Below are 57,143 nucleotides of genomic sequence, written 5' to 3' on the forward strand. Positions count from 1 at the left end.
GGCAACGGCGACACGGTGCGGCAGATCGGCAGCGTGCTCAGCGGCGGCAGCATCGCCGCCACCAGCGGGCGCGACACGCTGGTCAAGGCCAGCACGGTGGTGGCCGACGGAAAGGTCAGCATCAACGCCAAGGGCGACCTGAGCATCGTCAGCGCGGCCGACCGCGACACGGGCGACTACGCCACCAGCAGCAAGAAGTCGGGCACCATCGGCAGCAACTTCCAGCCGGCCATCGGCACCGTCAAGACCACCACCGACGGCAAGCACGCCAACAGCACCCAGGTCGGCAGCCAGATCGCCAGCCTGGGCGGCGACGTCGAGCTGACGGCGGGCGGGCGTTACACGCAGACGGCCAGCCAGGTCAAGGCGCCCGGGGGCGACATCGCCATCACGGCCAAGGACGTGCTGGTCAACGCCGGGTATAGCACGACCGACAGCACCGACCACATGACATATGCCAAGACGGCGATCGGCGGCACGGTCAGCGTGCCGCTGATTAACGCGGTGAAGGGCATCAAGGGAATGGTCGATGCAGGCAAGACCACCAAAGACTCGCGGATGCAGGCGTTGGCAGCAACAAACATCGCCGCAAACGCATTCGACGGTATTGACAGCGCGGCGGACCTGGCGAAAGGTGATATGACGGGGATCAAGATTAGCGTCAGCCTTGGCAATACCAAAAGCGAAAGCAATACTGTGCAGAGTGCCAACGTCGCGGTGGGTTCGACCATCGCGGCCGGCGGCAGCGTCAACATCAAAGCGACGGGCGGCGGCAAGGAGAGCAACATCACCGCCATCGGCTCCGACATCAGCGCCGGCAAGGACATCACTTTGTTTGCGGACAATAAGGTCAATCTGTTGGCTGCCGAAAGCACGGTGAGCCAGCACAGCACCAATAGCTCGAGTGGCACCAGCATCGGCATAGGAATTGCGTTCGGAGGCGCGCAGACCGGCATGACGTTCGACTTCGCAGCGTCCAAGGCGCGTGGCAGCGCCGACGGCGACGACTTAAGCCACAGCAATAGCCATGTCAAGGGCGGCGGCGTGGTCACGGTGACCAGCGGCGGCGACACCAATGTTAAGGGAGGTGTGATCTCGGGTGAGAAGGTGGTGGCGCAGATCGGCGGCAGTTTCAACGTCGAAAGCCGGCAAGACAGCAGCAAGTACGCGAGCAAGCAGGTCAGTGCAGGGTTCAACGTCTATAGTGGATCCACATTTTGAGACAGTGATCGCAGGGTAGTTTAAGCTGTCGTCCTCGAAGGGATGACAGCAAATGAGTGAAACGAAAAAGCGCAAGGTGCACACGCCGGAACTCAAGGCCAAGGTCGGCTTGGAGGCGGTGCGCGGGGTGAAGACGATCACCGAAATCGCGCAGGCGTATGGGGTACATCCGCAACTGGTCGGGCAGTGGAAGAAGGAGATTCTTGAATCGGCCGGTGCCCTGTTCGAGACCAAACGCGGCCCCAAGCCGGCCGAGGACAAGAGTGGCGAGGACCGCCTGTACAGCGAGATAGGCCGGCTGAAGATGGAAAATGACTGGCTCAAAAAAAAGTTGGGAGTGTGACCACCGAAGCCAGGATGGACTGGATCGACGGCGCTGAGGAACTTCCCTTGAGCCGACAGTGCGAGCTGGCGGAAGTGCCGCGCGCGACGGTGTACCGGCGGCTCACCGCCAAGGTGTCGCAGGACGCGGCCCCGGAGGACTTGCTGCTGTGCCGGCTGATCGACGAGGAATACACGTGCCGGCCGTTCTACGGCAGCCGGCGCATGGTGGTGTTCCTGCGCACGGCGGGCCATGTCGTCAACCGCAAGCGCGTGCAGCGATTGATGCGCAGCATGGGGCTGGCGGGCATGGCGCCAGGGCCGAACACGAGCAAGGCGCATCCTCAGCACAAGGTCTATCCGTACCTTCTGCGGGGCGTGCCCGTGGCGCGGCCGAATCAGGTGTGGAGCACGGACATAACGTATAGTACGCCCAGCCAGCGTAGCCCGCCTGCATGGGGGTGAAGCTGCTTGAGCATGTCTGGAATGCAGTGCCCGACTGTGTTTTTTTTTCGGGAAATGCCCTTCTTCTGCTACGAGAGGAAGTGAGCCGAAGCGGCGGTGACTTGCCGACACTGGCAAGGTGACGAAGTCCGTGGGAAACGGGGTTTGCGGCGAAGCGGTTACGCCAAGATGAACCTCTAGGCTGAGCATGGGACGGTTGAGGAACACGAACCTATTAATCCGTACCTGAGGGTTGAAATGTCACCCCTGCCTACACCGTTTAACAGGCAGGACGGGGATTGGTTTTAGCTACATGTACGAGCTAAAAATCACGAGTGCTGGGCAGACAGCTACGCTGCCCGGCATGGCGTCTTGGAGAGCGCGTAGCTAGGCCATGACATCCGCGACGACTTGCGGAAAGCAAGGATAAAGGCTGCGATAGGCAACCTCGCCCATGCGTTGAGTCCAGCATGTGAACTGGGGAATGTTTGCACAGATGCCAAGGGAGTGTGCCCCCGATGATGTGCAAGCTGGCGGAGCCTCCGTAGTAGTCCGAGACCGGGAGATCCGGCCACATGGCGAAGGGGGGCAGTTTAAGTGGTTTGCTTGGTCGATTAACTGACCACAATGAGGTGAAGACCTTTGATAATCAGTGAAATGCAAAGCAAACTGGCGACATGGTCGACGGAGAACAATGAACGCAAGTTCGACCGTCTCCTGAGGCTGGTCGCCGACATAGCTTGGCTTAGTGAAGCGGCTCGTATTACGCTGGCCTCCAGCGGAGCCAAGACGCCAGGCGTTGACGGCATCGGCAAAGTTCAGATGGAAGAGAATCTCCACGCTGAACTTGCGACGATCCGTACCGAGCTGTTGGCGGGGGCGTATAACCCGTTGCCAGCGCGACGAGTACTGATTCCGAAAGCGAACGGCAAAATGAGGCCACTGGGCATTCCTTGTCTTCGTGATCGAATTGTGCAGCGGGCCATTCTGATGGTGATGGAGCCGATATGGGAAAGCGATTTCCATCCGGCGTCATATGGATTCAGACCGGCCCGTAGTGTGCACCACGCGATACGTACGGTGAAACTTCAACTGCAAGATGGTGGTGCTGAAAGTACCGCAGGCCGCTGGGTGATCGAGGGTGATCTCGCCAGCTATTTCGATACCGTACATCACCGCTTGCTCATGAAGGGAATTCGTAGGCGTATCGCCGATCAGCGCTTGCTGGCACTGCTCTGGAAATTCATCAAGGCAGGATGCGTTGATCACGGTCTGTTTCGAGCAGCAAGCGAAGGCGTTCCGCAAGGCGGGGTAATTTCACCGTTGCTGTCCAATATCATGTTGCACGAGTTCGATACTTGGATGGAGATGAATTACCTCTGCAAGAAGGTGCGCAAAGACCGGTGGGCGTGGAACTTCGGTATTCTCAATCGGCGGCCCATTGCCGTGCGGGAGAACCGGCAATGGATACCAGCAATATCGTATTGTCGATACGCAGATGACTTTGTTGTGGTCGTAAAGGGGACCAAGGCGCAAGCGGAAGCAGTACGTGAAGCGTGTCGCGGGTTTCTGGAGGGCCATCTCAAACTGACGCTGAACATGGAGAAGACCCATGTTACGCACGTCAACGATGGCTTCGTTTTTCTCGGCCATCGCATCATCCGCAAGCGAGGACCACGCGGCCGCATGCGGCCTGTTAGCACAATACCGTGGGAAAAGTACCGACGCTTTGCCGAGAAACTGGTCAAGCAACTGTCGGGCGATTACGGTGGAAACCGGATTGATGTCGTGGAAAGTCTGAATCGGCAACTTGCGGGATGGGCGAACTTCTATCAGTACACCGACTTTACGGCCACCATGTTCAGCAAGATGGACCGCACCGTCTTCTGGAAATTCGGGTATTGGCTTGCGCGTAAGTATCGGCGGGGCTTCCCGTCACTGATGCGCGACCATGTCTGTGAACCAGAACCGGGGCAAGCAAAGACATGGGTAGTGGAAGGCCGCAACAGTCGTGGTTGGTATGGGGCGATAGCGCTTCGGCGCCTCATCACAAGCCGCAAGGGGCGATTCAAATGGCGGACCCCGTCGGAAAATCCATACATCGTACGTGGCGAGGCGCGACGAACCATTGAGTCGCGCTACGCAGATGTTGCCTTTGCTATGAGCAGCACTTAAATGGAGAGCCGGATGCATTGAGAGGTGCAAGTCCGGTTCGGAGAGGAGAGGCAGGGAAATAGTTCAACTACGCCCTGCCTCTTACTCTACTCAGGCTGGCGCGCGGCTTCGCCTACCTGGTGGCCGTGATCGACTGGTACAGCCGCAAGGTGCTGTCCTGGCGCATCAGCAACAGCATGGACGCATCGTTCTGCGTGGACTGCCTGGAGGATGCCCTGCGTGAGCATGGCAAGCCCGAGATCTTCAACAGCGACCAGGGTTCGCAGTTCACAAGCAAGGCGTTCACGGACGTGCTCAAACGCGAAGGTGTGGACATCAGCATGGACGGGCGCGGGCGGGCCTTGGACAACATCTTCGTCGAGCGCCTGTGGCGCAACGTCAAATACGAGGACGTGTACTTGAAGGGCTACGCCAACATGGCCGAGCTGATGGTCGGATTGGCGCAATACTTCGCGTTCTACAACGCGGAGCGACCGCACCAGTCCCTCGGATACGAGACGCCGGCCGGCGTCTATCGCAGTGGAATCGGCGGTGGTGCGCTGATCATCGACAAGTATGGCAGTGTGGAAATGGCCGTGCTCGAAGCGGCGTGAACGCGGCAAGCCCTGCCGGGGGCGGCCCCTGGAGGATGGAGCTCTCCAGCGGCGTCGAAGTGGGATCACGGGGCAGCGCCGACCAGCTGCAGTATTGGAAACGGACACAGCTTAAACTCGCTGAAAAACTGTCTTGACCGATGGGTCCACTTTAGTCAGCATTTGCCCGCCGCCGGTTTGTGTCGGAGCCAGCACGGTAGGCGCCAGCTTCAGCAAAGCCAAGGCGCAGGGAGACTTCCTCAGCGTGATCGAGCAGAGCGGCATCAAGGCCGGCGATGGCGGTTTTCAGCTCAATGTGACCGGCAAGACGCAGTTGGACGGCGGCGTGGTGTCCAGTTCGGACAAGGCCATCGCGGCGGGCGCCAATTTCTTGAACACGGCGGCCTTGACCACCAGCGACATCGCAAACCACGCCAGCGCATCGGCTAGCAGCAGTGGGTATAGTCTCAGCAGTGATATGTTCCAGAAAGGTAAGTACGGTGCCAGCAAGGGCGTGCTGACCAATGCGCTGGGAAGCACCGGTGACGAGGGTGATTCATCCGGACAAACCCGCGGAGCCGTGAGTGTCGGCGCGGTGACGATCGGCGACGAGGCGTTGCAATTGCAGCTGAGCGGAAAGAGTAGTGCGGAAGCCATCGCCGGCCTGAACCGCGACACGGCCAATGCCCATGTCGTGGCACAAAAGCAGGATGTACAGAGCATGAAGGCGACTGTCGAGGCGGATCAGGCAATTAAGCAGGAGACCATCAAGACCGTGACGAAGTTGACTGATGAGGCATATCGCTCCAGGATGGAGGTGGCGCCGGGCTTGTACAAAGTGGAATGCTTGGAGGCGTCGTGCGTGAACGCCCCGAAGAGTGTCACTGGCACGTTGGCGACGATGGATGATGTTAAGAATGCAATCGATCCGAATACGGTAGTAAGCGTCAACGGTATTTTCAACACCCTGGATCGAGCATTGCAGCTGACATATCAAAATTCGGCGAATATCGACAAGACTCCCCAAAATCCGGACGGTGAAAAACCAAAAACGATATTTTTGATGCACGTGGAGAAAGCCAATAACCCGCTGTCGGAGCTGATGGGGGTTGGCTATGAAAAGCTCATCAGTTCGTTGGACTATGGCGCGGCAAATTTTCTTGGTTATACCAACGGAGCTGAAACCTATGCGCTCTTGCTGGCTAGCCGAGGCGACCTGCCGACTAACTCGCTAGGGCACAGCCGTGGTACATTGATACAGCAGAGCGCATTCACTATCTTGGCCAACCGCCTCAACGAGAGTGGCAATACATATACAAATACGAATTTGACAGTGCGCGGTGTGGGGGGCGCTGCCAATGTAAATGACTATACTGCCGCCGCCGCTAAAATAATTAACAATCCAGCGAAGAATGAGTATATTACATACAGTTATTTTTCCAACGATCCTGTTTCAACATCGATATTTTCAGGTGCAAATCCCGGCTCGTGGACTGTGATGGATTTGTGGCAGGTCTATGACACCAGTCATAGTATGCATAGTTGTTATGGCAGCGGTGCGAAAGATTGTACCCAAGTTGAGACGCCGCTTCCATTCGGTCCAAAAGGTACAACAACTGGAAATGCGATGTTGATCCAGTATTTTGGAGGCGTACGATTGGGCGAAGATAAGACCAGTGGGAATGTAAATGAGGATAATAAATGAGAATAATAATTATCGGCCTGATGGTGACAACACTTACAGCCTGCAGCGTTCAGCAATTTGTGACGAAAAATGACGAGAAATATTTACGTCCCGGCGCCCTAGATTTGCCGTTGGGAAGGATCTATAACACGTATCAGTTAAATTTTTTGAATAAGTATCGCATCGCATATCAATGGCCTGCAAATGCCGCGACATGTAGGATGGGGGCACTACCAACATTGCACGTCGATAGGCGATATTTCGGCGAAGTTTTTGAAGTTCCAGCCGTCTTTGAGGCGGACGGAAAGACATGGCAGATCAGTCCTAATCCTTCGAAGCCAGATAACGTTGACCGCTTTGTCCGCAGCGTAAAAATTATGAACCCAACGTACGGAAAAATTAATGGCGTGCGCCAGAAAACCGGCGACGAAGAGATAGAGGTAGGTCTTCAGTCTATGTGCTTTGATTCTTGGTATGTGTCGAGTCATGCGCTGATAGTGCGTTTGCATAAATGGGACGTCGCAACTTGGCGTGCCAATTGGACATTGTGGAATCCTGCAGGAAAATGGTCACAACAGCGAGTTGGAGGCAATTTCTTATGGACCCAAACGATAGAAGAAAGTGCCTTAGCTCCACGACGACCTGGCGCCGCTGGGGGATGGTTTCAAGGCTGGTTAGTTCCCATTGGTGACACCGGCTACACTATGGCTATCAGCCTCGGCGCCAGCCAGGAATCCTTGGAGTACCCGATTGAGCATGAACGGATGAAGACTACGTTGCGCCACATAGTTGAGTCGGTCAGAATCGAACCTATGCCGTAATTTAACCTATAACCCATTGCAGATGAAAGTGCCACCCTTGACCCTCAACGCATCCAGCTACAATTTGTCGCGCTCCGTTTTATTGAAGAAGGGAATATGAGTTACATTATTGTCGGCTTAAAAAATAGAAATCTTCCTAGTTCAGCAGAGAATTTGTCTGGAAATGGAACAAATAGTAAGGCCTGGGATGCATTTGGAGATATTCTTGATGAGGCTCTGCTAAATCATCAGGAAATACTGGGTAGCATAAAAAATGATGAATGGATATATCAGAATGTATATTCCTTTATAGCGCTTGATGATGAGGAGTTCAATATTTCCATGAATGTAATAAATTCATGGATATCGACATTATTACATCCTACCGAATGGCAGAAATGGGGGGCTAAAGTATGGACGGACATCGTTGTTCCATTAATGATTAAGGATCATAGGTACGCGCAATAATTAGAATCCATGCTATTTTTAACCGAATATTGTGACATGGCGCGCGCGATGAGGCGAATTCAATCCGCAAGGCCCTTGGTCGCAGCAGCAAATTGTCGAGAATTCGAAGATCGGAAATCTGCCTCGTTCCGGATGCGGCCTTCCAGCATGATAAGTACATGCTCAAGGCCGACAATGTTTTTATCGTCGCCTTGGTGGACGACTATGTGGAACAGATCGAGTTGACGCACACCGTCCCTGACGGCTCGGCGCTCGAGCTGCCGCTGTCGATGCAGGGCGAAAAGACCGTCAAGATCAGCGGCGGGTGCGTTCCCCAGAGCAAGGATGGCGCCGAGGTCGCCAGAGTGTGAAATTTTTCCTGGGGCAAAAAACAGATCGTCAAGGACGTGCGTTTTGAGTCCAATTGATGTGGCCACATCCTACGTTCGTGCGGACCAATATTGCTAAATAAGCTATATAAAGTGAAAATCAAAATACTATCAATATGCAAGTATCTGGTTCGGCTGCAGTGCTTCCAACTTAATTGAGGCGCATTGAATCAAACTATTATTTCACAAGCTTGCCTGTCTGCCCATATTTCTAATCGGAATAATGGCGTATTAGCCACGATATGGCGTTCCATACCTGTCAGAACTGACAGGTTCACATAATAGAAGTTGCTATATAGCAATCTAATCTCTATACTCTTTGCAACGACCGCCGTCTGCTTGGCAAACTCCGGTCAACGTCCTGTACGTGGTCAGCTATTTGCGCATCGTGCAATATTAATTTAATAGAATTGATTCTATTTAATCAACATAGTCAGAACTGGCTTTATTGATAATATTCCGATGAATGGTAGTTTGGTAGTTCAGAAGTTATACGCGCAAAGCTGTTTGATGAATTTGTTTCGCGCTTACCGACATAGCGAGGGCTCGGGGAAATCCTTGTTGCCGCAGTGTCATTGAGGTGCGAAGTCGAATTGAGGAATATTAGATGATATGGGGTAAATTAGATGAAATTAGCGATGAATATCACAATTTGTACCAGGTGATGTTCTGGGCGTTTCCGCCGCATGCGGCACCGTGTTTTTCGTCCTTCCTGTACAGTATTTTGGGGCCGGAGGGCGGCATCGGAGGTGATCCGGGCTGGTTGATCGAGGAGGTGGACTCTGAGCTGACGGAGCGGACCTATGCCGTGTGGACCGATCTGGACGAGCTGTGCAGCGATCCAGAGGAGGTCAACTACACCGAGAAGGAAGTCCGCGCCGCCGCCTGCGACGTGTTGCGGGCTTTGGCCGACGCCTTCCCCGAGCAGGCGACGCACGCCTGGTCGGTGATCGAACGCTTCCAACTGACCGGCAGCGTGCCTAGCCGTTTCTGGCGCCCAGCGGCGAGGTTGGTTCACTGATCTTGCGCCCCGGCCTCCGCACCTCGCGGCGGCCGGGCAAGCGTGCCGCCCGCATTCCCTTGCAGTTCCAATAAGATCTGGTCGAAGCCGGCCAGACTCTCCCTCGACCGAGCCGGCGCCGCCCTCAGCCCGCCAAACGTCCAGCCCCACCTTGCCATTCCCGCAGCGCCATAGCGCTGTAATATTGTCCACAATCGCTTGTAGGCTCGCGCCAAACGCGGGCAGGGCGTCGCAAATCCGCCATTCCGGCCACCATGTACGCTGCCACGCCTCCGCTCCATTCCCCCTCTGAGAAGCCCTTGAAAAGGAGCTTTTTCTCGCCCCATCCTGTTGTGTGATATCCAAAAATTGTATACAAAATTGATTGACAAGGAATCCACACGACGGCAATATCGTTGACATCAGTAGCACCAAACGTCTCCATCGCGGCCAGCGGCCGGAGCGCTAGCACAGCAACACAGAACAGATTCCCTGACGCCAAACGCGGCCTTCGCCGTCCGCCTGGCGATGCAATGATTTGATTTGCGCGTGGCCCCGGGTAGGCCACGCGAGTTGTCCGTAGCACGCACCGCCCACTACCAAAATAAAATAGATGGAGACATGTTCAATGAATACCCTGCTTTTTCAGGTCGAAGATCGACCGCCGCTGCTCACCACCATCCTGCTGGCCGCCCAGCACATGCTCGCCGCCTTGGGCGGCATCATCGCCGTGCCGCTGGTGGTCGGCGCCGCGCTCAAGTTGCCGGGCGACCAGATCGTCGCCCTGATCAACGCCGCCTTGCTCGGCTCCGGCGTCGTCACCTTCATCCAGTGCAAGGGCGTCGGCCCGGTCGGCATCCGCCTGCCTTGCGTGATGGGCACCAGCTTCGCCTTCGTCGGCGCGGCCATTAGCGTCGGCCTGGAGCACGGCGTGCCGGGCATCCTCGGTTCTTCGCTGGCCGGCTCGGTGGTGATGATCGTCGGTAGTTGCTTCATGCCGCAGATCCGCAAGCTGTTTCCGCACGCCGTCACCGGCGTGGTGGTGACGATGATCGGCCTGTCGCTGGTGCCGGTGGCGGTGGACTGGGCGGCGGGCGGCTTCGCCCCGGGCGCCAACTACGGCGCGCCGGCCAACTTGGGCATCGCCGCCTTCGTGCTGCTGACGGTGATCGCGCTGGTGCAGTTTGGCAAGGGCATCGTCTCGGCCGCCGCCGTGGTGCTTGGCATGTTCGTCGGCTACCTGCTGTGCCTGTCGCTGGGCATGATTAATTTCAGCGCTGTCGAGCAGGCCCAGGTGTTCGCCTTGCCGCAACCGCTGCACTACGGCATGACCTTCCCGCTCGCCGGCATTGTCGCCATGGCCGTCGCCTTCCTGGTCACCATGGTCGAGACCACCGGCACCTTCATGGCGCTGGGCGCCGCCACCAACACCAAGATGCGCGGCAAGACCTTGGCCCGTGGCATCCTGTGCGACGGCCTCGGCTCGGCGCTGGCCGCCGTCATGTCCAGCCCGCCGGTGTCGACCTTCGCGCAGAACGTCGGCGTGGTTTCGCTGACCGGCGTGGCCAGCCGCCACGTCGTCGCGCTGACCGGCTGCCTGTTGTTCCTGGCCGGCCTGTTTCCCGTGCTCGGCGCCATCGTCGTGACGATACCCAAGCCGGTGCTGGGCGGCGCCGGCTTGATGATGTTCGCGATGATCATCTCGGCCGGCGTGCAGTTGCTCAGCAAGGTGGAGAGCACCAAGCGCAACAGCATCATCATGGCGGTGGCCATCGGCTGCGGCCTGGCGGTGACGGTGCGGCCCGAGCTGCTGGCCAAGCTGCCGTCCTTCGTCAAGGAGGTGTTCGGTTCCGGCATCACCGTCGGCGCGCTGGTGGCGGTGGTCCTCAACCTGGTGCTGCCCGAGCGTCCCGTCGAGCACGACGAGGACGACGAGGACGTGCCGCAAGCTTTCCTGACACAGGAGCTGGAAGCCGCTTAAACTAGCGCCTGCTTCAAGTTCCCGCGCCGGCGCGCCATCGCCGGCGCGGGATTGTCACATTGTTTCCGCAGTGCGCGTGCATTGTTTCCGCAGTGTTTTTTCATTCCTTTTCTTCTACACACAAAATGACTAAGACCCTCTTGATCAAGAATGCCCGCGTGCTGGTGACCATGGACGACGAGCGGCGCGAAATCGCCGACGGCGCCGTCTTCATCCGCGACAATGTGATCGTCCAGGTCGGCAGCACGGCCGAGCTGCCGCAGCAGGCCGACGAGATCATCGACGCCGCCAACCACGTCGTGTTGCCGGGGCTGATCAACACCCACCACCATATGTACCAGAGCCTGACGCGGGTGATCCCGGCGGCGCAGAACGGCGAGCTGTTCAATTGGCTGACTAATCTGTATCCAATCTGGGCCAACCTGAACGCCGAAATGGTGCACGTGTCGACGCTGACCGCGATGTCCGAGCTGATCCTGTCCGGCTGCACCACCAGCAGCGACCACCTGTATATCTACCCGAACGACTGCAAGTTGGACGACAGCATCGCGGCGGCGCGCCAGATCGGCATGCGCTTCCACGCCGCGCGCGGCGCGATGAGCGTGGGGCAGTCGAAGGGCGGCCTGCCGCCGGATTGCGTGGTCGAGAGCGAGGCGGCGATCCTCAAGGACACCCAGCGCCTGATCGAGAGCTACCACGACAGCGGCCGCTACGCCATGCAGCGTATCGTCGTCGCGCCGTGCTCGCCGTTTTCCGTCTCGCGCGATCTGATGAGGGAGGCGGCCGGCATGGCGCGCAGCTTCGGCGTGTCGCTGCACACCCACCTGGCCGAGAACGCCAACGACATCGCCTACAGCCGCGAGAAGTTCAACATGACGCCGGCCGAGTACGCCGAGGATTGCCGCTGGGTCGGCCCGGACGTCTGGCACGCCCACTGCGTGCAGCTGGACGACGACGGCATCTACATGTTCGGCCGCACCGGCACCGGCATCGCCCATTGCCCGTGCTCGAACATGCGGCTGGCCTCGGGCATCGCGCCGGTGCGCAAGATGATCGACGCCGGCGTGGCGGTCGGGTTGGGAGTGGACGGTTGCGCCTCGAACGACTCGGGCCATATGCTGGGCGAGGTGCGCCAGGCGATGCTGCTGCAGCGGGTCGGCTTCGGCCCGGACGCGATGACGGCGCGCCAGGCGCTGGAGGTGGCCACCCTGGGCGGCGCCAAGGTGCTGAACCGCGACGACATCGGCGCGCTCAAGCCGGGCATGGCGGCCGACATCGTCATGTTCAAGCTGGACCAGATCGGCTTTGCCGGCGCGCTGCACGATCCGGTGGCGGCGCTGGTGTTCTGCACGCCGGCCAACGTCTCGCACAGCATCATCAACGGCAAGGTGGTGGTGCGCGACGGCCAGATGTGCACGGTGGACCTGCCGCTGGTGATCGAGCGCCACAACGAGCTGGCGCGCATCCTCGCCCTGGCGACCGGCACCCGCGCCGCCTAAGCTCAGACGCGAACTCAGCAGTCGGGGTCAGTGCCGACATTCGGACATTCACGCGCTGAATGTCCGAATGTCGGCACTGACCCCGGTTGGTTCTTTACATCAGCAGGGCGGTGACGAGGTCGCGCTTGCCTTCGCTGACGCTGCCGTCGAAGCGCAGCGCGCCTTCGACGTGGCTGAGGTGGTGCAGCATCAGGCTGGCGGCTTTGTCGGCGTCGCCGGCCTTGGCGGCTTCGAGGAAGGCGGCGTGCTCGTCGGACGAGCAGACGGCGTCCCGGTCTGACTGGTACAGCATGGTGATCAGCGAGCTGCGGCCGACCAGCTCGTGCACGATCTCCTTCAACACGTGGTTGCCGACCACCTCGGCCAGCATGACGTGGAAATCGCCCAGCAGCTGCGAGCGCACCTTGGTGTTGACCTGGGCCAGCGCGGCGCGCTCGGCCTTCAAGTGCTTCTCCAGCGCCTTGTAGTCGGCCGGCCGCGCCTTGGCGACGAATTCGCGCGCCAAGGCCGCTTCGATGATGCGGCGGGCGGCGAAGATCTCGCGCGACTCCGTCTCGCTGGGCTGGCTGACGAAGGCGCCCTTGTCGGGCACGATCTGGATCAGCTTGTCCTTCGACAGGATCAACAGGGCGGCGCGGATCTTGGTGCGGCTGACCGAGTACAGCCGGCCCAGCGCCTCTTCGCGCAGTTTGGTGCCGGGCGGCAGTTGCCGGGCGGCGATGGCCTCGGCGATGCTGTTGGCGATCTCGTTCGAGCTGTCGCCGCCGTTGCCGCGTTCCGGCGTCGCTGCGATTGGCTTGCTCATAGGTGGTGAAATGATTGTCCCTGGAATGGTTGGCCGTCCGGATTCGTGCATTTTCGTATCGAAATGCCTGCGCAGGCGGATGGCGCAATCATACCCCGGCAAGGCCGGCTTGACTATGCCGCCGCCAACTCTACCTGCCGTCCCACCTTGACACGCTCGAGGAAGGTGGCGTCGTGCGACACCAGCAGCAGCGCGCCCTCGTACTGATTGAGGATGTCCTCCAGCGCCACCAGGCTGGCCAGGTCCAGGTGGTTGGTCGGCTCGTCGAGCAGCAGCAACTGCGGCGGCGTGCTCGACAGTAGCACGCAGGCCAGGCCGGCGCGTATCCGTTCGCCGCCGCTGAGCTGGCCGGCCAGCTTTTGCGCGTCCTTGTTGCGGAACTTGAACTGCGCCAGGGCGTGGTGACAGTCGTGGTGCGACAGGTCGGCGTTGATGCGCTGGAAATTTTCCAGCACGGTCTGCCCGGGCCGCAGCATGCCGATGTCCTGGCTCAGATAGCTCCATCGCGCCACGCCTATCGTCGCCGTGCCCCGCGTCGGCGCCAGCTCGGCGCAGATCAGCTTGAGGAGGGTGCTCTTGCCGACGCCGTTGCGGCCGACCAGGGCGACCCGCTCCGGCCCGACCATCGTCAAGTCCAGCCCGTCGAACAAGGCTTGCCCGGCGCCCGGATGGCGGTAGCCGAGGGCCTCGACCGCCAGCACGACCTTGCCGTTCGGCACAGAAGTCTTGGGCAGGGCGACATGGATCGCCTCCTTGACCTCGCGCAATTGCTTGGCGTTGTCGAGGCGGCTGCCGGCCGAGGCCAGCATGCGCTCCTCCAGATTGCTCATGCGGCCGAAGGTCTTTTCGGCGCGGCCGCGCTTGCCGTTGGCCGAGATGCGGTCGATTTTGCCGTCGAGAAACAGCTTGCGGCCGACCGAGCTCTTCTTGTCGAAGGCCTCCAGCGCCTGCTGCGCGGCGCGCTGGGCTTTCTTGCAGTCTTGCTTGGCGTCCTCGTACTGCCGCTCGACGGCCTTGTCCTGGAGTTCCTTCTGCTCGGCGTAGTCGTCGAAGTCGCCGCCGTAGACCTTGACGCCCATGCCGCTCAGTTCGATGATCTCGTCGCAGTGGCGCAGCAGCTTGCGGTCGTGGCTGACCATCAGCAGCCCCGTCTCCGTGCCGGCGACGAAATCGTAGAGGTTCTGCCGGGCTTGGATGTCGAGGTTGTTGGTCGGCTCGTCGAACAGCAGGAAATCGGCCTTGCTGAGGATGGCGCGCACCAGCAGCAGACGGGTTTTCTGGCCGGCGCTCAGCGCGCCGAAGGGGCGCTCCATCTCCAGCCCGGCCAAGTCGTACTGCTCCAGCCGCAGGCGCAGGTTGCGTTCGACGTCCCAGTCGTCGTTGAGCAGGTCGAAGTCGGCCTGCGCCAGGCCGCCGCCGGCAATGCGCCGCAGCGCGCCGATCTTGTCGGCCACGCCGAGGATGCCGGCCACCGTTTCCGCGTCGAAGCCCTGGTGGTCCTGCGGGCAGTAGCAAATGCTGGCCGACAGAGCGACTGAGCCGGACTGCGGCAACAGCCGGCCGGCCAGCATCTTGAGCAGGGTGCTCTTGCCGCTGCCGTTGTCGCCGATGATGCCGATCTTGCGTTGGTAGAAGGTATGGGTGAAGTCGTCGATGTTCACCGCCGTGCCGTCGATGCGGTAGCTGGCGTTGTAGGTGGCGATGGAGGTGGTGGTATGCATAGGTTTTGCGCAATCTCGGGTCGGTGGCAATGTCGGCGCGCCGCTGCGAGGCCTCGGCTCGGCGATGGCCGGGCGTGACGGATTGGCTCTGCCGAATGAGGCGGACGAACGGGTGGTGCCGGTGCAGTGGTGCGGATCGGGAAGCGGCCCCGGCCATCGCGGCGGACGTCGTGGTGCTACTCGATACGGGGTGGCAGCGTGGGCTGCCGGGAGGGGGATTGCGGGGCCGTCATGGCGCGCGCCGCGCCGCGTGTTGCCACGATGGCGGTCGGTCAATCAGCTGAGTCGCAATTTACTGGTTTTTCATGGCGTGCGCCGGGCGGTGGTTGGTTCTGCGGCAAGGTTACACGAAACTTAACGTGAATGCCAGCGCGGTGTGCCCTTGTCCGGCGGCGGCCGTCCAGCCCCTATAATCTGCGCATGAAAAAAAGCATACTCCGCGGTGTGGCGACGGTCCTGGGCTCTTTGTTGCTGTTGTTGTCGACCGGCTGGGGCGCGCTGGCCTTGTGGTTCCAGCTGCCCGGCGGCGAGGCGCTGCGCTGGGCGGTGCTGGCCGTGTGGGCGGCAAGCGGCGTGGCGACGCTGGTCTGCTGGTGGCGCAGTCGCCGGGCGCGCGCCTTGTTGCCCTGGTTGCTGGCGTTCGCTTTGCTGTTGGCGTGGTGGGCCACCATTGCGCCGGCGCGGCAACGGGGCTGGGCCGCCGACGTCGCCCGCATGGTCGGCGGCAAGGTCGACGGCAGCGTCGTCACGCTCGACCAGGTGCGCAATTTCGACTGGCGCGGCGACGCCGACTTCACCCAGCGCTGGGAACAGCGGCGCTACGATCTGGACCGGCTGCGCTCGGTGGACGTGGCGCTGTCCTACTGGATGGGGCCGGCCATCGCCCACACGCTGGTGTCGTTCGGCTTCGACGACGGCCGCTACATCACCTTTTCCATCGAGATCCGCAAGGAGCGCAGCGAGAGCTTCTCGGCCCTGGCCGGCTTTTTCAAGCGCTACGAGACGGTGCTGGTGGCGGCCGACGAGCGCGACATCCTGCGCGTGCGCACCAACGTGCGCGGCGAGGACATGTACTTGTACCGGGTGAAGATGGCGCCGGCGGCGATGCGCTCGCTGTTCCTGGCCTATCTGGACGAGGGCGCCGAGCTGCAGCGCGCGCCGCGCTTCTACAACACGCTGACGGCCAACTGCACCACCATCGTCTTCGAGATGGCGCGGCGCATCGATCCCGGCCTGCCGTTCGACTGGCGGCTGCTGGCCTCGGGTTATCTGGATCGTTATCTGTTCGACATCGGCGCGCTGGCCGGTGCGGGCGAGTTCGCCCAATTGCGCGAGACGGCACACATCACGGCAAAGGCGCGCGCGGCGGACAAGTCGGGGGATTTTTCGGCGAGCATCCGGCGCTGACGCCCGAGGGCGGCGGGCCGGAGTGGTGAGGTGACGGTGTTGCGGACGGCTTAGCGGTAGAAGGCTTCGACCTTGCCCTTCAGTTTGATCAGCATAGGTTGGCCCTTGCGGTCCAGCGCCTTGCCGGCGGGCACGCGAATCCAGCCTTCGCTGATGCAATATTCTTCGACGTCCAAACGCTCTTTGTCGTTCAGTTTGATGGCCACTTCGCGTTCGAAGGCGCTAGGCAGGTGGAAAGGGCTGCGCGGGTCGATCGACAGGCGGTCGGGCAATGGGGGGAGTGTGGTGGTATCGTTCATGGGGTGCAATTATCCCCTAGAAAACCAATCAATACAACGGTCTAACGTTTCCTGGCGAATTTGCGATCCTTGTCAGGCATCAAATGCTTGTGCGGGAGTTGAACGGCGAATTTGCATAGTTTGGCATCCGATGTACACTCGTTGATGGACTAGGCCTAGCGAGGAGGGCGTATGGTTGCGATAAAGAATGGAGAGCCTGATGGCATGATCACAGCGCCCATCGTGCCGACAACGGCTGAGCTCCGCGCGCGTATTTTGCTTGCGCTCAACGACGAGAGGTTCAGCAGCCGTACCATCACAGGCATTGCCGCTGCAGCAAACGTCGAACCGCGCCTCGTCATTGACGCGCTAAAGACTGACCCGCAGCTAGTATCTGCCGTGAAGATCGCCCCGGTTAGAGCCAACGATGGTCGCGCGTTGCTGACGACGAAAGAGCGCTTTGTCAGCGAGGCGAGTTTTAAGGAAAAGTTCATCGATTTCTTCTCCTCGAATAGGGTAGCGATTGACAACTAGTGCCGAACGAATTGCCTTGCTGAGCGACAACGTTGATCTATTGTGTATCGCTGTTGTCGGAGGCTTTGTATTGTTCGGTTTTCATGTCGCGTCGCATTTCAACCGCGCTCCGCAGGATAAGCTTCCTTGGCTGAAGTATGCTGCGGCTTTCGCTTTCCTACTGCTGGCATTGCCCGGCCTCGCATTCGTGATGGCGAGTGTCTATATTCTCAATGGCGATAAGATGAGTGCCATTCTTGCGTTCCAGGTCGGAGTCAGTTCACCTGCCCTGTTGCAAGGCCTGATTATCAAAACGGCCACGCGCTTGGGTGCCTCGGCCCAGCAGCCGGTTAGTCCCAACCAGTAAAGCATGTCGGCAACATAATCCGAAAACTTGCTTTGACCGCGTCAATCAGGCACATGGATGCGCGCCTTGATGTGTTTGAGGTTGGCGACGATGGTGAAGGTCATGATGACCAGCAGCGACCAGGAGCTCCACTTGCTCACGTGGACGGCCGACCAGGCGCCCAGCTGGTTGGGGTAGCGCCACACGCCCCAGAAGGTGCTGATGTTCTCGGCCAGCCAGATGAAGAAGCCGATCAGTACAAAGGCCAGCGGCAGCGGCATGACGCGGTCGCGGTCGAGCGGGCGGAAGATCACGCTGGTGCGGGCGTACAGACCCAGCGCGCAGGCGGCCAGATACCAGCGGTAGTCGCCGATGTAGTGGTGGCTGAAGAAGTTGGCGTAGATCAGCACGGCGATTGAGATCGCCATCCAGTACGGCGGATGGTGGCGGATGCGCAGGTCCTGCAGGCGCCAGGCCTGGATGATGTAGCTGCCGACGGCGGCGTACATGAAGCCGGAAAACAGTGGCACACCCATCACCTTGCTGTAGGCGAAGTCCGGGTAGCTCCACGACTGGATGCCGGACGACACCTTGAACACCTCCAGCGCGAAGCCGACCAAGTGGAACAGGCTGACGGCCTTCAGCTCGTCCCAGGTCTCCAGCCCGGCCCAGACCATCCACAGCTGGATGCCGACGGCGGCGATCAGCAGGGCGTCGTAGCGCGGCAGGCCGAACAGGCCGGTGCGCGGCAGCAGGATCACGGCGCCGAAGAACAGGCCGACGAACAGGCAGGCGCGGGCCTGCTTGACGCCGAAATATAGGAATTCTGTGATGAAACGTTGCCATCCGCTCAGTTGCGGATAGGGGGTGTTGCGCAGCAAATGCTGGTCCAGGGCTGGCAGGAACATGAATGGGGGCGGGACTGGGGCCGGCGCGCAGCCAGTGTGCGGACGGCCAGGGTGAGGAGTCGATATCGAAACGGGTATTAAACATACCTTTTCGATATCGGTAATGGTATTGCTGTCCTGGCCTAGTGGACCTTGGGCTTTTCTTCCTGCACCAGGATGAAGGGATGGACCACCGCCGCCCATAGCGTGGCGTCGGCGGCCAGCCAGGCTTCGGCCTGCTGGTCGGTGACCTTGCCGAGCAGGCCGGCGGTCATCCACTGGCTGATGTTGGCCTTGTCGTCGTGCGAGATGCGCACGGCGACGTCGACCAGGTCGAGGCTGTTGGCGACCCACACCACGCTGCCGGAGGCGAAGTGCTTGAGCAGCTCGGTCCAGGGCAGGCGCGCCGTTTCGCTGTTGATCTTGAGGCGGAGGTCGGTGTCGTTTTCTGGCTTGGTCTGCATAAATGGATCGAAAAATGGTCAAAAAAGTGCCGGCTGCGGCGGGCGCGCTCAGACGATGTCGACGCGCGGCGTCGGCGAACCCGCCCATGTTAACCGATACACCTTGTCTTTGCGAACATTGCCCACCAGCGCGGGGCGGAAGCAGGCCAGGTTGGTGCCGCCGGGCCGGCGCACGCTGGGGAACACCACGCCCATCGAGCCGCCGTCGAGCAGCAGGCCGGCCAGCTGCTGCGAGCCGACGTAGCTGGCCGGGTCCAGGCAGTGCTGGAAGCGGGCCTGGCCGCGCAGGTCGTGGAAGCTGGCGCTGAAGTCGGCCAGCATCAGCTGGTAGGGCACGCTGTCGTCGAAGCGGTCGATTTCGGCGTATTCGACGGTCTTGTGGAAGATCACCTCGGCCAGCGCGGTGTCGGCGTCGAAGGCGCAGTACCAGGCGCCCCGTTCGCCGTCGTTGAAGCGGCTGCCCTCGGGGCGGGCGTAGGTGAAGGCGGCGTTGATGATGCGGAAGTTGGGCAGGCCGAACACCAGCTCGTCGACGCCGATGCCGGCACTGCCGCCGTACTGGGCGCGCAGGCGCTCGTTGGTGGCGTTGTCCAGGTCGAACAGGTCGCGCAGGTGGGCCTCGTCCTCGGCCAGCGGGGCCAGCACCGAGTCGGCGACGTCGGCGAAGCGCGACGGCAACAGGCGGCAGGTGTCGATCTGGCGCAGCAGGGTCAGCGGCGGAATCGGGCTGAGCGGCAAGTCAGAGTCCTCCGCGGCGGGCGTCGAGCAGCTTGCGCACGGTCTGCATGGCCAGCAGGCCGCCGGCCAGCATGTTGGCCAGCGGCGTGCGGCCGGCGAAGATCACGTTCTTGTTGGGCAGGTTGATCCACTCGTCGGCCAGCTGGTCGCCGTACAGGATGTGCAGCGCCTTGTAGATGCCGAGCAGGTAGGAGATGCGGGTGATGCGGTCGACCTCAAGCACGCGGTCGGGGTTCTTTTTCCACTCGTAGAAGGCGCTGCTGGACAGGCCGCCGAGCAGCTCGCGGGCGTCGTCGTCGCGCAGCTTCCAGGCCGCCGCCAGCTTGAAAAAGCCGATCAGCGCGGACTTCGACAGGCGCTCGCGCTCGGCCTTGGCGTTCAGGTCCACCAGCACGGTTGGCTCGAAGCGACTTTTGGGATAGGCGTAGGCAAGGTTCATGGTTCCCTCCGTTTATGGAATAGTTATACTCCTTTTCGGGATGGAAGGCAAACGTCCGCGGTGGTGTTGGCGTCGGCGGCGGCCGGGAAGCGCACCTCGACCCCTAGGCCGGCGCCGTCCAGGCCCGCGCCCAGTTGCACGCTGGCGCCGTGGGCCTCGGCGATGCGCTCGACGATGGACAGGCCCAGGCCGCTGCCGGGCTGCTTGGCGTCGGCCAGGCGGAAGAAGCGCTCGAAGACGCGTTCGCGCATGGCAGGGGCGATGCCGGGGCCGTTGTCGGCGACGCGCAGGCAGACTTGGCTGCCGTCGCGGCCGCAGGACAGCCGCACCGTGCCGCCGGCCGGCGTGTAGCGCAGTGCGTTGTCGACCAGGTTGCGGGCCAGGATCTGCACGCCGGCCTGGCTGATGCGGCAAGGCGCCGCTTGCAGCTCGGTTTGAAGGGTGATCCGGCGCCGCTCGGCTTCCGCTTGCCAGGCCGGCAGCTGGCCGGCCAGCACGGCGGCCAGGTCGTGCTCGGCCAGGTCGTCGGCCGGGCGGTACTGCGGGTCGAGGCGCGACAATGTCAACAGCTGGTCGACCAGGCGGCCGGCGCGGTCGACGCTGACGCCGAGGCCGCCGATGAACTCGTCGCGCTCGGCCTCGCTGCGGGCGCGCTGGATCACCTGCAGGTTGGTCTTGATGGCCGCCAGCGGCGTGCGCAGCTCGTGCGCGGCGTCGGCGGTGAAGCGCTGCTCGTGTTCCATGGTGCGGCGCACCCGCTCGAACAGGCGGTTGATGGCCAGCAGCAGCGGATGCACCTCGTCGGGCGCGCCGGCCAGGCCGACCTCGGCCAGGTCGTTGGGCGTGCGGCGCGACACCTCGTCGGCCAGGCGGCGCAGCGCGCGGAAGGCGCGGTTGACGCTCCAGCGTATCGTCAGCGTGGCCAGCACCGCCAGCAGCAGGGCGAAGCCGAGCAGCTTGTAGGCGAAGCGGCTGCTGATGTCCTTGCGGTGGCGCAGCGGCTCGGCCAGCTGGATCTGCAGGCGGTGGCTGTCGTTCCAGCTGGTGTAGACGCGCCAGCGCGCGCCGTCGACGTTGGCCCAGCCGAAGCCGGTGGCGGCGGGCGGGGCGAAGGCGGCGTCGGGCGCGCCGACGTTCTTGTACAGCAGGCGCGGCTCGGCGCTCCAGATCTGGAACAGTAGGTATTGGCGGTGGTTGCGGTTGTCCGGCACGGCCATCGCCAGCGGCGTGCCGGCGGCGTGCTCCTGCACCTCGTGGTCGGCCAGCGACAGCAGCAGGTGGGCCGTCTCGGCCAGCGACTGGTCGAACAGCTCCTGGCTTTCGCGGTCTGCCTCGAGGTAGACGATGAGGGCGCTCAAGCCCCACAGCGCCAGGGTCAGGCCGAGCAGCCAGGCCAGCAGGGTGCGGCGCAGCGACCAGGGCGCGGCGCGGGCGCTCATGCGGCGCTGGCGGCGCCGGCGGCCGGCTTGTCGATGCTGTAGCCGACCGCGTGGACGGTGCGGATCAGCGCCTTGCCCAGCTTGCGGCGCAGGTGGTGGATATGCACCTGGACGGCGTTGCTCTCGACCTCCTCGCCCCAGCCGTACAGGCTTTCCTCCAGCTGCTCGCGGCTGAGCACGCGGCCGCGCTGCTCGATCAGCATCAGCAGGATGCTGAACTCCTTGCTGGTCAGCGGCACTGGTTGGCCGGCCTGTTGCACCTGGCGGTCGGCCACGTCGATGACGATGTCGCCGTGCACCAGCTGCTCGCGCAGGCGGCCGGCGGCGCGGCGGCAGGCGCTGCGCACGCGCGCGGCCAGCTCGTCGAGGTCGAAGGGCTTGATGATGAAGTCGTCGGCGCCGCCGTCGAGGCCGGCGATGCGGTCGGGGATCTGGTCGCGCGCGGTGACGATCAGGATGGCGCCGTCGTAGCCGTTGCGGCGCAGCTGGTCCAAGGCCTGCATGCCGTCCTGGCCGGGCAGGCCCAGGTCGAGCAGCACGCAGGCGTAGCGGTGCAGGCGCACCGCCGTGTGCGCGCTTTCGGCCGACTGCACCCAGTCGACCGCGTAGCCGGCCTGCTCCAGGCCGATCTGGGTGGCCCGTCCCAGTTGGGGATCGTCCTCGGTCAGCAGTATGCGCACGTCCGGCTCCTTGGCGGTTTGATTGGATAGTATGGTAGGCGGCAGTTGTTAAGAACTTCTTAATGTCTTGATTCCACCATCGGCGCCATTGACCACTCTTGCAAAGCGCCGCGCCATGTCGCCATCCAATCCGTATCTTAACCGCTGCCCCAGCGCTTGCCTTAGCCGGCGCCGTTTGCACCGCGTGCCCCTGCTTCTGCTGTTGGCAGGTTTGTTGACGACGGCGGCGGCCGCGCCGGCCACGCCGGAGCAGTTGCGCGTCAATCCCGCGCAGATCGCCAGGGCCGGCATCGCCACCACGCCGGCGCTGGCCGCGTTGCCGGCCGCCGGCGTCGAGGCGGCCGGCAACGACCAGTACCTGGCCGGCACCGTGGTGGCGCCGGGCACCGCACTGGCGCTGGCCAGCAGCGCGCTGGGCGGCGTGGTGCAGCAGGTGCACGTGGCCAGCCTGCAGCGGGTGGCCGCCGGCGCGCCACTGCTGACCCTGTTCAGCCAGCCGTGGCTGGAGCTGCAGCGTGAGTATCTACAACTGGCGGCCCAGGCCCGCCTGGCCGGCGCCAAGCTGGCGCGCGACGAGGCGCTGTTCGGCGACGGCATCATCGCCGCCGCGCGCTTGGAGGAGAGCCGCAGCGCCGCCCAGTTGGCCGGTTTGGCGGCGGACGAGCGGCGCCAGGCGCTGCGCGCCGCCGGTTTGGACCCTGCGGCAATCGGCGCGCTAAGGGCCGGCCGACCGCTGTCGCCTGTGCTGACCGTGCGGGCGCAATACGCCGGGACGGTGCTGGAGCTGCCGGTCAGCCCCGGCCAGCGGATCGAGGCGGGCGCCGAGCTGGCACGCATCGGCCGCGACGGCCCGCTGTGGGTCGAGCTGCAGGCCTCGCGCCAACAACTGGCGCTGATCCGTGTCGGCGACCTGTTGCAGGCCAAGGGCTGCGGCAAGCTGCGGGTGATCGCCATTTCGCCGGTGGTCAACGGCGCCAACCAGAGCGCGCTGGTGCGGGCCGAGCAGACCGAACGCGACGCCTGCCTGAAGATCAACGCCTATGTCGAGGCGCGCTTGCTGCGCGGCGCGGCCGCCGCCGCATCCAGCGTCGCCGCGTCCGGCAGTAGTGGCGCCACCGGCGTTGCTGGCGCGTCAGGCGTAGCTGGCACGGCTGCGCAGGCCGGCGCCGTGGCGCTGCCGGCGGCAGCGGTGGTGCGGCGCGGCGCGGAGACCTTCGTCTTCGTCAAGCGCGGCGCGGGCTTCGCCGTGGTGCCGGTGCGCGCCGCAGCGGCCGGCGCCGACATGGTCTGGACGCAGGGCGCGCTGACGGCGGGCGAGCCGGTGGCGGTGCGCGGCATCGTCGCCCTGAAGGGTATTTGGGCCGGATTGGGTGCCGAGGCCGGCGCCGAGCCCGCCGCCAAGACTGCCGCGCCGACGGGAGGCAAGTGATGTTGGCCCGACTGATCGCGCTGTCGCTGTCGCAGCGCCTGCTGGTGCTGGTGCTGACCGTGCTGATGATAGGTGCCGGCGTGCAGGCCTTCAACGAGCTGCCGATCGACGCCTTCCCCGACGTCTCCAGCACCCAGGTTAAGTTGATCATGAAGGCGCCCGGCATGACGCCGGAGGAGGTGGAGGCGCGCATCGTCGCGCCGATCGAGCAGGAGCTGCTGGGCATTCCGCGCCAGGTGGTGCTGCGCTCGCAGTCGAAGTACGCGATCGCCGACATCACGCTGGACTTCCAGGACGGCACCGACGTGTTCTGGGCGCGCCAGCAGGTCAGCGAGCGGCTGGCCAACGTGCTCAAGGACCTGCCGGCCTCGGTAAGCGGCGGCCTGGCGCCGATCACCACGCCGCTCGGCGAGATCTTCATGTTCACCATCGAGGGGCCGCTCAGCTTGATGGAGAAGCGCACGCTGCTCGAATGGACCATCCGCCCGCAGCTGCGCAACATCCCCGGCGTGGCCGACGTCAACTCGCTGGGCGGCCAGGTGAAGAGCTTCGAGGTGGTGCCCGACTTGGCGGCGCTGGCGGCGCGGCGCGTTTCGCTGGCCCAGCTGCAGCAGGCGCTCGAGGCCAACAACCGCAGCGACGGCGCCGGCCGCCTGGGCAGCGGCGAGGAGTCGCTGCTGATCCGCAGCGACGGCAGCATCCACACGCTGGACGACGTGCGCGCCATCGCCGTGGCCAGCCGCGACGGCGTGGCGGTCACGGTCGGCCAGGTGGCCACGGTGCGCATCGGCCAGCTGACCCGCTACGGCGCGGTGACGCAGGACGGCAAGGGCGAGGCGGTCGAGGCGCTGGTGCTGGCCATGCGCGGCGCCAACGCGCAGAAGGTGGTCGACCAGATCCGCGCGCGCCTGCACGAGATGGCGCCAACTCTGCCGGCCGGGACCACCATCAGCCCCTTCTACGACCGCGGCAACCTGGTCGAGCGCGCCGTCTCCACCGTCACCAAGGCGCTGGGCGAGGCGACGCTGCTGGTGGTGGTGCTGTTGTATCTGTTCCTCGGCAACCTGCGCTCGGCGCTGGTGGTGGCCTGCATCCTGCCGCTGGCCGCGTTGGGCACCTTCGTGCTGATGAACGCCTTCGGCCTGAGCGCCAACCTGATGTCGCTGGGCGGCTTGGCGATCGCCATCGGCATGCTGGTCGACGCCGCCGTGGTGGTGGTCGAGAACATCGAGGCGCACGGCACCGGCGCGCAGCCGGGCATGTCGCGCCTGCACGTGATCTACCGCGCGGTGCGCGAGGTGGCCGTGCCGGTCACCGCCGGCATGCTGGTGATTATGATCGTGTTCCTGCCGCTGCTGTCGCTGCAGGGGCTGGAGGGCAAGCTGTTCGCGCCGGTGGCGCTGACCATCATCTTCGCGCTCGCCTCGTCGCTGCTGCTGTCGCTGACGGTGATCCCGGTGCTGGCCTCGCTGCTGCTGAAGGACCAGCACGGCCCGGCGCCGTGGCTGGTGCGCCGGCTCGAGGCCGGCTACGCCCGCCTGCTGGATTGGGCCCTGCTGCGCCCGCGCGGCGTCGGCGCGGTGGCGGTGGCGGCGCTGCTGCTGTCGGTCGGCCTGTTCCTCTATGTCGGCAAGTCCTTCATGCCGACGCTCGACGAGGGCGACATCATCATGCAGATCGAGAAGCTGCCCTCGGTGAACCTGGCCGAGTCGGCCCGGCTCGACCAGGCGATCCAGCGCCGCATCCTCGAACAGGTGCCGGACGTGCGCCGCATCGTCGCCCGGCTCGGCTCGGACGAGCTGGGGCTGGACCCGATGGGCCTCAACGAGACCGACACCTTCCTGGTGCTCAAGCCGCGCGCCGAATGGCGCAGCAAGGACAAGGAGGCGCTGATCGAGGCGCTGCGCGTGGCCACCGCCAGCTTCCCCGGCGTAAACCTGAGCTTCACCCAGCCGATCGAGATGCGCACCTCGGAGATGCTGTCCGGCGTGCGCGGCGACCTGGCCGTGAAGATCTACGGGCCGGACAACCAGGTGCTGGGCGGCCTGGCCGAGCAGGTGCTCAAGCTGTTGCAGGCCATTCCCGGCAGCGAGGACGTGCTGACGGTGAAGAACGCCGGCGTGCAGTACTTGCAGGTCGACGTCGACCGCGTCGCCGCCGGCCGCCTGGGCCTGAGCGTGGAGCAGGTGCAGGCCGACCTGCGCACGCTGGTCGAGGGCCGCGTCGCCGGCGTGGTGGTGGAGGGCGGGCGGCGCCTGCCGCTGCTGCTGCGCGGCGACGACAGCCTGCAATTGTCGGCCGAGTTGTTCGAGCAGCTGCGCCTTCCGCTGGCCGACGGCGGCGCCGTCGCGCTGTCGCAGCTGGCCAGCCTGCGCCATGTCGACGGCCCGGTCAAGGTCGAGCGCGAGAACGGCTCGCGGCTGGTGGTGGTGCGCGCCAACGTGCGCGGCCGCGACCTGGTCGGCTTTGTCGACGAGGCCAAGGCCGGCGTGGCGCGCCAAATCAAGCTGCCGGTCGGTTACCGGGTCAGCTGGGGCGGCCAGTTCGAGAACCAGCAACGCGCCGCCGCCCGGCTGGCGCTGGTGGTGCCGGTGGCGCTGGCGCTGATCTTCCTGCTGTTGTTCAGCACGCTGCACAGCATCCGCCAGGCGCTGCTGGTGTTCGTCAACATACCGTTCGCGCTGATCGGCGGTGTGGTGGCGCTGGCCGTCAGCGGCGAATACCTGTCGGTGCCAGCCTCGGTCGGCTTCATCGCGCTGATGGGCATCGCCGTGCTGAACGGCCTGGTGATGATCACCTGCTTCAACCAGTTGGTGGCGCGCGGCATGGCGCTGGGCGAGGTGGTGACGCAGGGCGCGTTGCGCCGCCTACGGCCGGTGATGATGACCGCCTGTATCACCGGCCTGGGCCTGGTGCCGCTGCTGCTGGCCAGCGGCCCCGGCTCGGAGATCCAGAAGCCGCTGGCCATCGTGGTCATCGGCGGCCTGCTCAGCGCCACCTTGCTGACGCTGGTGCTGCTGCCTATCCTGTTCCGGCGTTTTGGCGTAGCGCCAAGCGCCCCATCCCTTAGCGGAGGCTCGCATGAGCAATGATAAAAAATACGACGCCATGCTAACGCTGGCGATTCCCGTCTCGCTGGAGGAGGACGTGCTCGACTTCCTGCTGCTGCGCCCGGCCTGGGCCGGCGGCTTTTCGGTGGTCGACGCCCAAGGCATGGGGCGCGGCGCCTCGCTGCAGTCGACCATGGAAAAGGTGCAGGGCCGCAGCCGGCGCAAGCTGGTGTTGATCGCCGGCGTGCAGGCCGACCTGCGCGGCCTGCTCGACGAGCTGGCCGGCGAGATCCGCAACCCCGACGTGGCCTATTGGATGGCGCCCTTGCTGGACTTCGGGAGGCTGGCATGAGTACGTCTAACAAACTGCTGCTGGCGATGCTGCTGGCGCTGGGCGCGTCACAGTCGCCCAGCGCGATGGCCGCCGCCAGCGCGCCTGCCGCCGCGTCCACCGCCACTAGCCCAGCGTCGGGCGCGCTGGCCGTGCTGCCGCCGGAACCGCTGGTGCGGCGCGCGCTGGAAAGCCTGCCGCAGCTGCGCCTCGGCACCCTCCAGTCCCAGCTGGCCGGCGTCGACAAGACGCGCCTGCAAGCCGGACCCTACGAATGGACGGCGCGCGCCAGCGTCAACCAGCGCAGGGTCGAGGGCGGCGAGCGCTTCCAGGAGCAGGAGCTGGCGCTGGAGCGCACCGTGCGCTGGTTCGGCAAGGCCGGGCAGGACCAGGCCATCGGCGCGCAGGGCGTGTTGGTGGCCGAGGCGATGCACGCCGACGCCTGGCACGAGGCCGGCCGCGCGCTGATGAAGGACTGGTTCGACGCGCTGCGCGAGCAGGCCGCCGTGGCGCGGTTGGATGAGCAGTTGGCGGTGACGGAGCAGCTGCGGCGCGTCGCGGCGAAGCGGGTGCTGGCCGGCGACGGCGCCCGCCTGGAGCAGCTGCAGGCCGACACCGAGCACCAGCGCGTCGCCGCGCTGGTGCTGCAGGCGCGCCAACGGCAGGAACAGGCGCTGGCCCAGTTGGAGCAGAACTACGTCGGCCTGCCGGCGCCCGACGCCAGCCGTTTGCCGCTGCCGCCGGCGCCGGTGGAGGGCGCCGACTACTGGCGTGAGCGCATCCTGCACGACAACCACGAGCTCGAGCTGGCCGAGGCCGAGGTGGCGTTGTACACGCTGCGCGCCAGCCGCCAGAGCAGCGACCGCATGCCCGATCCGACGCTAGCGCTGCGCGCGGCGCGCGAGCGGGCCGGGCAGGAACGCCTGATCGGCCTGACCTTGTCGATACCGCTGCCGGGCGCCGCCCGCGCCGCCGACCGCGACGGCGCCGCGCTGAAGGCGGCGATGGCGCGCGAACGGGCCGACCAGGTCCGGCTGCGGGTGCGCTCGGCGGCACAACGCGCGGTGATCGACAACGCGCGCAGCTATCAGGTATGGCAGACTGTCAGCGAGGTCGAAACGCAGGCGCGGCGCCAGTCGGAGCTGATGATGAAGGCCTACCAGGCCGGCGAATGTACGCTGATGGACGCGCTGGGCAGCCGGCGCCAGGCGCTGGACGCGGCGTTGGCGGCGCAAACGGCGCAGGTCGAGGCGCTGGCCGCCTATGCCCGCGTGCAGCTGGACGCGCACGCCATCTGGGCCATCGATTGAACGACTCTGCAATTTGAAAACACCAGCACCAAGGCAGAACCATGTAGGCGCGAACTGCGCCACCACAGTAATGGATCAACCCAGGAGAACCAAGATGAACCAATATAAACCGTCCTTACACCCCACCGCGCCAGCCTGGCGCTACGCCGCCCCGGCCCGTTTGCTGCACTGGTTGCTGGCCCTGTTGATCGTCGTGCTGATCGGCGTGGGCTGGTACATGATGGAGATCGAGGACGATCCCGGCAGCGCCGTCTACTTCATGCTGCACAAGTCCTTCGGCCTGGTGCTGGCGGCGTTGGTCGCGGCGCGCCTGCTGTGGCGCTTCGGCCATCGGCCGGCGTCGCTGCCGGGCAACGTAACGCCGTGGCAGGTGCGCCTGTCCGGCCTGACCCACGGCCTGCTCTACCTGTGCATGGTGCTGATGCCGCTGACCGGCATCGTCGGCGCGGCCTTGAGCAAGCGCGGCCTGGTGTTCTTCGGCCTGACCTTGCCGCGCTGGTTCGTGCCGGACCACGACCTGGCCGAGCAGTATTTCGACGCCCACGGCGTCATCGCCTGGGTCTTGGTGGCGCTGATCGTGCTGCACGTGGTGGCCGCCCTGAAGCACCTGCTGGTCGACAAGGACGGCGTGTTCCAGCGCATGGGCTGAACGCCGGCCGCCGCCGGCCGGCCATTGGCCGTCGGCGTCAGGCCGGCTCGGCGTGCTCCACCAGCAGCTGCACCTTGGTGACGCCGTTGTACTCGTTGGCGTCGAGGCGGAAGGCGACGCGGGCGCGCTCGCCGACCGAGTCGACATGGCCGAACCAGATGGCGTCGAAGCGGCTGCCGTTCTTCTCCAGCAGCAGCTTGAGGTGGCGCTCCTTCAAAATGCGCTGGCTGACGACGCGGAACTCGTCGCAGAACACCGGCGGCGCGAAGCCCTGGCCCCACACTTGGCCGGCCATCAGGGCGATGAAGTCGGTGGTGTAGTAGGCCTCCTCCAGCGGGCCGTCGGTTTCGATGACGCGTTCGAGCTGCTGTTCGCTGAGCCAGGCGCGGCCGACCGCCTCGAAGGCCTCGGCGAAGGCGTCGAAGGCCTCGGCGCGGATGGTCAGACCGGCCGCCATGGCGTGGCCGCCGAACTTGTCGATCAGGCTGGGCGCGCGCTTGGACACCAGGTCGAGCGCGTCGCGCAGGTGGAAGCCGGGGATGGAGCGGCCGGAACCCTTGATCCAGCCGTCGGCGCCGGGCGCGAAGGTGATGGTCGGGCGGAAGAACTTCTCCTTCAGGCGCGAGGCGACGATGCCGATCACGCCCTGGTGCCAGGCCGCGTCGAAGACGCAGATGGTGCTGCTGGCGGCCGGCTCGAACTCGTCGAGGTGGAGCAGGGCGGTGTCCTGCATCTCGGCCTCGATCTCGCGCCGCTTCAGGTTGATCTCGTTGAGTTGCTGGGCCAGCGCCCAGGCGCGGCCCTCGTCGTCGGTGACCAAACACTCGATCCCCAGCGACATGTCCTGCAGGCGGCCGGCGGCGTTCAGCCGCGGCCCCAGCGCGAAGCCGAGGTCGAAGGGGCTGGCGGTGCGCGGTTCGCGCCCGGCGACGCGGAACAACGCGGCCACGCCGGCGTGCATGCGGCCGGCGCGCATGCGCTTGAGGCCCTGCGCCACCAAAATCCGGTTGTTGGGGTCGAGCCGCACCACGTCGGCCACGGTGCCCAGCGCCACCAGGTCGAGCAGGTGGTCCAGCTTGGGTTGGCTCTGGGCGTCGAACACGCCGCGCCGGCGCAGCTCGGCGCGCAGCGCCAGCAGCACGTAGAACACCACGCCGACGCCGGCCAGGTGCTTGCTCGGGAAGCCGCACTCGGGCTGGTTGGGGTTGACGATGACGCGGGCGGCCGGCAGGGTGTCGGCCGGCAGGTGGTGGTCGGTCACCACCACCTCGATGCCGCGCCGGTTGGCCTCGGCCACGCCATCGATGCTGGCGATGCCGTTGTCGACGGTGATGATGATGTCGGGCGACTTCTCGCGCGCGGTCAGTTCGACGATCTCCGGCGTCAGGCCGTAGCCGTACTCGAAGCGGTTGGGCACGATGAAGTCGATGGTCGCGCCCATCGAGCGCAGGCCGCGCAGCGCGGTGGCGCAGGCGGTGGCGCCGTCGCAGTCGTAGTCGGCGACGATGCACATGCGCTTGTTGGCGGCGATGGCGTCGGCCAGGAAGACGGCGGCCGCGTCGATGTGCAGCAGGCCGGCCGGCGGGATCATCGCCGCCAGTTCGCTCGACAGGTCCTTCATGTCGGTCAGGCCGCGCGCCGCGTACAGCCGGGCCAGCACGGGGTGGACGCCGCCCTGGCGCAGCATTTCGGATTCGCGGAAGGGGTAGGTGCGGGTGGCGATGCGGGTCATGGCAGGAGGTTCTTCAGAGTGTGCTTGTGCCAGAACTTGCGCTGGGCGAGTTTGCTGGTGGTGAATTCGGCGCTGGCGCCACGGTGGTTGAGGATCAGCGTGGCGCTGCCGACGCGCCCCGTTTGCAGCGCCGCCAGCAGCGGCGCGAACCAGTCCTGCTCGAGCTGCTGCATGCGCGCCAGCCATTGCGACCAGTCGCCGGCGATGCCCGGCTCGATCAGCGCGGCGCAAACGACGGTGGCCTGCGCGCCGCCTTGCTGCAGCAGCTCGGCCAGGGCCACGTCGCGCAGCGCCGGCCGGGCCAGCGCCATCATCCAGGCCGGGCCGGCGTTGACCGCCAGCGCGCCGGCGGCGCCGGTGCTGCCAGTTTGCGGCTGGGCCGCCGCCGGGGCGCCGCCCCAGATCCAGAAGGAGTTCACCGGCGGCAGGCCGCGCGCCTGGCGCGCCTGGTTGACCGGGTGCTCGTACCACAGCATCTGGATCTCGTTTTGCAGCTTGCGGAAGGCCACCGCGTTCGGCCCTTCCGGCATCAGGTCGCTCAGGTTCATGCTGCTGGCGCTGTCGGGCGAACTGGTGGCCAGGCCGGCCCAGTCGTCGGCGCGCAGGAACCAGGTGCCGGCGTCGCCGTAGCGCAGCTCTTTGCCCAGCTCGGCGAAGTAGGGTTGGGCCGCCTCGAACAGGACGCGGGCGTCATCGTCGGCTAGCGCGAGGGCGCGCGGGTCGGCCAGGCTCAGGTGGGTGCGCGCCATCTGCACGTGGATGGGGTGGACGATGAACCAGTGGCCTTCCTGCGCTGGCTGGCCGTAGCCGTGCAGGACGGCGCCGGCCAGCGGCGCACTGGCGTCGGCGTCGGTGTCGGCCGGCGCGGCCGGCTGGGCGCGCAGGCCCAGCTGGACGGCCAGCCAGGATTCATGCGGCAGCACGCGGGCGCCGGCGTCGCAGGCTTGCACGTGGCGCGCGCCGGTGCGCGACAGCAGGGCGGCCAGGGCGGGGGTTTGCAGGGCGCGTTGGAGGTCGGCGGCCAGTTCGGCCGGCGGCAGGGCGTAGGGCAGGGCGAGGGTAATTTGCTTCATGCGGCATTGTAGTGGATATAGCTGCCGCAACGTAAGACAGCGGCCCGTCCTTAAGGCACTTGGAATATTTCGTTGTGGAAATGAAAATTGGTATTTCACAATAAATGTTGGCTCACGTTAAAAATCTAAGTATAATTGCGGCAACAGATGATATTGAAGTGATATCTCTTTCGATCAGGCCAGCGCTGGGGTACATGCAGCGGTCGCCGGCACCATACCAGCGGGGCAGCACGAGTTGCTTCGATAAAAATAACCATTTTGGAATACACCATGAAGCTTAGTAAAATCGTCGCCGCCTCCACCCTGCTGTTTGCCACCCTGCCAGCCTTCGCCGCTACCGCCTTCTTCGACTTCTCCGATCTGGAATACGTCAAGGGTAAAAGCACGGGCCTGCTGCCGTCCGAGCCGAGCAGCGGCTACTTCGCCTGCACCGGCGCCGACCTGTGCAGCTCGAACGTCGACAACAAGAAGGCCGCCCTCGGTGGCGACCTGAAGTACACCGTCAACGGCATCACCGCGACCGCGACCGCCCAATACTTCTCGCAGAACAAGTGGACCACCGCCTCGGTGGTGCAGGACAGCGAGAACGGCCACAACTTCGCCAAGCAGATCGGCGCCGGCCTGGGCGTGTACCACACCAGCGGCGACAGTAGCGACGACAACATCACCAACAAGGAAAAGCTGGTGCTCAGCTTCGCCGGCCCGGTCAAACTCGACGCCGCCTTCCTGCGCTCGGACGGCCACGACACCGCCTGGAAGAAGGGCGCCACGTTGCTGCTGAACGGCGTCGAATACAATCTGGCCGGCTCGCTGCTGCCAGAAAACCTGGTCGGCTCGGTGTTCACCTTCGAATTCGGCGGCAAGAAGGCCGACCAGTTCTACCTGGGCGGCATGACGGTGTCGGCCGTGCCGGAACCGTCGAGCTACGCCATGCTGCTGGGCGGTATCGGCCTGATGGGTCTGATCGCCCGCCGCCGCAAGCAGCAAGCTTAAGTCCACAACGGAACGGCGCCGGCGCCGCTTTCCCTCGACGGCTCCTGCGGGGGCCGTTTTTCATGGGCGGACGGCTGGGCGCGGCAAACCAAACGCGCGGCGTTTCGCGCATGAAACGCTATTTATATGGCACACTGCGGGCTCACACGTTTTCACCGTCTTCGGAGCCCATGAGTATTATCCAGAATCTGCCGTTCGAATGGCTGGTCGGCCTGCGCTACACCCGCGCCGGCCGGCGCAGCGGCCGCAATAGCTTCATCTCCTTCATCTCGCTGATCTCCATGGCCGGCATCGGCCTGGGCGTGGCGGCCCTGATCGTCGTGCTGTCGGTGATGAACGGCTTCCAGAAGGAGGTCACCGACCGCATGCTGTCGGTGCTGGCCCACGTCGAGGTCTTCGACGCCCGTGGCGCCATGCCGAACTGGATCGCCGCCGCCGCCGAGGCGCGCCGCAACCCCGAGGTGAAGGGCGCCGCGCCCTTCGTCGAAACCCAGGGCATGCTGGTGCGCGACGACGTGCTGCGCCCGACCATCATCCGTGGCGTGCTGCCGGAGCAGGAACCGAACGTCTCCGACGTCGCCTCGCAGGTCAAGCGCGGCAGCTTCAACGCGCTGCAGCCGGGTTCCTACAACATCGTGCTGGGCATCGAGTTGGCGCGCGCGCTGCACGTCAACCTGGGCGAGAAGGTCACCCTGGCGCTGGCCCAGGGCCAGGCCACGCCGGCCGGCGTGCTGCCGCGCATGCGCTCGTTCACCGTCACCGGCATCTTCGAGGCCGGCCATAACGAGTTCGACTCGGCGCTGGCCTTCGTCCACATCACCGACGCGGAAAAACTGCTGCGCCTGGACGCGCCGTCCGGCCTGCGTCTGCGCCTGGTCGACATGCACCGCGCGCCACAGGTGGCGCAGGACCTGAAACGCAGCATGTCGGGCGATTTGATCATGCGCGACTGGTCCAAGCTCAACGCCAACTGGTTCGCCGCCGTACAGACCGAGAAGCGCATGATGTTCATCATCCTCACCTTGATCATCGCGGTGGCCGCCTTCAACCTCGTCTCGACGCTGGTGATGACGGTGACCGACAAGCAGGCCGACATCGCCATCCTGCGCACGCTGGGCGCCTCGCCCCGTTCGATCATGAAGATTTTCATGATCCAGGGCGCGCTGGTGGGCATTTTGGGCACCATGCTGGGCGTGGCGGGCGGCGTTCTGGTCGCCCTCAACGTCGACGTGATCGTGCCGTTTATCGAACATTTATTGGGAGTGCAGTTCTTGTCGAAGGATATCTACTACATCAGCGCCGTGCCGTCCGACCTGCGCTGGCCGGACGTGTTCAAGATCGGCGGCGTGGCCGTGGTGCTGGCCTTTGTCGCCACCATCTACCCGAGCTGGTGGGCCGCCCGCGTCAAACCTGCGGAGGCGCTGCGCTATGAGTAACCCGACTGCATCGGCCAAGCCCTCGGCGGCCTTCGACACCAGCACCCCGGTGCTGTCCTGCCGTGGCCTGGGCAAGACCTTCACCCAGGGCAGCTACTCGGTACAGGTGTTGAACGGCATCGACATCGACGTGCGGCGCGGCGAGCGCGTCGCCATCGTCGGCGCCTCCGGCTCCGGCAAGTCGACCCTGCTGCACCTGCTCGGCGGGCTGGACACGCCGACGCGCGGCAGCGTCACCCTGTTGGGCCAGGACTTCGCCAGCCTGAACGAGAAGGCGCGCGGCGACCTGCGCAACGCCTCGCTCGGCTTCGTCTACCAGTTCCACCACCTGCTGCCGGAGTTCACCGCGCTCGACAACGTCGCCATGCCGCTGATGATACGCCGCGTCAAACGCAGCGAGGCGAGCAGCGTGGCGCAGCAGATCCTGGCCCGCGTCAACCTGGCCAAGCGCGTCACCCACGTGCCGGGCGAGCTGTCCGGCGGCGAGCGCCAGCGCGTCGCCCTGGCGCGCGCGCTGGTGACGCAGCCAGCCTGCGTGCTGGCCGACGAGCCGACCGGCAACCTCGACCACGCCACCGCGCAGACCATCTTCGATTTGATGCTGGAGCTGTCGCGCACGCTGGGCACCGCCTTCGTCATCGTCACCCACGACATCGAGCTGGCGCGCCGTTGCGACCGTATCCTGCGGCTCACCGACGAGGGCCTGCGGCCGTACCAGGAGTAAGCATGTGGATCGACACCCACTGTCATCTGGACGCGCATGAATTCGGCGCCGAGTCGGCGGCGCAAGCCGCGCTGGCGCGCGCCGAGGGCGTCGGGATGATCGTGGTGCCGGCGGTGGCGCGGGCCAATTTCGACGTGGTGGCCGGGCTGGCCGCCGGCGTCGACAACGCCTGCTACGCGCTGGGCATCCATCCGATCTATGTTCCGCAAGCCGGCGAGGACGACTTGCTGGCGCTGCGCGAGCGCGTCGCCGTCGCCATGGCGGACAGGCGCATGGTGGCGATCGGCGAGATCGGGCTGGACTTCTTCATTCCGATGCTGAGCGAGCCGGCCATGCGCGACAAGCAGATCCACTTCTTCCGCGAGCAGCTGCGCATCGCCCGCGACTTCGAGCTGCCGGTGCTGATGCACGTGCGCCGCTCGCAGGACGTGGTACTTAAGCACGCGCGGCAGATCCGCCCGGCCGGCGGCATCGCCCACGCCTTCAACGGCAGCTTCCAGCAGGCGCAGGGCTATATCGACCTGGGCTTCAAGCTGGGCTTCGGCGGCGCCATGACTTTCACGCGCGCGCGGCAGATCCGCCGCATGGCGGCCGAGCTGCCGCTGTCGGCCATCGTGCTGGAGACGGACGCGCCGGACATCGCGCCGAGCTGGGTCCACCCTGGCCGCAACAGCCCGGACCAGATTCCCCGCATCGGCGCCGTGCTGGCCGAGCTGCGCGGCCTGTCCGTCGCCGAGGTGGCCGGCGCCACCACTGCCAACGCGCGCGCCGCGCTGCCGCGCCTGGCGGCCCTGCTGGGCGCCTGAGCCGGCGCCGCTGCGGCGGCACCTTCCACCGTCTTCACCACGTCCACCGCTTCCACTATTTGCAGTGGCCGCCTGCCGGCAGGCCGCAGACGATCGCTTGCGACACGTCGGCGTTCTCCAAATACGTGGTGTGCGCCGGGTAGGGATTCTCCAGCAGGCCGAAATAGGTCTTGTCGTTGGAGACCAGCACGTTGGCGATGGCGACCTTGTTGCTGTCGTAGTGGGCTGGCAGCAGCAGGTAGGACAGCAGGTCGTTCGGATCGGTGAACGCCACCACCGTCAGCGGTTTGACGATGCTGCGCCGCTTGGGCAGCTGGTCGAGGAACTGGCTCAGCGAGTCGGTGCGGCGGATTTGCTTGTCCTCCAAGGCCAGGCGGGTGTCGCGGTCGGCCAGGCTGAGCAGGGGCAGCTGGTTGGCGCCCATGAATAGGTAGGCGAGGCGGTCGGCCACGGTGCCGGCGGCGCGCTTGCTCCGCGCCTCATCGTTCCTGAGCATGGTATTGAGCGCGTCGAAGGTGATCTTGCTGCCCAGGCTCTCGGCCACCAGCACCAGCGGCACGGCGGCGCCGTTGTCGCGGCCGGCCTTGGCCTTGTCCTCCATGACGTTGGTGATGGCGGCGGCCAGCGCGCGGCGGATGAATTCCTTGCTGTCGCCCTGGTAGATGATGGCGTCGGACAGGCAGTCGTTGAGCAGGGTGTCCTTCAGCTTGCCGTTGACGCTGGCGCGCTGCGGCTTGCATACCTCGTCGGTGGCGCAGTTGGTCGGCGTGCCGGTGTCGTCGTAGGCCAGCAGCTGCTTGAGCGGCGCCGTCAGGCCGGACCAGATCAGCGCGTTGAAGCGGATGGTGCCGCCGCCCACCTTGGCGGTGGCCGTTACCACCTCGATCTCCTGCGACGACGGGGCGGCCTTGTCGGGCAGCGCCGGCAGCGGGATGTAGGCCCTGTCGGCCGCCTTGGCCAGGGTGTTGATGGTGTCCACCGCCCACTGCTGGTCGTGGGTGCACATGCCGTGGACCAGGATGACGTCGAGCTCCTTGTTCGGGCTCTCGGCCAGCAGCTGGGCCATGCCGGCGAAGGGTTTGCTGTCGCGCACGGTGACGGGCGGATGGTAGGGCGTGGTGCAGGCGCTCAGCAGCAGGACGCCCAGCAGCGGGAGGAACTTGTTCAACTTGGTCTCCTTTCGGTGCGACCGAGAGTCGCGTGATCAGTTCGTTTTCGTAAGAGTTCTCCTACAATATTGCGCCAATTTCCCTGGGAGAATACTCACTCATTGTCACAATGATATTTCTCGGCCGGCGGTATAGCGGCGCCGGGCTGAGCGAGGTCAAACGGCGGGCCGCAGCTGCCGCGCCGGCAGCGCCATCCATGGGTAGTATGGCTGCTGTTGCCAGTCATGGAGGCGAGCGGGCGCAAGCATGCGGATAGCGATACTCGGCTTTGTCGCCGGCGCGGCCTGGTTGCAGACGCAGGCGACGCTGCCGGAGTTTCCCTGGCTGCTGCCCGGCGCGGCGTCGGCGCTGGCCAGCGCGCTGCTGACTGGCTATGCGCCGGGTGGCACGCTGGCGCGGCGCGTGGCGCGACCCTTGCGCCGCCTGTTGGCGCTGGCCGCCGGCCTCATGCTCGGTGTCGGCTGGGCGGCGTTGCTGGCCGCGCGGGCGTTGGCGCCGCAGTTGGCCGCAGCAGACGAGGGGCGCGACCTGACGCTGGTCGGCGTGGTCGACAATCTTCCCTATCGTTTCGGCGACGGGGTGCGGTTCCAGTTCAAGGTCGAGAGTGTGGCCGACGGCACGGCGGTGCCGCCGCGTGTGACCTTGTCGTGGTACGCCGGCCAGCGCGGCGTGGTCAACCAAGTCGGCGTGGTGCGGCCGGGCGAGCGTTGGCGGCTGACGGTGCGCCTGCAACGCCCGCACGGCAACGCCAACCCGCATGGCTTCGATTACGAGGTGTGGCTGCTGGAGCAGGGCGTGCGCGCCACCGGCTATGTGCGGCCGACGCGCGGCAACCGGCGGCTGGATGGCTTCGTGCCCAGCGTCGGCAACGTGGTCGAGCGCAGCCGCGACGCGCTGCGCGAGCGCATCCTGGGTGCCTTGCCGGGCCAGGAATACGCCGCCGTGCTGGTGGCGTTGGTGGTGGGCGACCAGCGCGGCATCGCCCAGACGGACTGGCAGGTGTTCAACCGGACGGGCGTGGGCCACCTCATTTCCATCTCAGGTTTGCATATTACGATGGTCGCCGGGCTGGCCGCGCTGGCCGTCTCGGCCTTGTGGCGGCGCTCCTTCTTCACCGGCGCGCAACTGCCGCTGCTGCTGCCGGCGCAGAAGGTGGCGGCGATCACCGGCGCCGGCGTCGCGCTGCTGTACGTGCTGCTGGCCGGCTTTGGCGTGCCGGCCCAGCGCACCTTGTACATGCTGGCGGTGGTGGCCGCCGCACTGTGGCTGGACCGTATCACCAGCGTGTCTTACGTGCTGTGTGCCGCGCTCGGGCTGGTGGTGCTGCTCGACCCGTGGGCCGTGCTGTGGCCGGGGTTTTGGCTGTCGTTCGGCGCGGTGGCGCTGATTCTGTACGCCACCGTGGGCCGCACCGCCAACCATGCTGGCGCGGCGGGCCTTGCCACCGGCGCGTCCGAGCCTCCTACCACGTCCGCCTCCGCATCCGCACCCGCGCGCGCGCAGGCGCAGGCGCAGATGCGGGCGCGGCGCGTATGGCAGGCGCTGCGTTTGGGCGCGCACACGCAATACGTGGTCACTTGCGGACTGGTGCCGTTGACGATGTTGTTGTTCGCCCAGGTATCGCTGGTCAGTCCGTTGGCGAACGCGCTGGCGATCCCGTTGGTGAGTCTGGTGGTGACGCCGCTGGCGCTGCTGGGCAGCGTACTGCCGATGGCCTTGGCCGTGCCGGTGCTGAGTTTGGCGCATTGGCTGGTGCGCGCGCTGGCGGCCTGCCTGCAATGGTTCAGCGGCTGGGATCTGGCGGTGTGGTGCGCGCCGACGCCGCCCTGGTGGTTGTTCGGCTGGGCCATGCTCGGCACGCTGTGGCTGCTAGCGCCGCGCGGTTGGCCGGGCCGCTGGCTCGGGCTGTTGAGCTGGATTCCGCTGTTGACGGCGCCGCCGGCGAGCCCGCCCGCCGGCCAGCTTTGGGTGACCGCGCTCGACGTCGGCCAAGGCATGGCCTTGCTGGTCGAGACGTCCGGCCACCGCCTGCTGTACGACACGGGGCCGGCGTATTCGCCCGAGTCGAACGGCGGCAACCGGGTGATCCTGCCATACCTGCGGGCGCGTGGCATCGCCCAGCTGGACGGCCTGATCGTCAGCCACAGCGACATCGACCATGCCGGCGGCGCCTTGACGGTGCTGGGCGGCGTGCGGGTGGGCTGGCTGCTGTCCTCGCTGCCCGCGTCCCACGCCGTCGTGCGGGCGGCGCCGCGCCACGGCCCGTGCGTGGCGGGGCAGGGCTGGAGCTGGGACGGCGTGCGCTTCGAGATGCTGCATCCGCTGGCCGACAGCTACGCCGACGCCGCGCTCAAGCCGAACGCGCGCGGCTGCACGCTGCACATCAGCGCCGGCGGCCGCGCCATCCTGCTGGCGGCGGACATCGAGGCGGCGCAGGAGGCGGCGCTGCTGGCGCGCGCGCCGGAACGGCTGCGCGCCGACGTGCTGCTGGCGCCGCACCACGGCAGCGGCACCTCGTCCACGCTGCCCTTCCTGCTGGCGGTGCGGCCCGAGCTGGCGCTGTTCCAGGTCGGCTACCGCAACCGCTACCGCCATCCCAAGGCCGAAGTGTTCGAGCGCTACGGCGCGTTGGGCGTGCGGCGCCTGCGCAGCGACGAGGCCGGCGCCGTCACGCTGGAGTTCGGCGCCGGCATCGATGTGACCGCCTACCGCCAGCGGCACGCGCGCTACTGGTACGCGCGCTAGCGGCCCCGGCGCGAAATTTTCCGGAACATTCGTCGCGCCGACGGGTCGAAGTAGGTGGCGTCGCGGTGCGCGGCGCCTTGGCGGAGCTTGTACGCGCGGCCGGGCCGGTCTGTGCCGGTGCCGAGTACCGCACGTCGGGATCCTGACCAACCACGTCAATGTTGTTTTAGAGGAGTTAGACATGCAGACACATACAGAATCGGCGGATGTGGGCGGCGGCCGGGCGCCGTCGGCGGGGCTGTTGTCGGACCAGGACGAGATCGGCGAACTGCGCGTCCTGTTCGACGGCCAGGCCGGCAATCCCTTGCAGCCGGCCGAGGCGCCACGGGGCAAGGCCCGCGCCGCCGCCGTCTCGACGGACTACTACGGCGCCTTCAGCGTCGAAAAGTTCGCCGCCGCCAGCAGTCTCACCTATACGCACGAGGACGCCGGAGGTTGGCTCAACTACGTGCAACAATTCCAGGCCGCGAACTTCTGGTACAAGGACGCCGGCGTGGCCCCCTGGGCCTACTACGAGCAGTATGACAACTGGCAGGACACCTACGGCATGGACGCGGTGATGGCGGTCTACCACTCCGGCCACGGCGCGATGGACGGCAACGGCGTGTTCTACGCCGCCATGGGCAGCGACTGGGGCGGCCTGGGCACCAACGCGGTGTCGTCGAACATGGCGCTGGGCAACGAGCAGGTGCGCTACATTTTCTGGTCCACCTGCTTCTCGCTGCGGGTGCTCAACGGCCATAATCCGATCCGCAGCTGGAGCAAGTCCAACCTGGGCTTCCGCATGCTGTTCGGCTATGAGACCACCAGCATCGACGCGCCCAACTACGGCAAGGACTTCTGGAACCAGTGGAACAAGGGCAAGTCCTTCAGCCAGGCCCACCTGGACATGAGCTGGTACGACGTGTCGACCCACCAGGCGCCGTCGGTGGTGGCCTGCGGCGCCTCGGCGGCCGAGGCGCAGAACCGGCTGTACAACGAGCGCCTGTTCAGCTGGGGTGCGGTGAGCCGCGACTACTGGCACTGGCGTTGGTACTACGCCGCCTCGCTGGCGCTGGCGGCGCGGGCGCGCAACCACAAGGTGCCCGAGCGCATCACCGTGGCCCAGCTGGGCATCGAGCAGGTCGGCGCCAGGTTGGTGCGCGGCATCATCGACAGCCTGCCGCTCGAGCTGGCGCTGCCGCAGGAGGTGGCGGCCAATCCGGCCGGCATCATCGTGCTGGAGGAGGGCGGACGGCGCATTTCGATCGATCCGCACGGCACCTACGACGCCCAGCTCGGCGAGCCCAACCTGGAGAGCGGCAACGAGCTGTTGCTGAGCGCGACGCTGCTCAAGGCCAACGACGTGGTGCGCCAGTTCGGCCTGGACCGCAACGACATCACCTTCGACCGCGTGCTGTACAAGTACGACTGCAGCGGCAGCACCAAGGGCAGCGGCGAGATCGGCACACCGCGCATCACCGAGACGGTGGTGCAGTTCACCCAGTTGATCGACGGCATACCCGTCATCGGCCCGGGCGAGGGCAAGGTGGCGATCACCTTCGACAACGACGCCAACGTGACGGCGGTGCTCGACACCACGCGGCGCATCGACAAGCTGCTCGACGCCTTCAGCGCGCCGCTGGCGAGCGACGGCGCCGCGCCGCAGAGCAACGGCCACAACGGCGGCGCCAGCCACCGCGGAAACGGCGGCGGCCTGGCCGGCCAGCGCTTCGGCAGCATCGATCCGCAGGCGCTGTTGGCCAACGCCTGGCAGGAGAAGATGAAGACCTGGGTGCTGGGCAACAGCATGCCGGAACGCTATTCGGTGGTGCCGGACAGTTACGAGATCGGCTATGTGATCCGTGGCAACAGCGCATTGCTGGTGGCGCGCGAGGAGGTTGAGGTCGACTGCGGCGGCGGCTTCGTCAAGCGCTTCGCCATCGAGGCGCCGCTGCATCCGACGGTGCCGGCGCAGGTCTACCATTGAGTTGCGCGCCAGCCTAGCCTAAACGGGCCGGGCGGTGGCGCCGGCCGGTGCAAGCCCATTCGGGCCGTCCGGCTGGCGCTTCGGCCCGGCGCGCCGCCAGCGCGCCGCCGGCCCGCCATCTCGCAAGCCATGTCACAATTCGGACTTGATTCTGAGCAACATTGTCAAGTTGTGGTAAAGTGCGCGACCTTATCATGCCAAATGGTAAAGCTTGTGTGCTTGGTATTTGGTTTGAGTTCGACGCGGCGCGTGCGCCGCTTTTTCATTTTTGCATAGGAAAAAACATGTTTCTTGTTTGGCAAGGTCTCGGTTTCGTCGTCCCCCTCATCCCCATCGTTTTCATCCTGCTCGGCCAGTTCCTGCTGGACGCCGTGATGGGACCAGGCTTCTACCACTCGCACGGCTGGTCGATGGCCTTCATGTTGCTGCTGTCGGGCGTCGCCGTGTGGATGCTGGGTACGCGCTTGAACAACAAACCGGGCCGCGAACTGATCGACCCGCAAACCCAGGAAACCGTCATCCTGCGCAAGCGTCACACGCTGTTCTGGATTCCCTTCCAATACTTCGGCATCATCATCGGCGTGCTCGCCACCCTGTTCTTGTTCTTCTAAGCAGCGAACCGCCGGCCGTCCCGCCATGCGGCGAGGGCGGCCATTTGCCGCTAGCGGCCTAGCCGCAGGGTGTTAGCACCATGGCGGACGGCGGGCAAGGCCGCTGCTGCCTGGCGCTCGTCGAGCTTGAACACGCTGACCACCTGGGCCAGCTGGGCCGCCTGATCCTGCATCGCCTCGGCGGCGGCGGCCGCCTGCTCCACCAACGCCGCGTTCTGCTGCGTCACCTGGTCCATTTGCGTGATCGCCTGGTTCACCTGTTCGATGCCGGCGGTCTGCTCGTGGGTCGCGGCGCTGATCTCGGCCATGATGTCGGCCACCCGTTTGACGCTGTCGACGATCTCCGTCATGGTCGTGCCGGCCTCGCCGACCAGCTTGCTGCCGGCGTCGACCTTGTCCACCGAATCGTCGATCAGGCCCTTGATCTCCTTGGCGGCGGTGGCCGAGCGGTGCGCCAGGTTGCGCACCTCGGACGCCACCACGGCGAAGCCACGGCCTTGTTCGCCGGCCCGGGCCGCCTCCACTGCCGCATTCAAAGCCAAAATATTCGTTTGGAAGGCGATGCCGTCGATCACGCCGATGATGTCGGCGATCTTGCGCGAGGAGGCGTTGATCGAGCTCATCGTGTCGACCACCTGGGCCACCACCGCGCCGCCCCTGCTGGCCACGGCCGAGGCGCTGGCCGCCAGGCCGTTGGCTTGGCGCGCGTTGTCGGCGTTCTGTTTGACGGTGGAGGTCAGCTCCTCCATCGACGAGGCGGTCTCCTCCAGCGAACTGGCCTGCTGCTCGGTGCGCGAGGACAGGTCCAGGTTGCCGGCGGCGATCTCGCTGGAGGCGGTGGCGATGGTGTCGGTGCCGCTGCGGATCTGCGTGACGATGCCGGCCAGGTGCTGTTGCATCGCCTTCATGCGGAACAACACGCTGACGCTGTCGCCGGCGTCGGTCTCGACGCGGCGCGAGAAGTCGCCGGTCGAGATGTCGTTTGCCACCTCGACCGCGTAGGCCGGCTCGCCGCCGATCAGGCGCATGATGTTGTTGACCAGCCAGAAGGCGATGCCGCCGCCCAGCACCACGGCCAGCAGCGCCAGGCCGACGCTGACCACCAGCATCTTGCGGGTGAAGTCGACGACGTCCTGCTTGGTCTGCTTGACCTCGGCGTTCTTCTCCTTGATGAAGTCGAGCAACTTGGTGCGCATTTCCCGCCAGACCGGGGTTTCTTGCTGTTTCAGCACGCCGACGGCGGCGGGCTGGTCTTCCTTGACGACGGCGAGGATCTTGCCGTGCAGCGCGGCCTGGCGCTCGCGCAGCGCGTTGACGTCCTGGAAGATCTTTTGCGCCGCCGGCCGCGCCTTGGCCAGCTCCTGGGCGAGATCGCTTTGTTCCTTGAACGATTTGCCGGCGTCCTCCAGGTTCTTGTAGCCGGTCGGGTTGGCCGGGTCGATCACCACGTTGCGCAGCGCCTGGCCCATCTGCAAGCCCTGCGCGTACATATTGGTGGAGGCCGACAGCAAGGCCTGGTCCTGTTCGAGGAAGCTGGAGAACTGGTTCTTGGCGTTTTGCATGCCGACCAGGGCGACGCCGATCGCGCAGATGAAGAAGAGAAACACCAAACCCATGCACAACATCATTTTTGTCTTGAGTTTCATTGGATCGCAATCGTGAGAGATGTTGTTGGGCAACGCCGCAGGCGGCCTCGTCTTTCTGCTGGGAAAGTTTAACATGGGGCCGTTGCGGGCTTCGGCGCAAATGGCCGGAAGTGTTGCTTTATCGTCATAGCGGCCGACGCCGACGCGCCCCGGCCGCAGGCGGCGGCCGCGCCCCGGCCGGCCGACCTGGTGCAGGACAACGCCCAACGCACCGATCTGGGCGACTTCCAAATGGTCGTCATCACCGCGCTGGCCGTGCTGATCTACGCCGTCTCCACGGTCGAGTTCATGGAGCGCATCGAGTTCCGCCGGGTGGTGACCATGCCCGACGTCGACGTCGACGCCACGCTGCTGGCCATTTTCACGCTGGGCCAGGCGGCGTATCTGGGCAGGAAGGCGGCGGGCGAGGGGCCGCCGGCGAATTAGAGCGTTTCCACCACCCGTGGCCGGCAGCGCGCATTACAATTGAGAACAATTTTGCCATCCACGGAGACACGCCCGCCGCGCCGCCACCAGCCGCGCGCCGTCCGGCGCCATAAAAGAGACATGACAAAACCACAGATCCACTTCGCCCACGCCAACAGTTACCCGGCCGGCGTCTACCGCCAGTATTTCGCCCTGCTGGAGCAGGACTACGACATCGCCTCGCTCGACATGCACGCCCACAACCCGCGCTTTCCCGCCGAGGACGGCTGGGCCGCGCTGGTGCAGGAATACATCGCCGAGCTGGAACGGCGCTACAGCGAGCCGGTGATCCTGCTCGGCCATTCGCTGGGCGGCATGCTCAGCCTGATGGTGGCAAAGCAGCGGCCCGACCTGGCGCGCTGCGTGCTGATGCTCGACGCGCCGGTGGTGGCCGGCTGGCGCGCGCTGTTCTGGCGCCTGATGAAGCTGACCGGCGGCGCCGACAAGTACTCGCCGGCCAAGTTCTCGGCGCGCCGGCGCAAGGTCTGGCCCAACGTGGCGGCGGCGCACGCCCACTTCGCCGCCAAGGACCTGTTCGCCGCCTGGGCGCCCGGCGTGCTGGACGACTACATGGCGGCCGGCCTGGTGCCGCACCCGGAGGGGGTGCAGCTGCGCTTCACCCGCGAGGCCGAGACGGCCGTCTACCGAAGCCTGCCGCACCACCTGGGCCGGCTGGTGCGCGGCCGCTTCCCGGTGCCGATCGGCTTCATCGGCGGCACCGACTCGTGGGAGACCAGCCAGTCCGGCCTGGGCCACACGCGCGCGCTGGTGGGCCGGCATTTCCGCCTGCTGCCCGGCGGCCACCTGTTCCCGATGGAGTCGCCGGCGCTGGCGGCCGAGGCGACGGGCGAGATGTTGACCGATTTGTTGGGCGGGAAATACCACTCGGCCAAGGCGGCTAAGACCCTGCAGCGCGCCTAGTGGCGCCGAAAGTACTCTCGAAAACGGGTTTTTTCGCGTAAAATCGCGTCCCAAGGTCGGCGTCGCGCGCCGCGCGCGCTCTGGCCTATTCCCGATTTCTTTAGAAAATGCCTTAGCGATGACGATTAAAAGCGATAAATGGATACGCCGGATGGCGGAACAACACGGAATGATCTCTCCGTTCGAGCCGGGCCAGGTGCGCGAGTCCGACGGTCGCAAGGTGATCTCCTACGGCACCTCGTCCTACGGCTACGACATCCGCTGCGCCAACGAGTTCAAGATCTTCACCAACATCAACAGCACCATCGTCGACCCGAAGAACTTCGACTCGAACTCCTTCGTCGACGTGCAGAGCGACGTCTGCATCATCCCGCCGAACTCCTTCGCGCTGGCGCGCACCATCGAGTATTTTAAGATTCCGCGCAGCGTGCTGACGATCTGCCTGGGCAAGTCGACCTACGCCCGCTGCGGCATCATCGTCAACGTCACGCCGTTCGAACCCGAGTGGGAAGGCTATGTGACGCTGGAGTTCTCCAACACCACGCCGCTGCCGGCCAAGATCTACGCCGGCGAGGGCTGCGCCCAGGTGCTGTTCTTCGAAAGCGACGAGGAGTGCGAGACCTCGTACAAGGACCGCAACGGCAAGTACCAGGGCCAGCAGGGCGTCACGCTGCCCAAGGCCTGATCTCAAGGCCAGATCTTTACCTGCCTTTACCTGCCTTTACACGGCCCGCCATTGATACGGCGGGCCGTGTGCCGTTAACATCATTGAAGGAACTTTAATGATGACGGAGGCGATATGGTAACGGCGGTTGGATCGAGTACGGCGGCGGCGAGCGCGAGCAGCGGCAGCGACAACAGCAGCGCCATCGCGGCCCTGCAAAAGCAGTTGGTGGCGGCGCAGAAGGACTTGACCGAGGCGGCCAAGGACACCTCGGAGGCCGGCCAAGAAAAGACCAAGCTGCTGACGGCGCAGATCCAGGCCATCCAGGCGCAGATCGCCCAGTTGCAGGCGGCCGCCGCGCAGAAGGCGGCGCTGGCGCAGAGCGGCCAGTCCGGCGGCGGCGCGGCGGCGGCGCAGGCCACCGAGCAGGCGCAAAGCCGCTCGCAGTACTCCACCGTCGGCAGTGTGATCGACACCCAGGCCTAGTGTCGCCCGTGGCGGCCTAGTCGACGCTCAGGGCGCGCCGCGCCGCTGCAGCACCGGCAGCACGATCTCCACGCACAGGCCGCCGTCGGGCCGGTTGCTGGCGACGATGCTGCCGCCGTGCGCCTGCACCACGTGCTGGGCGATGGCCAGGCCGAGGCCGTGGCCGTCGGTGCTCTTGTGGGTGTCGTTGGCGCGGAAGAAGGGGCGGAAGATCGCCTCCAGGTCGGCCGGCGCCACGCCGGGGCCACGGTCGAGCACGCGGATGTGCAGGCGCTGCGCGTCGGGCAGGCAGCGCAGTTGCAGTTGCACCACGCCGCCTTCGGGGCTGTGCTTGATGGCGTTGCGCACCACGTTCTCGATGGCGCGGCCGAGCAGCTCGGCCTGGCCGAGCACCAGCACGTCGGCCTCGGCCTCGCCCTCCTGCACCACGCTGCGCTGCTGGCTGGCGGCCTCGAAGCGGGCGTCGCCGCCGATCTGGTCGAGCAGCTCGGCCATGTCGATTTCCTCCTGCGGCGCGCCGAGGGCGCCGGCCTCGAGCCGGGCCAGGGTCAGCAGCTCGCCGACCAGCTTGTCCATGCGCACGCTCTCGCGCTCGATGCGTTCCATCGAGGCGGCCGTCTTGTCGGGCTGCTGGTGGGCCAGGCCGATGGCCGCCTGCAGCCGCGCCAGCGGCGAGCGCAGCTCGTGCGAGACGTCGTGTAGCAGCCGGGTCTGGCCGTCGATCAGCTTGCGCAGGCGCGCCGTCATGCGGTCGAAGTCGCGGCCCAGGTCGTTGAGTTCGTTGCGCCGCTTGCCGCCGGCGTCGGCGAAGCGGGGCGTCAGGTCGCCGCCGGCGGCGGCCTCGAAGGCCTGGCGCAGCGCGCGGATGGGGCGCGAGAAGTACCAGGCCAGCAGCACCGCCATCAGCGTGCTAGCCAGCACCGCCGCGATGATCGGCACCCATGGCGTCAGCGGTTCAAAGCGCGGACCGCGCGGGCCGCCGGGGCCGCGCATGTCCGGACCGGTGCCGTTGCCGGCGGGGCGCCAGCGGGGTGCCATCGAGTCGAGTCCCTGCTGGTGCTCGGCCGAGGGCAGGAACAGCAGGTAGCGCTGGCCGTCCTTGGCGCGCACCTGGCGCACCACGCGGTGGCGCTGCTCATGCTTGAGCAGGTAGTAGGCCTCGACCTGCATGGCCGGCGTGACGATGCGCTCGAGCAGCTCGTGGCCCTTGTCGTCGACGGCGTAGACGCGGTGCCGCTCCATGCTGTCGAGCAGGCCGCGCAGCGCCTTGCTGCCGCCGAATTCGAGCGTGGCGGCGGCGGCGTTGATGGCCATCTCGGCCGGCGGGCTGGTGTCGATGTCCGCCGTCGGGCTGCGCTCCGGATTGCGGTTCTTCAGCCAGATGGCGCCGCCGATGCCGACCGTGGCGGCCAGCTGGGCCAGCAGGATGGAGAGGAAGAACTTCCAGAACAGGCGGCCCACCGCTTCACTCCTTGATCAACTGGTAGCCGAGCCGGTAGACCGTCTGCAGGCAGGAGCGGCCGTCGGCGATGGTGCCGAGCTTGTGGCGCAGGCTGCTCAGGTGGACGTCGATGTTGCGGTCGAAGCGCGCCATCGGCCGGCCCAGGCCCTGTTCCGACAGGGTGTTCTTGCTGACCGGGCGGCCGGCGTGGCGGGCCAGCACCTCGAGCAGGTTGAATTCCGTGCTGGTCAGTTCGAGCGGTGCGCCGGCCCAGGTGGCGCGGCGCCGCTCGGGCCACATGGTCAGCTGGCCGACGCTCAGTGCGGCGACGGCCGAGGCGTCGAGCGGCGCGCCCTGGGTGCGGCGCAGGATGGCGCGGATGCGCGCGGTCAGCTCGCGCGGCGTGCAGGGCTTGGCGACGTAGTCGTCGGCGCCCAGTTCGAGGCCGACGATGCGGTCGGTGTCGTCGCCGCGCCCGGTCAGCATCAGGATCGGCAATTGGCTGCTGGCGCGGATGCGGCGCAACGTCTCCAGGCCGTTCATGCGCGGCATCATGACGTCGAGGATGGCGATGGCGTACAGGCCGGTGAAGGCCTCGGCGGTGCCGGCCACGCCGTCGTGCACGGCCTTGACCTCGAAACCCTCCTGCTCCAGGTACTCCTGGAACATGCCCACCAGTTCGATGTCGTCGTCTATCAACAATACCTTGCTCATTGCAGCGCTTTGTTCCCGTGTCGATGCGGCCATCATAGCAAACCCGGGGTGGCCGCCAGCGCCGATTTACCCGCTTTTACACCGTCGACAGCGCCGCGCCTTTACACGGATTTACCTTGCGTTTACGGCGCTTTACACGGCCGGCTCGGACAATGGCCACTCCAACAACACACCAAGGATACCCGTCATGAACCTCCTCCCACCACGTCAATCCGCCGGCAAGGCCGCGCTGCTGCTGGTTTCCGCACTTTCCCTGGCGGGCATGCACGGCGGCGGCGCCGCCGCCGAGGACGATGTGCACGGCCCGGCCCACGGTGGCCACGCGCCCGGCCACGACGCCGGAGGGCCGCGCGGCCCCTACATGGCGCCGCATGGGGCGGACGGTGCGCGCAACACGCCGCCCGGCACGGGCCGGCCGCCGTTCGGCCCGGCCGGCATGCCCGGCACGCCGCCGTTCCTGCTCGGCCTGGAGCTGAGCGAAGCGCAGCAGGACAAGGTGTTCGCGCTGCTGCACGCCCAGGTGCCGTATTTGCGCGAGCAGGAAAAGAGCGCCTGGAAGGCGCACGAGGGCTTGCGCGCGCTGGGCGCCGCCGTGCCGTTCGACGACGCCAAGGCGGCCGCGCTGGCCCAGGCGGCCGGCCAAGCCCACGCCAACATCATGTTGCAGCAGGTGCGCACCGAGCAGAAGCTGTTGGCCTTGCTGACGCCGGAGCAGCGCAGGCAGCAGGCCGACGAGGCGCCGCGCCATCCACCGCGCCCCTGAAGCGGCGGCATGCAGCGGGCACTATTTTTCACCCACCCACCACGGAGACCACCATGTCGATCAGCGCCATCAATTCGAGCAGCGCCACCAGCCAGTTGAGTTTTTTGAGCAGTAGCACACGTACCAGCGGCAGCACCGACAGCAACGGCACCGAGGCCGCGCGCGGCGCCGGCCACCACCGGCGGCCGGAGGGCGGCGGCTTGGTCGCCGCAATCGCCAGCGCTTTGCAGCAGATCGGCGTGGGCGACTCCAGCGGCAGCGCCGCCAGCTCGGCCACGACGAGCGATGCCGGCGCCAGCGACGCCAGCGGCACGACGCAGAGCGGCGCGCAGGCGCTGGGTAGTTTTTTGCAGGATCTGATGGGCGCCTTGCACGCCCAAGGCAACGAGAGCTCGGCGGCGCCGCCGTACGGCGAGGCGCAGGGGCAGGGCGGCGGCGCGGGCGGCAGCGGCGGGCCGGGCCGTCTGGAATCGGATCTGCAAAGCCTGATTGCCAAGCTGGGCGGCAGCAGTACCAGCAGTACCAGCAGTAGCGGCACCGGCAGCACCGACGCGACCGACGGCAGCACCGACGCGACCGACGGCAGCGCGGGCAGCGACACCACCAGCACGCTGGAGAACTCGTTCAAGAACCTGCTCGACCAGCTGGGTGGCGGCGACAGCAGCGAGTCCAACAGCAAGCTGGCCAGCTTTCTGCAGGCCTTGTCGAACAATTTGAGCGGCGCCGGCAGCAGCGGCAACTTGATCAACACGAGCGTTTAAGCAGGCGCGAATGTGCCCAGGCGCCGCAGGGGCGGCGCTATTTATTTGATTGGAGTTTTATGGACGCACAACACGACGCCCGGCACGACGGCCACGCCGACCATCAACACGGCCTGGCGGCCGACTTGGACACCATGCTGAATCTGGCGTCCAACCGGCGCCAGTCGCTGCGCTGGCTGCTGGCCGGCGCCGGCGCGTTGCCGATGCTGGGCTGCGGCGGTTCGGGCGGCGCGACGGCCGACACCAGCACCAGCGGCGCGACGACCGCGCCGACCATCCCGCCCACGCCGCCCACGCCGACCACGCCGACCACCGGCGCCTGCGCGGTGATCCCGGAGGAGACCGGCGGGCCGTATCCGGCCGATGGCAGCAACAGCAACGGCAGCGGCGTGGCCAATGTGTTGAACCAGACCGGCGTGGTGCGCAGCGACATCCGCAGCAGCTTCGGCGGCGCCAGCGGCGTGGCGGCCGGCGTGCCCTTGACGATCAAGCTACAGATCGTCAACGCCAGCGGCGGTTGCAGCGCGCTGGCCGGTTACACCGTCTACCTGTGGCACTGCGACCGCGACGGCCAGTACTCGCTGTACTCGAGCGGCGTGACGGGACAGAACTACCTGCGCGGCGTGCAGGAGGCCGACAGCGGCGGCAACGTCAGCTTCAGCACCATCTTCCCCGGCTGCTACGCCGGGCGCATGCCGCACGTGCACTTCGAGGTCTATCCGACGCTGGCCAAGAGCGCCAGCGCGGCCAACCGCGTCAAGACCTCGCAGTTCACCTTCCCCATGGCGACCCTCAACGAGGTCTACGCCACGGCCGGCTACAGCAGCAGCGTGCGCAACCTGGCGCAGATCAGCTACGCCAGCGACAACGTGTTCGGCGACGGCACCACGCTGCAAATGGCCGCCGTCAGCGGCAACGCCAGCGACGGCTACGTGGTGACGCTGACGCTGGGCGTGGCCGGCTAGGCCGGCGCCGCGCCGGCCGCCGGCGCTCAGGACATGAAGCCCAGGTCGCGCTGGCTGAAGTTGCCGATGTGCGGGAACACGTCGGCGATCTGTGTGGCCGACAGGCCGAACCAGCCGGCCAGCGTGGCGCCGTACTGGTCGACCGAGATGGTCGGCAGCAGCGAGCCGGAGCCGATGTCCAAATCATGTTTGAGGCCGGTGACCGGGAAGGCGCCGTAGATCTGCCGTCCCTTGACTGCGCCGCCGACGACGAAATGGTGGGAGCCCCAGCCGTGGTCGGTGCCGTCGCCGTTGCTGGTGAAGGTGCGGCCGAAGTCGGAGGCGGTGAAGGTGGTGACCTGCTTGCGCAGGTCGGCGCCCTGCAGCGTGGCCAGTACGCCGTCGAAGTAGGCCAGCGCGTGGGCCAGGCGGCCGAGCAGGTCGGCCTGTAGCACGCGCTGGTTGTCGTGGCTGTCGAAACCGCCCAGGCTGACGTAGAACACCTGGCGCCGCGCGCCCAGCGCCGTGCGGCCGCCGATGATGCGTGCCACTGTTTGCAGCTGCACCGCCAGGCCGTTGACGCTGGCGGCGCCGGTGCTGGGATTGACGAAGGGCGCCGGGTTGGGCACGCCGCCCGGCCCGGCGGCCAGCATGGCGCCGCTCAGCACCGACTGCGAGGCAAGGGCGCGGCCGACCACGGCGGCGTGCTCGCGCTCGAACATCTCGCTGCGCTCGCCGCTGGCGATGGCGCGCAGCGGGTTGGCGGCGGCCGGCGCGCCGAACAGGGCGCCGCTGAGATTGCGCACCGGGACCGCGCCGGCGGCGCTGATCTGGTACTGGCGGATCTCGCGGCCGCTGAGGAAGATGGCGTTGCCGGCGGCCGAGATGCAGGTGAAGCTGGCGTTGCCGTTGCCGGCGGCGAGCATGTCGCCCATGCGGCCGCCCCAGCCGAAGCTGGCGCCCTCCGGCCTGTACGACTGCCACAACGACTGCTGGTCGTTGTGCGAGAACAGCTTGGGCGGCAGCGGCGCGGCGCCGCTCTGGTACCGCAGCTTGGTGGTGGGGACGACCAGGGTGCCGACGTTGGCCACCACGGCGGCGCGGCCCTGGTCGAACAAATCCTTCAGCGGCGCCATGCTGGGGTGCAGGGCGAAGCTGCGGCCGGCGTGGCCGCCGGCCGGGACGATGGGCAGCACGCCGCGCGGTGCGCCGACGGGGGGCAGGGCGATCGAGCCGGCGTCGGCGGTGGTGCGGATGCGCGTGTATTCGTTCCAGGAGGCGCTGTCGGTGGCTAGCACGGTGTTGGCGTGGTCATTGCCGCCGTTGAGGAACAGGCAGACGACGGCCTTGTAGTCGCCGGCGCCCTCGGCGGCGGCGTTGCCCATCGCCGCCAGGTTGATGGCGAAGGGGGCGGCGCTGCCGCCGGCCAGGGTCAGCATGGAGCCGAGAAAGCGGCGGCGTGATTGGTGGTGGTCGTTCATCTCGGTGTCCTTATTTTTGAACCAGGTATTCGGGCGAGGCCATCGACAGGTAGACGGCGAGGTAGACGCGGTTGCGCTGGGCGCGGGCGACGGCGGCGGCGGCGGCGGCGGCGTTGCCGGCGGTGGCGGCGGGCAGCGGCACGCTGTTGATGGCGCTCAGGATCTGGCCGCGCAGCGCGCTGGTCATGGCGCCGTTCATCAACAGCAGGTTGACGCGGTCGACCAGCGCGGCCGGATTGGCCGCCAGTTTCAGCTCGGCGGCGTAGCCGGCCTGCACGTCGCGGCCGTAGCCGACACCGTTCGGCACCACGTCCTGCATCAGGTTCAGGTAGCCGGTCACCGACGGCTCGGCGGTGATCTGCATCTCCGGCGCCACCAGGCCGGCCGCCGCGATGCTGGTGTTGGGCGGCGTGTACGAGGGGCGGAAGAAGTTGAACACCGACGGCGAGCGCATCGCCGTCTGGCCCAGGCCGGACAAGGGGTCGTCCTGCTGCGGGATCTGGTAGCGCCCCGAGGCCGAGTGGGCCTCGAAGGCGCGCATCCAGTTGGCCAGGCGCAGCACCGGCTCGCGCAGCTTGCCGGCGCGCAGGGCGAAGTTCTGCCGCGCCTCCGGGTCGAGCAGCACGGCGCGCAGCACCGCCTTCATGTCGCCGCGCACACCCTTGCCGTTGTTGGCGAAGGCGGCGGCGACCCGGTTGATGTAGCCGGGACTGGGGTTGCTGCTGACCAGGCGCTGGATCAGTTGGCGGCCGAAGAAGGGGCCGACGTTGGGGTGGTTGAACAGCGTGTCGAGGGCCAGCTTGAGCTCGGCCTCGCCGCTGCCGTTGACGCTGACGCCGAGGAAGTGCTTCTCGCTGGTGGAGTGGAAGCGCGGGTACAGCTGCATCGGCTTCCAGTCGCGCTCGGGGTCGGGCGCGCCGCCGTAGAAGCGGTTGTTGCTGGCGTCCGGGCCGGCCCAGCTCCAACCGGTGAAGACCTTGGCCAGGCCGGCCACGTCGTCGTGGTTGTAGGTCTCGATCGGGGTGCCGTTCTGCGTGCGCGGGCTGCCGTCCTGGTTCAGCTGATACAGGCCGATGCTCATCAACTGCATGATCTCGCGGGCGAAGTTCTCGTCGGGCAGGCGCTCGCCGGACTCGCGCTGGTTGCCCAGATGGCTCAGGTAGCGGCCCATCATCGGGTGCAGGGCGACGTCCTGCAATAGGTCGCGGAAATTGCCGAAGGCGTGCTTGCCCAGCATGTCGTAGTAGCCGGCCACGCCGCGTGGCATGTTGCCGACGCCGGCGTCTATCAGCGAGATGACGAAGATCTCCGACAGGGCGAACTTGACGCGTTGGCGCAGCTGGTCGTCGCCCTGGGCGGCCTGCTGCCAAAAGGTCTCGAGGAACAGGTCCTGGCCCGATTTGCTGCCCGGCGCGATCTTTGCAAGAGTGGTGTTGTAGGCGGCGCGGTGACTGGTCTGCGGCTTGGCGAACTCGCTGCTGAGCCAGGCGTCGGCGCCGCGCGCGCCGACATCGGCGATGGCGGCGCTGGTCGGGCCGAAGCTGGCCTGGCCGAGGAAGCGGGCGGCGGCGGCCGGCGTCATCCGCGCCGCCGTGCCGATGCCGATGCCGATGCCGCTGGCGAGCAGCTGCGGCGGCGCGGCGGCGGCCTGGTCCGTATTGCCGTTGTCGCCGCCGCAGGCGGCCAGGAGCAGTAGCGGGAGGCCAGTCCCGGCGAGGCTGAATTTTCCGAATTTCATCTATTTCCCTAGCGGTTAGAAACAGCGCCGATTGTAGTTCGGTTCGCTTTTCAGCGTTTTTTCGCGCGTCAATTGTGCGTCGCATTGCTCCGACGTTGGCCGATTTTGGCTGTATATTTGGCGATGTTACGCGAACTTATCATATGTAAAACGAACATTATTTTAGGGAAACGTCATATTTCCACAACGCATCTATTGCTTGTAGGCATAGTCCTACGGGGTGGATTTCGCCCGATTGGGCGTCGGCGGCATGGCGGCGAACGGGGTTTCGCGGGCCCGCGGTTGTCGGCGGGAACGCCCTACGCCTGACCGGCAAGAACCGGGGCGCGGCGCGGCGCCAGCGATAGCGGCCGCTCGACCAGCAAGAACAGCGCGGCGGAGCCTGCCAGCGTGATGGCCAGCAGCAACGGCAGCGCGCCCCAGAGCAGCAGTGGCCCGGCGGCGAACGGGGGCAGGTGGGCCAGCGCGACGAAGGCGGCCTTGAGCAGTAGGCCGTGTAGCAGGTAGTAGGAGTAGCTCATATTTCCCAGCCAGCGCAGCGGCGCGCAGCAGAACGCGTGCCCAAGCCAGCCCTGCGGTCGCTCGAAGCAGCACAGGCAGAGCCGGTATAGGGCGGCGGCCAGGGCGACGATCTTCAGTGGCGCGGCCAGCGGCATCAACAGGACGATCAGCGCGCAGGCCAGCGCCGCCAGCGCCATGCCCTCGTTGGGCGGGCGCAGGCGGCCACCCATCTCGTGCCGATGGCCGCGCATCTCGTGCAGCAGGGCGCCGGCGGCGAACATGAGCGAGCGCAGCGGCGCGCCGAGGGCGAGGTGGCCGGCGATGATGGCGCCGCCGACGGCGAACAGGAAGGCGACGCGCCAGCGGCGGCGTTGCCGGCGCAGTCCGAAGGCGCCGATCAGCAGCGGCGTCGCCAGGTAGTAGAACAGCTCGTAGCTGAGCGACCAGGAGACGGTGATCAGCGGCGGCTCGCCGAGCAGCGGGGCGAGCAGCAGCAGGTTTTGCAGCAGGTAGAGCGCGGCGTCCGGCGCCGCCGGCGGGATCTTGCTCTCGGCGGGGAAGGCCAGCGACAGCGCCAGATACAGCAGGAAGACGGCGCCGTAGGTGGGGTAGATGCGCAGCAGGCGGCGCCGCATGAAGGGCAGGAAGGCCTGCCGGCGGGCCATCAGCGAACCGTAGATCAGGTAGCCGCTGAGGACGAAGAACAGGTCGACGCCGCTGTTGCCGGCCAGGTGCAGCAAGCGCGCCAGCAGCGCGGAGGCCGAGCCGCCGTCCTGCCACGGCGCGGCCAGCGTGGTGTAGTGGACCAGGAATACCAGCAGCACGGCCAGGCCGCGCAGGCCCTCCATCGGGCGCAGGGTGTGCGCGCCGGCGCCGTGGGATAGTTCGAATCGGTCGCTGAGCCAGTTCATCGGGCGACTATACCGCAGGGCGCCTGGTACGGGCTTGATTCGGCATCAAGCCTCGCCCCGATTGGCCCCCGATTGGCCCCCGATCAGCCCGCACGCGGTGCGGGGTGAAGGCCGGCCTCGTCGCGCCTACTGCTTGACGCAGTCGACGAAGTAGCCGCGCTTGCCGTCCACCTCGCGCTTGACCAGGCCGTGCACGTCCGTCTCGAAGCCGGGGAAGCGCTCGTTGAAGTCGCGCGCGAAGCGCAGGTAGTCGACGATGGTCTTGTTGAAGCGCTCGCCCGGGATCAGCAGCGGAATGCCCGGTGGATACGGCGTCAGCAGGATCGAGGTGATGCGGCCCTCCAACTCGTCGATGGCGACCCGCTCGATTTCGCGGTGCGCCATCTTGGCGAAGGCGTCCGACGGCTTCATCGCCGGAACCATGTCCGACAGGTACATCTCGGTGGTCAAACGGGCCACGTCGTAGGCCTTGTAGAAGTCGTGGATCTGCTGGCACAGGTCGCGCAGGCCCATCTTCTCGTAGCGCGGATTGGCCGCCGCGAACTCGGGCAGGATGCGCCACATCGGCTGGTTCTTGTCGTAGTCGTCCTTGAACTGTTGCAAAGCCGTCAACAGGGTGTTCCAGCGGCCCTTGGTGATGCCGATGGTGAACATGATGAAGAACGAATACAGGCCGCACTTCTCGATGATGACGCCGTGCTCGGCCAGGTACTTGGTGACGATCGACGCCGGGATGCCGGTCTCGCCGAACTTGCCGTCGAGCGACAGGCCCGGGTTGACGATGGTCGCCTTGATCGGGTCGAGCATGTTGAAGCCCGGCGCCAGCTTGCCGAAGCCGTGCCAGTCGTCGTCGGCGTGGATCATCCAGTCCTCGCGCGAGCCGATGCCTTCTTCGGCGAAGCTGTTCGGACCCCACACCTGGAACCACCAGTCCTTGCCCCACTCCTGGTCGATCTTCTTCATGGCGCGGCGGAAGTCGAGCGCCTCGATGATCGATTCCTCCACCAGGGCGGTGCCGCCCGGCGCTTCCATCATGGCGGCGGCGACGTCGCAGGAGGCGATGATCGAGTACTGCGGCGAGGTCGAGGTGTGCATCAGGTAGGCCTCGTTGAAGGCGTCCAGGTCGAGCTTGACCGAGTCCGACTCGCGCACCAGGATCTGCGAGGCCTGCGACAGGCCGGCGAGCAATTTGTGCGTCGACTGGGTCGAGAAGATCATCGACTCCTTGGCGCGCGGGCGGTCCTTGCCGATGGCGTGCATGTCCTTGTAGAAATCGTGGAAGGTGGCGTGCGGCAGCCAGGCCTCGTCGAAGTGCAGGGTGTCGATCTTGCCGTCAAGCATTTCGCGCAGGGTTTCGACGTTGTAGATCACGCCGTCGTAGGTCGACTGGGTGATGGTCAAAATGCGCGGCTTCTTGTTGACGGCCTCGC

49 protein-coding genes and 3 pseudogenes (1 of these 52 running past the window's edge) are annotated in these 57,143 nt (G+C 65.9%); 33 read left to right on the top strand and 19 right to left on the bottom strand.

The features are described from left to right. The 11 genes and pseudogenes from BM252_RS23280 to BM252_RS23320 all read left to right on the top strand — a co-directional run. On the top strand, nt 1-1,221 hold a 1,221-nt coding region (locus BM252_RS23280; protein ID WP_174900646.1), incomplete at its 5' end, for a hemagglutinin repeat-containing protein. Nucleotides 1,222-1,273: 52 nt separating this feature from the next. Continuing rightward, nucleotides 1,274-1,968, top strand: a pseudogene (locus tag BM252_RS23285) (IS3 family transposase); the annotation flags it as partial. A 675-nt stretch (nt 1,969-2,643) separates the two neighbouring features. Then, on the top strand, nt 2,644-4,161 hold the full coding sequence (gene ltrA / locus BM252_RS23290; RefSeq protein ID WP_093390070.1) for a group II intron reverse transcriptase/maturase: 1,518 nt from the start codon (nt 2,644-2,646) through the stop codon (nt 4,159-4,161). A gap of 68 nt (nt 4,162-4,229) precedes the next feature. Further along, nucleotides 4,230-4,754: pseudogene (locus BM252_RS23295) on the top strand (IS3 family transposase); the annotation flags it as partial. A 133-nt stretch (nt 4,755-4,887) separates the two neighbouring features. Beyond that, complete coding sequence (locus tag BM252_RS30400) at nt 4,888-6,438, top strand: hypothetical protein (RefSeq protein ID WP_139236691.1); 1,551 nt, start codon at nt 4,888-4,890, stop codon at nt 6,436-6,438. Then, complete coding sequence (locus BM252_RS30405) at nt 6,435-7,238, top strand: hypothetical protein (protein WP_139236693.1); 804 nt, start codon at nt 6,435-6,437, stop codon at nt 7,236-7,238. Before BM252_RS30400 ends, BM252_RS30405 begins: the two co-directional genes overlap by 4 nt. A 96-nt stretch (nt 7,239-7,334) precedes the next feature. Continuing rightward, the gene (locus tag BM252_RS30410) at nt 7,335-7,685 is read left to right on the top strand and encodes a hypothetical protein (protein ID WP_139236695.1); all 351 of its coding nucleotides are present in this window, start codon (nt 7,335-7,337) and stop codon (nt 7,683-7,685) included. 158 nt (nt 7,686-7,843) lie between these two features. Next, nucleotides 7,844-8,035: a hypothetical protein gene (locus BM252_RS23305; RefSeq protein WP_174900647.1), complete on the top strand. Its 192-nt coding sequence runs from the start codon at nt 7,844-7,846 to the stop codon at nt 8,033-8,035. A 625-nt stretch (nt 8,036-8,660) separates the two neighbouring features. Next, a complete protein-coding gene (locus BM252_RS23310) occupies nt 8,661-9,074 on the top strand; it encodes a hypothetical protein (protein ID WP_139236697.1) in 414 nt (137 codons plus the stop codon). Between the two features lie 607 nt (nt 9,075-9,681). Then, nucleotides 9,682-11,034 (top strand): nucleobase:cation symporter-2 family protein, encoded by a 1,353-nt coding sequence (locus BM252_RS23315; protein ID WP_093390073.1) that lies wholly within the window; start codon nt 9,682-9,684, stop codon nt 11,032-11,034. Between the two features lie 125 nt (nt 11,035-11,159). Beyond that, the gene (locus BM252_RS23320) at nt 11,160-12,533 is read left to right on the top strand and encodes an 8-oxoguanine deaminase (protein WP_093390074.1); all 1,374 of its coding nucleotides are present in this window, start codon (nt 11,160-11,162) and stop codon (nt 12,531-12,533) included. Nucleotides 12,534-12,627: 94 nt separating this feature from the next. Here the strand turns inward: BM252_RS23320 and BM252_RS23325 are convergent, their stop codons facing one another. Both BM252_RS23325 and BM252_RS23330 read right to left on the bottom strand, forming a co-directional pair. After that, a complete protein-coding gene (locus tag BM252_RS23325; protein ID WP_093390075.1) occupies nt 12,628-13,338 on the bottom strand; it encodes a GntR family transcriptional regulator in 711 nt (236 codons plus the stop codon). Between the two features lie 149 nt (nt 13,339-13,487). After that, nucleotides 13,488-14,960: pseudogene (locus BM252_RS23330) on the bottom strand (ABC-F family ATP-binding cassette domain-containing protein); the annotation flags it as partial. A gap of 519 nt (nt 14,961-15,479) precedes the next feature. On the opposite strand from BM252_RS23330, the gene BM252_RS23335 reads away from it, so the two are divergent. Then, nucleotides 15,480-16,466, top strand: a complete 987-nt coding sequence (locus tag BM252_RS23335; protein WP_093390077.1) for an Lnb N-terminal periplasmic domain-containing protein — start codon at nt 15,480-15,482, stop codon at nt 16,464-16,466. 50 nt (nt 16,467-16,516) lie between these two features. On the opposite strand, the gene BM252_RS23340 is transcribed toward BM252_RS23335, so the two are convergent. Next, complete coding sequence (locus BM252_RS23340; RefSeq protein ID WP_093390078.1) at nt 16,517-16,765, bottom strand: DUF3297 family protein; 249 nt, start codon at nt 16,763-16,765, stop codon at nt 16,517-16,519. A 171-nt stretch (nt 16,766-16,936) separates the two neighbouring features. On the opposite strand from BM252_RS23340, the gene BM252_RS23345 reads away from it, so the two are divergent. Beyond that, complete coding sequence (locus tag BM252_RS23345) at nt 16,937-17,278, top strand: hypothetical protein (RefSeq protein WP_139236699.1); 342 nt, start codon at nt 16,937-16,939, stop codon at nt 17,276-17,278. Nucleotides 17,279-17,294: 16 nt separating this feature from the next. Continuing rightward, nucleotides 17,295-17,624: a hypothetical protein gene (locus BM252_RS23350; protein WP_093390080.1), complete on the top strand. Its 330-nt coding sequence runs from the start codon at nt 17,295-17,297 to the stop codon at nt 17,622-17,624. A 41-nt stretch (nt 17,625-17,665) separates the two neighbouring features. Here BM252_RS23350 and BM252_RS23355 read toward each other — a convergent pair whose 3' ends face one another. From BM252_RS23355 to BM252_RS23380, 6 genes are all read right to left on the bottom strand, one after another. Then, nucleotides 17,666-18,511, bottom strand: a complete 846-nt coding sequence (locus BM252_RS23355; protein WP_093390081.1) for a DUF817 domain-containing protein — start codon at nt 18,509-18,511, stop codon at nt 17,666-17,668. Nucleotides 18,512-18,633: 122 nt separating this feature from the next. Continuing rightward, nucleotides 18,634-18,954 (bottom strand): DUF2288 domain-containing protein, encoded by a 321-nt coding sequence (locus tag BM252_RS23360; RefSeq protein WP_093390082.1) that lies wholly within the window; start codon nt 18,952-18,954, stop codon nt 18,634-18,636. Between the two features lie 48 nt (nt 18,955-19,002). Beyond that, nucleotides 19,003-19,692, bottom strand: coding sequence for an RES family NAD+ phosphorylase (locus BM252_RS23365; protein WP_093390083.1), 690 nt, complete (start codon nt 19,690-19,692; stop codon nt 19,003-19,005). Between the two features lies 1 nt (nt 19,693). Next, nucleotides 19,694-20,131, bottom strand: coding sequence for an antitoxin Xre-like helix-turn-helix domain-containing protein (locus BM252_RS23370; RefSeq protein WP_093390084.1), 438 nt, complete (start codon nt 20,129-20,131; stop codon nt 19,694-19,696). A gap of 23 nt (nt 20,132-20,154) precedes the next feature. Continuing rightward, nucleotides 20,155-21,570, bottom strand: coding sequence for an ATP-binding protein (locus BM252_RS23375; RefSeq protein WP_093390085.1), 1,416 nt, complete (start codon nt 21,568-21,570; stop codon nt 20,155-20,157). Further along, the gene (locus tag BM252_RS23380) at nt 21,567-22,250 is read right to left on the bottom strand and encodes a response regulator (RefSeq protein ID WP_093390086.1); all 684 of its coding nucleotides are present in this window, start codon (nt 22,248-22,250) and stop codon (nt 21,567-21,569) included. The genes BM252_RS23375 and BM252_RS23380 overlap by 4 nt, the downstream gene beginning before the upstream one ends. Before the next feature lie 184 nt (nt 22,251-22,434). On the opposite strand from BM252_RS23380, the gene BM252_RS23385 reads away from it, so the two are divergent. The 5 genes from BM252_RS23385 (at nt 22,435) to BM252_RS23405 (ending at nt 29,019) form a co-directional block, all read left to right on the top strand. After that, entirely contained in the window at nt 22,435-23,679 is a 1,245-nt protein-coding gene (locus tag BM252_RS23385) for an efflux RND transporter periplasmic adaptor subunit (RefSeq protein ID WP_245774402.1), read from the top strand. Then, a complete protein-coding gene (locus tag BM252_RS23390; protein ID WP_093390088.1) occupies nt 23,679-26,771 on the top strand; it encodes an efflux RND transporter permease subunit in 3,093 nt (1,030 codons plus the stop codon). The genes BM252_RS23385 and BM252_RS23390 overlap by 1 nt, the downstream gene beginning before the upstream one ends. Continuing rightward, nucleotides 26,761-27,081 carry a DUF3240 family protein gene (locus tag BM252_RS23395; protein ID WP_093390089.1) on the top strand — a complete coding sequence of 107 codons (321 nt, stop codon included), beginning with the start codon at nt 26,761-26,763 and terminating at the stop codon, nt 27,079-27,081. Before BM252_RS23390 ends, BM252_RS23395 begins: the two co-directional genes overlap by 11 nt. Next, nucleotides 27,078-28,370, top strand: a complete 1,293-nt coding sequence (locus BM252_RS23400; RefSeq protein ID WP_245774403.1) for a TolC family protein — start codon at nt 27,078-27,080, stop codon at nt 28,368-28,370. Before BM252_RS23395 ends, BM252_RS23400 begins: the two co-directional genes overlap by 4 nt. Before the next feature lie 94 nt (nt 28,371-28,464). Beyond that, nucleotides 28,465-29,019: a cytochrome b gene (locus BM252_RS23405; protein ID WP_093390091.1), complete on the top strand. Its 555-nt coding sequence runs from the start codon at nt 28,465-28,467 to the stop codon at nt 29,017-29,019. 37 nt (nt 29,020-29,056) lie between these two features. On the opposite strand, the gene recJ is transcribed toward BM252_RS23405, so the two are convergent. Together recJ and BM252_RS23415 are read right to left on the bottom strand one after the other, a co-directional pair. After that, a complete protein-coding gene (gene recJ / locus BM252_RS23410) occupies nt 29,057-30,751 on the bottom strand; it encodes a single-stranded-DNA-specific exonuclease RecJ (RefSeq protein ID WP_093390092.1) in 1,695 nt (564 codons plus the stop codon). Further along, complete coding sequence (locus BM252_RS23415) at nt 30,748-31,824, bottom strand: hypothetical protein (protein ID WP_093390093.1); 1,077 nt, start codon at nt 31,822-31,824, stop codon at nt 30,748-30,750. Before BM252_RS23415 ends, recJ begins: the two co-directional genes overlap by 4 nt. Before the next feature lie 270 nt (nt 31,825-32,094). Here BM252_RS23415 and BM252_RS23420 point away from each other — a divergent pair, with 270 nt between their 5' ends. From BM252_RS23420 to BM252_RS23435, 4 genes are all read left to right on the top strand, one after another. Then, a complete protein-coding gene (locus BM252_RS23420; protein WP_093390094.1) occupies nt 32,095-32,817 on the top strand; it encodes a PEP-CTERM sorting domain-containing protein in 723 nt (240 codons plus the stop codon). Nucleotides 32,818-32,987: 170 nt separating this feature from the next. Next, nucleotides 32,988-34,253 carry a lipoprotein-releasing ABC transporter permease subunit gene (locus BM252_RS23425; RefSeq protein ID WP_093390095.1) on the top strand — a complete coding sequence of 422 codons (1,266 nt, stop codon included), beginning with the start codon at nt 32,988-32,990 and terminating at the stop codon, nt 34,251-34,253. Continuing rightward, nucleotides 34,246-34,977 carry a lipoprotein-releasing ABC transporter ATP-binding protein LolD gene (lolD, locus tag BM252_RS23430; protein WP_093390096.1) on the top strand — a complete coding sequence of 244 codons (732 nt, stop codon included), beginning with the start codon at nt 34,246-34,248 and terminating at the stop codon, nt 34,975-34,977. The genes BM252_RS23425 and lolD overlap by 8 nt, the downstream gene beginning before the upstream one ends. Before the next feature lie 2 nt (nt 34,978-34,979). Beyond that, nucleotides 34,980-35,783 (top strand): TatD family hydrolase, encoded by an 804-nt coding sequence (locus tag BM252_RS23435; RefSeq protein WP_093390097.1) that lies wholly within the window; start codon nt 34,980-34,982, stop codon nt 35,781-35,783. Nucleotides 35,784-35,838: 55 nt separating this feature from the next. Here the strand turns inward: BM252_RS23435 and BM252_RS23440 are convergent, their stop codons facing one another. After that, complete coding sequence (locus tag BM252_RS23440; RefSeq protein WP_093390098.1) at nt 35,839-36,951, bottom strand: hypothetical protein; 1,113 nt, start codon at nt 36,949-36,951, stop codon at nt 35,839-35,841. 247 nt (nt 36,952-37,198) lie between these two features. Here BM252_RS23440 and BM252_RS23445 point away from each other — a divergent pair, with 247 nt between their 5' ends. The 3 genes from BM252_RS23445 (at nt 37,199) to BM252_RS23455 (ending at nt 42,277) form a co-directional block, all read left to right on the top strand. After that, nucleotides 37,199-39,697 (top strand): DNA internalization-related competence protein ComEC/Rec2, encoded by a 2,499-nt coding sequence (locus BM252_RS23445; protein ID WP_093390099.1) that lies wholly within the window; start codon nt 37,199-37,201, stop codon nt 39,695-39,697. 181 nt (nt 39,698-39,878) lie between these two features. Next, entirely contained in the window at nt 39,879-41,666 is a 1,788-nt protein-coding gene (locus BM252_RS23450; RefSeq protein ID WP_139236701.1) for a DUF6345 domain-containing protein, read from the top strand. A gap of 284 nt (nt 41,667-41,950) precedes the next feature. After that, nucleotides 41,951-42,277 (top strand): hypothetical protein, encoded by a 327-nt coding sequence (locus tag BM252_RS23455; protein ID WP_093390101.1) that lies wholly within the window; start codon nt 41,951-41,953, stop codon nt 42,275-42,277. A gap of 50 nt (nt 42,278-42,327) precedes the next feature. Here BM252_RS23455 and BM252_RS32040 read toward each other — a convergent pair whose 3' ends face one another. Next, nucleotides 42,328-43,923 carry a methyl-accepting chemotaxis protein gene (locus BM252_RS32040; protein ID WP_093390102.1) on the bottom strand — a complete coding sequence of 532 codons (1,596 nt, stop codon included), beginning with the start codon at nt 43,921-43,923 and terminating at the stop codon, nt 42,328-42,330. Nucleotides 43,924-44,112: 189 nt separating this feature from the next. Here BM252_RS32040 and BM252_RS23465 point away from each other — a divergent pair, with 189 nt between their 5' ends. From BM252_RS23465 to BM252_RS23480, 4 genes are all read left to right on the top strand, one after another. Beyond that, nucleotides 44,113-44,349 (top strand): hypothetical protein, encoded by a 237-nt coding sequence (locus tag BM252_RS23465; protein WP_093390103.1) that lies wholly within the window; start codon nt 44,113-44,115, stop codon nt 44,347-44,349. 120 nt (nt 44,350-44,469) lie between these two features. Then, nucleotides 44,470-45,309 (top strand): alpha/beta fold hydrolase, encoded by an 840-nt coding sequence (locus tag BM252_RS23470; protein ID WP_093390104.1) that lies wholly within the window; start codon nt 44,470-44,472, stop codon nt 45,307-45,309. A gap of 118 nt (nt 45,310-45,427) precedes the next feature. Then, nucleotides 45,428-45,994, top strand: coding sequence for a dCTP deaminase (gene dcd, locus BM252_RS23475; RefSeq protein ID WP_093390105.1), 567 nt, complete (start codon nt 45,428-45,430; stop codon nt 45,992-45,994). Between the two features lie 114 nt (nt 45,995-46,108). Further along, complete coding sequence (locus BM252_RS23480) at nt 46,109-46,459, top strand: FlxA-like family protein (RefSeq protein WP_093390106.1); 351 nt, start codon at nt 46,109-46,111, stop codon at nt 46,457-46,459. A gap of 27 nt (nt 46,460-46,486) precedes the next feature. Here BM252_RS23480 and BM252_RS23485 read toward each other — a convergent pair whose 3' ends face one another. Further along, complete coding sequence (locus tag BM252_RS23485) at nt 46,487-47,920, bottom strand: sensor histidine kinase (RefSeq protein ID WP_093390107.1); 1,434 nt, start codon at nt 47,918-47,920, stop codon at nt 46,487-46,489. A gap of 4 nt (nt 47,921-47,924) precedes the next feature. Further along, complete coding sequence (locus BM252_RS23490; protein ID WP_093390108.1) at nt 47,925-48,614, bottom strand: response regulator transcription factor; 690 nt, start codon at nt 48,612-48,614, stop codon at nt 47,925-47,927. Nucleotides 48,615-48,801: 187 nt separating this feature from the next. On the opposite strand from BM252_RS23490, the gene BM252_RS23495 reads away from it, so the two are divergent. Genes BM252_RS23495 through BM252_RS23505 form a run of 3 tightly spaced genes read left to right on the top strand, consistent with a single transcriptional unit; the run spans nt 48,802 to nt 51,103 of the window. After that, nucleotides 48,802-49,377, top strand: a complete 576-nt coding sequence (locus tag BM252_RS23495) for a Spy/CpxP family protein refolding chaperone (RefSeq protein ID WP_245774404.1) — start codon at nt 48,802-48,804, stop codon at nt 49,375-49,377. Between the two features lie 53 nt (nt 49,378-49,430). Beyond that, nucleotides 49,431-50,138, top strand: coding sequence for a hypothetical protein (locus BM252_RS23500; protein ID WP_093390109.1), 708 nt, complete (start codon nt 49,431-49,433; stop codon nt 50,136-50,138). A gap of 59 nt (nt 50,139-50,197) precedes the next feature. Further along, nucleotides 50,198-51,103, top strand: coding sequence for a dioxygenase family protein (locus BM252_RS23505; RefSeq protein ID WP_093390110.1), 906 nt, complete (start codon nt 50,198-50,200; stop codon nt 51,101-51,103). 26 nt (nt 51,104-51,129) lie between these two features. Here BM252_RS23505 and BM252_RS23510 read toward each other — a convergent pair whose 3' ends face one another. From BM252_RS23510 to BM252_RS23525, 4 genes are all read right to left on the bottom strand, one after another. Then, a complete protein-coding gene (locus tag BM252_RS23510; RefSeq protein WP_093390111.1) occupies nt 51,130-52,563 on the bottom strand; it encodes a DUF1501 domain-containing protein in 1,434 nt (477 codons plus the stop codon). Between the two features lie 10 nt (nt 52,564-52,573). Then, nucleotides 52,574-54,301, bottom strand: coding sequence for a DUF1800 domain-containing protein (locus BM252_RS23515; protein WP_093390112.1), 1,728 nt, complete (start codon nt 54,299-54,301; stop codon nt 52,574-52,576). 299 nt (nt 54,302-54,600) lie between these two features. Beyond that, a complete protein-coding gene (locus tag BM252_RS23520) occupies nt 54,601-55,713 on the bottom strand; it encodes an acyltransferase family protein (protein WP_093390113.1) in 1,113 nt (370 codons plus the stop codon). A gap of 126 nt (nt 55,714-55,839) precedes the next feature. Then, on the bottom strand, nt 55,840-57,143 hold the 3' portion of the coding sequence (locus BM252_RS23525; RefSeq protein ID WP_093390114.1) for an arginine/lysine/ornithine decarboxylase. Its footprint extends 949 nt past the window's final position; only the last 1,304 of its 2,253 coding nucleotides appear in the window; its start codon lies beyond the right edge, outside the window; its stop codon occupies nt 55,840-55,842.

This window comes from Rugamonas rubra, from assembly GCF_900114705.1.
Lineage (GTDB): Bacteria > Pseudomonadota > Gammaproteobacteria > Burkholderiales > Burkholderiaceae_D > Rugamonas > Rugamonas rubra.

Excerpts from the sequence above, each read along its gene's own strand:
- BM252_RS23370 (WP_093390084.1), bottom strand. The coding sequence starts at position 20,131 with ATGAACCTTGCCTACGCCTATCCCAAAAGTCGCTTCGAGCCAACCGTG.
- BM252_RS23360 (WP_093390082.1), bottom strand. The coding sequence starts at position 18,954 with ATGCAGACCAAGCCAGAAAACGACACCGACCTCCGCCTCAAGATCAAC.
- BM252_RS23495 (WP_245774404.1), top strand. The coding sequence starts at position 48,802 with ATGAACCTCCTCCCACCACGTCAATCCGCCGGCAAGGCCGCGCTGCTG.
- BM252_RS23390 (WP_093390088.1), top strand. The coding sequence starts at position 23,679 with ATGTTGGCCCGACTGATCGCGCTGTCGCTGTCGCAGCGCCTGCTGGTG.
- BM252_RS23420 (WP_093390094.1), top strand. The coding sequence starts at position 32,095 with ATGAAGCTTAGTAAAATCGTCGCCGCCTCCACCCTGCTGTTTGCCACC.
- recJ (WP_093390092.1), bottom strand. The coding sequence starts at position 30,751 with ATGACCCGCATCGCCACCCGCACCTACCCCTTCCGCGAATCCGAAATG.
- BM252_RS23490 (WP_093390108.1), bottom strand. The coding sequence starts at position 48,614 with ATGAGCAAGGTATTGTTGATAGACGACGACATCGAACTGGTGGGCATG.
- BM252_RS23515 (WP_093390112.1), bottom strand. The coding sequence starts at position 54,301 with ATGAAATTCGGAAAATTCAGCCTCGCCGGGACTGGCCTCCCGCTACTG.
- dcd (WP_093390105.1), top strand. The coding sequence starts at position 45,428 with ATGACGATTAAAAGCGATAAATGGATACGCCGGATGGCGGAACAACAC.
- BM252_RS23400 (WP_245774403.1), top strand. The coding sequence starts at position 27,078 with ATGAGTACGTCTAACAAACTGCTGCTGGCGATGCTGCTGGCGCTGGGC.
- BM252_RS23505 (WP_093390110.1), top strand. The coding sequence starts at position 50,198 with ATGGACGCACAACACGACGCCCGGCACGACGGCCACGCCGACCATCAA.
- BM252_RS30405 (WP_139236693.1), top strand. The coding sequence starts at position 6,435 with ATGAGAATAATAATTATCGGCCTGATGGTGACAACACTTACAGCCTGC.
- BM252_RS23345 (WP_139236699.1), top strand. The coding sequence starts at position 16,937 with ATGGTTGCGATAAAGAATGGAGAGCCTGATGGCATGATCACAGCGCCC.
- BM252_RS23335 (WP_093390077.1), top strand. The coding sequence starts at position 15,480 with ATGAAAAAAAGCATACTCCGCGGTGTGGCGACGGTCCTGGGCTCTTTG.
- BM252_RS32040 (WP_093390102.1), bottom strand. The coding sequence starts at position 43,923 with ATGAAACTCAAGACAAAAATGATGTTGTGCATGGGTTTGGTGTTTCTC.
- BM252_RS23425 (WP_093390095.1), top strand. The coding sequence starts at position 32,988 with ATGAGTATTATCCAGAATCTGCCGTTCGAATGGCTGGTCGGCCTGCGC.
- BM252_RS23340 (WP_093390078.1), bottom strand. The coding sequence starts at position 16,765 with ATGAACGATACCACCACACTCCCCCCATTGCCCGACCGCCTGTCGATC.
- BM252_RS23480 (WP_093390106.1), top strand. The coding sequence starts at position 46,109 with ATGGTAACGGCGGTTGGATCGAGTACGGCGGCGGCGAGCGCGAGCAGC.
- BM252_RS23355 (WP_093390081.1), bottom strand. The coding sequence starts at position 18,511 with ATGTTCCTGCCAGCCCTGGACCAGCATTTGCTGCGCAACACCCCCTAT.
- BM252_RS23405 (WP_093390091.1), top strand. The coding sequence starts at position 28,465 with ATGAACCAATATAAACCGTCCTTACACCCCACCGCGCCAGCCTGGCGC.
- BM252_RS23445 (WP_093390099.1), top strand. The coding sequence starts at position 37,199 with ATGCGGATAGCGATACTCGGCTTTGTCGCCGGCGCGGCCTGGTTGCAG.
- BM252_RS23470 (WP_093390104.1), top strand. The coding sequence starts at position 44,470 with ATGACAAAACCACAGATCCACTTCGCCCACGCCAACAGTTACCCGGCC.
- BM252_RS23315 (WP_093390073.1), top strand. The coding sequence starts at position 9,682 with ATGAATACCCTGCTTTTTCAGGTCGAAGATCGACCGCCGCTGCTCACC.
- BM252_RS30410 (WP_139236695.1), top strand. The coding sequence starts at position 7,335 with ATGAGTTACATTATTGTCGGCTTAAAAAATAGAAATCTTCCTAGTTCA.
- BM252_RS23450 (WP_139236701.1), top strand. The coding sequence starts at position 39,879 with ATGCAGACACATACAGAATCGGCGGATGTGGGCGGCGGCCGGGCGCCG.
- BM252_RS23325 (WP_093390075.1), bottom strand. The coding sequence starts at position 13,338 with ATGAGCAAGCCAATCGCAGCGACGCCGGAACGCGGCAACGGCGGCGAC.
- BM252_RS23520 (WP_093390113.1), bottom strand. The coding sequence starts at position 55,713 with ATGAACTGGCTCAGCGACCGATTCGAACTATCCCACGGCGCCGGCGCG.
- lolD (WP_093390096.1), top strand. The coding sequence starts at position 34,246 with ATGAGTAACCCGACTGCATCGGCCAAGCCCTCGGCGGCCTTCGACACC.
- BM252_RS23395 (WP_093390089.1), top strand. The coding sequence starts at position 26,761 with ATGAGCAATGATAAAAAATACGACGCCATGCTAACGCTGGCGATTCCC.
- ltrA (WP_093390070.1), top strand. The coding sequence starts at position 2,644 with ATGCAAAGCAAACTGGCGACATGGTCGACGGAGAACAATGAACGCAAG.
- BM252_RS23320 (WP_093390074.1), top strand. The coding sequence starts at position 11,160 with ATGACTAAGACCCTCTTGATCAAGAATGCCCGCGTGCTGGTGACCATG.
- BM252_RS23375 (WP_093390085.1), bottom strand. The coding sequence starts at position 21,570 with ATGAGCGCCCGCGCCGCGCCCTGGTCGCTGCGCCGCACCCTGCTGGCC.
- BM252_RS23310 (WP_139236697.1), top strand. The coding sequence starts at position 8,661 with ATGATATGGGGTAAATTAGATGAAATTAGCGATGAATATCACAATTTG.
- BM252_RS23415 (WP_093390093.1), bottom strand. The coding sequence starts at position 31,824 with ATGAAGCAAATTACCCTCGCCCTGCCCTACGCCCTGCCGCCGGCCGAA.
- BM252_RS23435 (WP_093390097.1), top strand. The coding sequence starts at position 34,980 with ATGTGGATCGACACCCACTGTCATCTGGACGCGCATGAATTCGGCGCC.
- BM252_RS23305 (WP_174900647.1), top strand. The coding sequence starts at position 7,844 with ATGCTCAAGGCCGACAATGTTTTTATCGTCGCCTTGGTGGACGACTAT.
- BM252_RS23500 (WP_093390109.1), top strand. The coding sequence starts at position 49,431 with ATGTCGATCAGCGCCATCAATTCGAGCAGCGCCACCAGCCAGTTGAGT.
- BM252_RS23510 (WP_093390111.1), bottom strand. The coding sequence starts at position 52,563 with ATGAACGACCACCACCAATCACGCCGCCGCTTTCTCGGCTCCATGCTG.
- BM252_RS23455 (WP_093390101.1), top strand. The coding sequence starts at position 41,951 with ATGTTTCTTGTTTGGCAAGGTCTCGGTTTCGTCGTCCCCCTCATCCCC.